The sequence below is a fragment of the Stenotrophomonas humi genome (assembly GCF_001431415.1).
GTDB lineage: Bacteria > Pseudomonadota > Gammaproteobacteria > Xanthomonadales > Xanthomonadaceae > Stenotrophomonas > Stenotrophomonas humi.
Map to the genome: position 1 here is coordinate 1 of NZ_LDJI01000016.1, position 49,399 is coordinate 49,399.

Below are 49,399 nucleotides of genomic sequence, written 5' to 3' on the forward strand. Positions count from 1 at the left end.
CCCCTCTCCCGCCAGCGGGAGAGGGGCTTATGGCGCGACAGCAGTGCTTACTTCTGCGCCTTTGCCGCGTACACGCGGTACTCCTCCTGGGTCAGCTTGCCGTCCTTGTCGGCATCGGCGTCATCGAACACCTGGGCCAGACCGGCATTGGCCTGCGATTCGGCCTTGCTGATGCTGCCGTCGCCATCGGTGTCGACGCTGGCCCAGCTCTGCCCGCCACCGTCGGCGGCCGAGGCACCCTGGGCCTGCTCGGCGGTCTGCGCCTGGGTTGCAGCCTGGTCCTGTGCGTCCTGCGCCATGGCCGGCAGTGCCAGCGCGGAACCCACAAGGGCAACCAGGGCGAACAACGGGGTGCGATTACGAAGGGTCATCAGGTGTTCCTCGTCTTTTTGGGGAAACGCACGGAAACTCCGCACGCCCCTACCGTGACAAGCTGCAACTGAATCGTCCTGACCCCGCAAATCGCTGCAGAACAACGTGTTAACCAACACGCCGGCGAATGCGGCTACCGCCGTGGTTAGACCGCCGTGAAGCAGATGTAACGCGATGATTCGAGTGTTCCATCCATCGCGTTTAAGCCCGCCCGCAACCGCGTTTAAGGCGCATCGGTGGTATCGCGCAAAGATTGCCGCGAACTGAACAACCACCAGCCAAGAGCCACACCCAGGGCAACACCAATCAGCTCCAACACCACGCGCGTACCCAGTTGATCCGGATCGTGGATGCTGGCCAACGCCAACTTGGCGTACAGCGGCGACTCCAGGCCCATCATCCCCAGATAGAACAGGTTCCAGCTGTCCACGCCCGCTGCGATGACCACCGCCAGCAGGCAGGCCCAGGCGATGGCGTGCCCCGTCGACAGGCCGGTGCGCCTGCATACCTGCCACCACAGCGCAAACACGACGAAGCCGATCGCCAGGGCAATCAAGGCCGCTTCCAGGGAGCCCAGCAGGCCAAAGTGCAGAACCAGATTCATGGGCGCGGTGGGCTCAGGGCGGCAGGAACGCCCAGTCTACCCGCCTCGCCCATGCTCACCGCACCGGGAAGTCGTAGGCGGTGTCAGGGGTCGGTTCGGGCTTGAAGGTGAAATGCCACCACTCCATCGGGTAGTTGGCAAAGCCCTCGGCACCCATCGCATCCAGCAGCAACCTGCGATTGTGCTGCTGCGCGGCCGTGATGTCCGGGCTGGCGGTATGTGCCAGCGGATCGAAGCGGTCAAACCCGGTGCCCATGTCCAATGGCTGGCAATCGCCCTGACGGCACTGCAGCAGCCCCAGGTCGAGGGTGGCGCCGCGGCTGTGGCCCGAAGTCTCGGCGATGTAACCGTCAAGCAGGCGGGACTTGTCCACGTTGGGGTAATAGCGTGCCTTGGCCTGCTGGTCGCTCAGGTCATGCGCCCAGGCCACGAATGACTTCACCGAATGCGCCGGGCGATAACAGTCGAACAGCTGCAGCGTGTAGCCCTGCGCGCGCAATGCGTTCTGCACCCGCGCCAAGGCCTGCGCCACCGGCTGCAGCAGATAACAGCGTGGCGCCTCGTAGCCAGGCACCACGCGCCCGGTGAAGTTGTCGGTGGTGGCATAGCGCATGTCCAACACAAAGCCCGGCGCCAGCGTGGCGACATCCACCATGTTGGCGTCGGCGGGCGTGGTGGCCGGCGATATCTCCACCGCCATCGCGTTGCCGGCAGCGACCGCCAGCGCCGCTGCGATCAGCGTGCTACGGGCAATCGCCGATGCGTTGGAACTGCAGATCCTGGTAGTCATAGCTGAAATCGATCTCCGGGTCGATGGCGCGCATGCGCATGACAGAGTGCTTCGCATCGCCGGAGAATTCCAGCCATGCCTCGGCGTCTTCGCCTTGTGTATCCCAGGCGACAAACCAGCGCTGGCCGCTGTGCATCACCTTGCCGCTCATCTGCGGCGATTTGATCGAGGAAAACCGCAGCGCACCGTCATGCGGACACAGCTGCACCTCGCCAAACCAGGCATCACGCCAGATGCCGGTGTTGTTGCCCGAAACGCTCGGCGTTACCGGCTGGCGGTCCGGCATCGCCGGGCGCACATGGCCCGCGGAACGGCGCTGCGCAGCGTCCTGGTCCATGCGTTGCGCGTAATGCAGCACGTCGTGGCTCGCAGCCGGGGCGGTGTAGCGCTTGAGCATGGCCTGCATCAGGGCAGTGCGGGCGTCCTCGGCTTCGCCATTGATCAGGATCACCACGCCGTTCCGGGCATCCGGCAACAATGCCAGCGACGAGTACATGCCCGACAGCGTGCCGGTGTGCGCCACCTTCCATTGGCCGTCCATGTCCGACAGGCGCCAGCCATAACCGTAGGCGAGGAAGTGGGTATTGTCCCAGTCGCGCAGGCGCTGGCTGATCGGCATCGGCATATGCGCCGTCCACAGCGCACGACGCTGGGTGGTATCAAGCCAGCCCGGTGCCTGCGTGGGATCCAGCAGCACCTGCATCCAGCGCAGCATGTCGTTGAGACTGCAGCGGATACCGCCAGCCGCCATCGAAGGAAAGTCGTCCACGCGCGCCGGATCCGCCGCAGCGGCGATGTTCCTGTTGCCGTCGCGATAGTGCGGGCGGGCGATATTGCCGAGCTCAGCGGGCGACCACTCGCCCACCTGGCAGCGCTGCATGCCCAGCGGTTGGAAGATCTCCTGCCGCACCAGCACCGAATACGGCTTGCCCGCGGCGGCCGCGGCGACTTCGCCGGCCACCACGTACAGCAGGTTGTCGTAGGCATAGTCGGCGCGGAAACTGCCCGTCGGTTTCAGATGTGCCAGCCCGGCAATGATGTCGTTGCGGTCAAAGCGGTTCGGCTCGGGCCACAACATCAGGTCGCCGGCCCCCAGGCCGAGGCCGCTGTTGTGGATCAGCAGGTCGCGCACCTGCATGTTGCGCGTCACCCACGGGTCGTACATGCGGAACTGCGGCAGGTACTTCGTCACGGGGTCGTCCCAGCGCAGCGTGCCGGCCTGCACCAGCCGCGCAAGCACTGCGGCGGTCATCGCCTTGGTGTTGGAGGCGATCTTGAACAAGGTGTCGTCATTGATCTCCGCACCCTCGCCCACCGCCAACTCGCCGCGGGTGATGCGCCGGACCACCTTGCCATCCTCGATCACGCCCACCGCGATGCCCGGCAGCTGATAGCGCTGCACCGCCTGGTCGACCAGCGCGTTCATCCGTGCTTCGTCCGTGTCGGCGGCGAGCACGGGGCCGGCCAGAAGCGCAGCGGTGGTCAGCAGCAATTTCAGTCGCATCGTCATGACTCTCCACAAAAGCGAACGGCCCGCCGAAGCGGGCCGTCCTTAAACGCTACATCAGAAGTTCCAGGTCACGACAAGGTTCGTGTAACGCGGTGCCTGCCAATTGGTGCCCTCAGCGAAGTAAGACATCTTCGTACCGGGAGTGCTCTCATAGCGGGAGTGCACGTTGACCACGGTCTGCCGGTTGAGCAGGTTGTAGACCGACAGGCGCGCCTTCAGGTCGATGCCCTCCACCGGCAAGGTCCACATCACACTGGCACCGAGATCAATTACCCACGGCATGCGACCGAAGGCACCGCGCTCGGAGTACTCCAGCTCACGGGTCGCCCAGGTCGAGCAGTTGGCTTTGCACAGCCAGCCCGAACCACCGCCACTGTATTCACCCGGGCCACCCGCATTACGGTTGTCGTTCGGCCACACCACGCCGAATGCGGTGATCGGGCCACCCGAGCGGGCCGACAGCGTGCTACCGAAGGACCACTGCTCGTTCAACTTGAACGCACCACGCAGTTTGAACTGATGACGGGCGTCATTGAAGGTCACACCAAAGCGCTCGTTGACCGCCGGGTGATCGTAGTACTGCACCAGATTGGTGTCGTTGTAGCCGGTGTCCGAATTGACCGGCCCTTCGATATTGCCTTCGCTCTTGGACAGCAGGTAGCTGGCATTGAACGACCACTTGTCATTCCAGGCGCGGTCGATCTGGAACTCCAGCGCCTTGTAGGTACGCTTGGGCCGCTTGTAGCCCATGATGTTGCCGCTGCCCAGGGCCTTGTAGCCGTCCTTGGACGAATCCAGGCTCACCCAGCTGTTGGTATCCGGACACCACAGCTGGTTGGTTTCACCCGGATTGATGATCGGCCAGTCGCCCGAGTACCAGTCGCAGCCTTCAACATGATTGATGCGCGCATCTTCCACCGCACGCGTCATGCGGCGGTAGGTGGCATTGACGCCATACGACCATTCCTCGTTGAGCGCCTGCTGGAAGCCAAGGATGTACTCGTCCTGGAACACCTGCTTCAGGTCGCGCGCCACTGCCGTGCGCACATCCGTCGGTGCCGGGGCATTGTTTTCGGTATTGACCGGACCGATCTGCTGACCGAGCACCGGAACCTTGTAGGTGTTACCGCTTGAGCTCTGCTTCTCTTCCCAACCATTGAACACGTAGTAGGTATGTTCGTCGGTTGTACCTCCACCGAAGTAGTCGGTGAGCTTGTTGGTCAGCGGGGTGTAGTAACGGCCCGCGTTGCCGAACACCTTCATCGAGCCATCACCCTTCACGTCCCAGCTGAAGCCCAGGCGCGGCGAGATCATGTCGTTGAACTTGGACTTGGCAAAGGTGGCACCCGAGGCCAGCTTGTTGTGGAACTGGTCGAAACGCACGCCGAGATTCAACAGCAGGTTCGGGGTGACGTTCCAGTTGTCTTCCAGATAGAACGCCTGCGCCTTGGTGCTGACCGGCGCACCAGTGACCTTGTAGCGTGCGTCAACGAAGTCGGTGACACCTGGAGGCAGCGCCACGCCATTGACGGAACTGCCCGCGTCTACGGAGAGCACCTGATAGGTGGATCCATCGCCCGGGTAAATCGTCGAGCTGGCTGAATCCATCACCTCCTGATCCAGACCGAAGCGAACCAGGTGGTCACCCAAGGTCCATTCAAAGTCCAGGCGCGCCGCTTCACGCTTGTCTTGACGGTTGCTGATGGCTTCGTTGGTCGGATGGCACCCTACGCCTTTTTGTTCGCCATATATCTCCGTGTAGCTCGACGCCACGGTGATGATGCTGCATTCGCCATCCGCCGGGCTGTCGCTTACCGCACTGCGCTTGTTGACGCCGTACATTGCCTTGGCGACAAAGTTGTCGGTGAGGTGACCGGTATACGTCAACGACCAGTTGTCACCACCGGAAGATCCGCTGCTCTGGCCACTGGAGTCACCGAAGGTGTTGCTGTCCCAGTTGTAGTTGTCGTAACTGCTGGTCACCGAGTCGGTCTTATCGGAGAACGCAAGCAACTCCAGCAGGTGGTTGTCATTGATGCGCCAGTCGAGCTTGGTGCCCCAGAAATCGTTGTTGCTCTTGGTCTTCCACGCTTCGGAGTTATCGACGTCCTGCGACTTGCTGTCGCGGTTCTCGTACATCGCGAAGAAGAACAGCTTGTCCTGCATGATCGGGCCGGAGGCCCACACATTGGTCTTGGTCAGCGGGGCACGATCGCGGCTGGTGCGATTGCGCTCGTCAATGGTGCCATCGCTGTGGAAATGATCCTTCCGTTCCGACGCCCATGCCGACGGCTCCATGGTGACCTGCACGCCGCCCTTGAACTCATTGCCGCCCGAACGGGTGATGGCATTGATGACGCCACCGGTGCTGCGACCGAACTCGGCAGAGTAGCCACCGGTCTTGATCTGGAACTCTTCATAGAAATTGAAGGGAACCTCGGAGAAACCCTGCCGACGGTAAGGATCCGTGACGTTCAATCCGTTGATGTAGGCCACGTTCTCGGCCACGGAGGAACCACCGAAGCTCAATCCACCAAAGCTCGAACCGGAGTCGACCACGCCCGGCGCCAGCAACGCCACGGCAGCCACGCTCTGATCCACCGGCATGCGCGCCAGTTCTTCGCGCTTGATGTTGAACGAGGACTCGGTGGAGTACACGTCCACGCGGTTGACGATCTTGGAGCCAACCACCTGCACCGAGTCCAGGGTGACTGCACCGCTGTCGCCGCCGCCGAGATTGACCGTGGTGGTGCCGCCCAGCGACACGTTCACCGCCAACGGCTCCTTGTCGGTCTGCCCGTCACGTTTCACCTGCAGGCTGTAATCACCCACCGGCAGCTGACTCAAACGGTAAGAACCGTCGCTGCCGACGGTGACGCTGCGGGTCAAACCCGTCGACTTGTTTACGATGGTGATCTGGTCACCGGAGCTGGCGCGGCCTGCGATGGCACCGTTCGCGCTCTGTGCCATGGCGCTCGGTGCCATGACGCCAAGACAGGCACCCAACGCGACGGTCAATGCCGCCCTTTTCAACATTTTCGTGTTCATCCCCTGCTCTCTCCTGCAGATGTTGATCGGTATGTAAGACAACGGTTACGACGTTCTGTTACCTGGACTCCGGCGCAAGGACCTGCGTCTGGAAGTCGTATTGCCATTGGTTGAAGTAGAGGTTCCCCCCGGACCACTCCACTTCACCGCGCTGCAGATCGACGGTCTCCGAGCGGAAGTGCTGCTTTGCAGGCACGAATGCGCGCGAGTAGTCGTCGTTGAATGCGATCCGGTAGGCATCGAGCCCGCCGAAATAGAAATCACGCTCGGCCGGCTCCGTGCTGGCCAGCGCACCTGTGCTCACGTCCATGGGCACCCAGCCATAGGGCGCCAGGTACATCGCGCCCCAGTCATGCAGGTTGTTGTAGCCAACCTCGTTGTCGGAAAAGACCATGCCCGACTGCCAACGCGCCGGGATGCCATTCATGCGCAGCAGCGAGATCAGCAGCAACGTCTGCTGGCCACAATCGGCGTGGCCTGCATGCAACGCGTAATCGGAGATGTTGCTGATGGTGGAATACTCGCGTGCGCCGCCCCACGGAATGGCGTCGACCGCAGCAAACAGCTTCCTCGCAACGCGGTAAGGATTGGTCTCGTTGCCGACGACCCTGCGCGAGAACTCCCGCAATGCCGGGGTGAACACCACGTGCGGCGCGCGCGCGGCCAGATACGGCGCCAGTGCCGGGTCTGCCGGCGTAGGCAATACCTTGTCCGGGTCGATGATGAAACGGCGTGCGGAGATGGTGAGCTCATAGCTGACCGAGAACTCGGTCGGCGTGCCGGCGACCGCCTTGCGCTCCAGGTAGGCCGTGCGCTGCATCGTGTCTTCCGGCGCGATCTGGGCACCTTCCGGCACGCTGCCCAGCCATTGGATGTTCTCCTGCTGGCCCGGGATCGAACGCGGGTACGGAATCCACGCGCGCACGGTTTCACCGGCGGGCACCGCGTCGGCGTCCACCTGTATCGACTGGGTGATGCGGATGCGGTTGGGAGTGATGCTGGTCAGCCCGCTCTGCTCGGACGCCTTGATCACTGCAGCATGGTGCGGGCCCAAGCGCTCATACGGGCCGGGGCGGGACGATTGCTTGTCCGGTGCGCGACGCGCAGAGGCCTGCGGGCTGAACAGAAACAGATTGCTCGGCGCCCGCTTGAACCAGCGACGCTGCCCGTCGATGTCCAGGTGCTCGATCAGGCCGGCGTCATCCCACGCCTTGAATTCTTCATCACGCAGATCGGGAATCGACTTGCGCACGGCAGCTTTGGCCTGCGCTTCGTCCAGCGTGAAGTCCAGGCGCATGCGCCGCATCCGTTCCTGCTGGAAGGCATAGGCATCGCGTGTCAGTGCATCCGTACCCGGCGCCGCCAGGGCCTTGTCGATTTCCGCCTGGGCCCCGGCGAAGTCTCCCTGGTCAATGCGGGCTTCCAGCGCCGGTAACGACGTGGAGGGCGCCTCACCGGCCTGCACCGCCCAGATCATCGCCATGCAAAGTGCGGAAACCAGCGCCTTGCGGGCGAACGGGACTCGGGCAAAGCATGCAGAATCGGCGATTGAAGCCACAGCGACACATCCGGAAGGTGCGGGGGTGGTAAACGCTGTGTAACACGCACCCGGTAGCGGGTCAATAATTTATTCTTGCTTTCGTGGGAGAAAGGAATAAATATTCCCAGAGCATCTCAGAGGGGAGCTTCGATGAACGCCATCCCGACGCTATTCCAGCGCCGACGCCTTGCCCCGCTTTCGCGGGCGCTGATTGTTGCAGTGGCTTTGTGCGCCGGGCCTGCGTTCGCGCTGTCGCCGCCCCCGCCTGCCAGCGCGCCGATCTATGCCGGCATCATCGGGTTGGAGGAGAGTTTCCTCGCGCCGCAGCACTGGATCGCGCAGCTGCCCAACCCCGATGCGGTGATCCTGGACCGCGCCGGCATCGACGCGCAGAACGCGCGCATGCGCCAGCTCGACAACTCCATCCACGATCTGCGCGCCCTGCCCACCACATTGCCCCGCGCATTCGTGGCCGAACAGATCAACGGCATTTCACGCGCCCCCACCCGGACCCTGTACGACGTGCAGGGCAAGGAAGTGGGCAGCGCGCAGCTGAAGGCCGTCACCGACAACGTGGCGCTGGACCGCATCGGCGACAACCGCCCGATCCAGTACGGGCTGGTGGTGCACCGCGCTGCGCTGCGTGCGTTCCCGACCGCGCTGCGGGTGTTCAGCAGCCAGGGCGACACCGACATCGACCGTTTCCAGGAATCGGCGTTGTTCCCCGGTGACGCGGTGGCGGTGCTGCACGAGAGTGCCGACGGCAAATGGGTGTTCGTCAGCAGCGAACGTTATGCAGCGTGGATGGAGAAACGTTTCGTCGGCGTCGGCAGTGCCGAGCAGGTGTTCGGCTACGGCAAGGCCGCCGCGCACCGGGTGATCACCGGCGCCACCGCGCGCACCGTGCACACGCCGGAAGAACCGCGCGTATCCGACCTGCAGCTGGAAATGGGCGTACGCGTGCCGGTGCTCAGCGACTGGCCGGCGATGACCCCGGTCAACGGCCAGCAGGCCCACGCCAGCCATGTCATCCAGTTGCCGGTGCGCAATGACGACGGCAGCCTGGCGCTGGTGCCTGCGCTGCTGCCACGTTCCCAGGACACCGCCGCCGACTACCTGCCGCTGACCCAGGCCAACCTGATCACCCAGGCCTTCAAATTCCTGGGCGAGCGCTATGGCTGGGGCCATTCCTACGACACCCGCGACTGCAGCGGCTTCGTTTCCGAGATCTACCGCAGCTTCGGCGTGCTGCTGCCGCGCAATACCAGCGCGCAGGCGGTGAGCCCGGCGCTGGACCGCATCGCCTTCAACGACAAGGACGGCAAGAGCAAGCGTGACGCCGCCATCGCCGGCCTGAGCGTGGGTGACCTGATCTACATCCCGGGCCACGTGATGATGGCCATCGGCCAGTCCAACGGCATGTCCTGGGTGATCCACGACACCTCCGGTGGCAGCTGGTTCGACGCCAGCGGCAAGCGCGTCCACGCCAGCCTCAATGGCGTCTCGGTAACTCCGCTGCAGCCGATGATGGCCAGTGACACCGCCAGCTATATCGACCGCATGACCAACATCCAGCGCATCCGCCCACAAGCGACCAAATGAAGATCACCGACATCGAACTGGGCATGCTGCGCGTGCCCCTGAAAACCCCGTTCAAAACCGCACTGCGTACCGTGGAGACCATGGAGGACGTGGTGGTGCTGATCCGCACCGATACCGGGCACACCGGCTATGGCGAGGCACCGCCGACGGCGGTGATCACCGGTGACACCCATGGCTCGATCATCGAAGCCATCAACACCTTCATCAAGCCGCGCCTGATCGGCGAAGACATCAGCAACCTCAACCGCATCTGCGGGCTCATCCAGTCCTCGCTGGAGCGCAACACCAGCGCCAAGGCGGCGGTCGAGATCGCCGTCTATGACCTCTGGGCGCAGCTGCACGGCGCACCGCTGTACCAGATGCTCGGCGGCGGTGACCCGGTGATCACCACCGACATCACCATCAGCGTGGACTACATCGACAAGATGGTGGCCGACTCGCTGTCGGCGGTGGAGCGCGGCTTTGAGTCGCTGAAGATCAAGGTGGGCAAGGACATCGGCCTGGACATCGAACGGGTCAAGGCGATCCACGCCGCCGTCGAAGGCCGTGCGCTGCTGCGCCTGGACGCCAACCAGGGCTGGACCGCCAAGCAGGCGGTGTATGCCATGCGCGAACTGGAGAACGCAGGCGTGATCCTGGAGCTGCTGGAGCAGCCGGTGAAGGCTGCCGACATGGCCGGCATGAAGTACGTGACCGAACGCGTCAACACGCCGGTGATGGCTGACGAGAGCGTGTTCAACCCGAACCAGGTCTTCGACCTGATCCAACAGGGTGCGGCGGACATCATCAACATCAAACTGATGAAGACCGGCGGCATTTCCAACGCGATCAAGATCGCCGACATCGCCTCGTTGTACGGCGTACCGTGCATGATCGGCTGCATGCTCGAGTCGAGCATCAGCGTGGCGGCGGCGGTGCACCTGGCGGTGGCCAAGTCCGGTGCCATCACCAAGGTGGATCTGGACGGGCCTTCGTTGAGCCAGTTCAACCCGGTGGAAGGCGGCGTGATCTTCAACGAGTCGGAGATCACCATCACCGACGCCCCCGGACTGGGCATCGTGGAGGTACGCGGGCTGGAGATGATCAAGCCGTGATCGCACGGACGACAGCACGCTGCACAGATGCAGTGGCTGTCGCTGCCCCGACGCACGCGCGGGAATCACACGCAGCACCTGCCAACGCAGGTGCTGTTTTGTTTTGGGGCACAGCCGCAGCGGCCACCCCCTCCCTTGCGCAAAGCGCAGGGGAGGGAGCGGGAGCAACAGCCAATGCAACAACGCCACCCGCGCCACAACCGCCCACAATCCCTTAGAGTCGCCACCGGACAACCGACAGCCTGCCCATGCCACCCCTGCTGAAAATCCGCTCAGAGCGCGAACAGATGTCGGCCATCGAACGACGTATCGCCGACTTCATCCTCGACAACGCCCACCTGTTGCGCGACTACTCCTCGCAGCAACTGGCCAATGCACTGGGCATCAGCCAGTCCAGCGTGGTCAAGTTCAGCCAGAAGCTCGGCTTCAAGGGCTATCCGGATCTCAAGTATTCGATCGGCGCTGCGGTCGCACTCGCCGGCAATGGCGACACCACCGATTGGCCGCCGGAAGACCAGCCCGCCGGCTACCTGCAGGCGGCCGAAACCCTGCGTCGGGCCAAGGCTGCTGCCGAAGAAGAAACCATGGTCGCCAACCCGCAGGCCGATGTGGAAGCAGTGATCGCACTGCTCGACAACGCACCCAAGGTCTTCATCTACGGCCTGGGCGATGACGGCCTGTATGCGCGCGAGTTCGCCATGCGCCTGTCGCTGCTGGGCATTCTCACCGTGCAGCACGCCGACCCCATCCTGATGACAGCCAATCTGTCAGCCGCGCGTCCCGGCGATGTGCTGCTGGTGTTCTCCGAATTCGGCAAGTTGCCGCAGCTGTGGCAGCTGTCGCGCCAATTCCAGGAAGTCGGTGGGAAAGTGGTATCGATCACCCGCCACACCGCCAATCCATTGCGCGCGCATGCAGATGCATCACTTGCCATCTGCGCGCACGACCTGCAGCCGCCCATCGCGCAACTGTTGTACCGTTGCTCGCTGCAATACCTGCTCGACTTCGTGTTCGTGCTGTTGTGCCAGTCCAATCCGGACAGGCAACGACAGCTGGCATTGAACCAGGAACGCATCCAGCACCTGATCGACAACTGACAGCCGGAGTCACCGCCATGCCAACCCTGTTCCGCTCCACTGCACGGCGCCTGCTGTCATCGCTGGCCTGCCTGTTGGTCCTGGTTGCACCCATGGGCTTCGCCGCGACGCCGCTGCACGACGCGCGTCAGCTGATCGTGGTCACATCCCCGTCCTGGGATGCACCATCAGGTCGGCTGCAGGCGTTCGAGCGCAGCGGCAGTGGTTGGACGGCACATGGCGAAGGTTTCAATGTGTCGCTGGGCCGCACTGGCAGCGCCTGGGGTATCGGCCTGCATCCGCTGCAGAACGATGGCCCGCAGAAACAGGAAGGCGATGGCCGCAGCCCGGCCGGTATCTTCAACATCGGCCCGGCATTCGGCTATGCCGATCACATCGGCAGTGCACTGCCATACCAGCCGATGCTGGCCAGCAGTTACTGCATGGATGTGCCGGCATCACCGCTGTACAACCGCATCGTCGATGCGACACAGGTGGGTACCGATGCGGTGAAGGGCTCGACCGAAGCAATGCGTCTGGATCTGCACAACAACGGCGACCTGCGCTACCGCGAAGGCTTCGTCATTGAACACAATCCCGCCAACGTCGCCGGCCAGGGCAGCTGCATCTTCGCCCACCTGTGGCGCAAGCCCGGCGAGGCCACCGCCGGCTGCACGGCGATGGAGCCGCAGCAGATGACCGCTCTGCTGGCCTGGCTCACGCCCACCGCCAAGCCGCTGTTCGTGTTGTTGCCCGATGCCGAGTACACGCGCCTTCAGCGCGACTGGCAGTTGCCGGCACTGGCTCACAGCGCGCGTTGATCGCCGCACCCCAGCAACGCAGCCCCCTCTTCACTTTCCGGTAAACGCATCCGTCCATGAGCGCCCGCACCCCAGCTTCCCGTTTCACGCTCTCCGCTCCCGTCAAGGTGCTGATCGCTCTGGTGATCGCCGCCATCGTCGGCCTGTCGCTCACCGCCTACGACCAGGCGCTTGCCCTGAAAGTCGCTGACGTCGTACGGCCCATCGGTCGGCTTTGGCTCAATGCACTGCAGATGACCGTGGTGCCGTTGGTCACCGCGTTGGTGATTGTCGGTGTCAATACCGCCAGCAACGCTGCCGCCTCGGGGCGCACCGCGCGCAATGCGATCATCGTGTTCCTGGTTCTGCTGGTCGGTTCGGCCGCCTTCTCCGCGTTGATCACCCCTGCCCTGCTGGACCTGCTGCCGCGTGATGCGGAAACCATCCAGACTTTCCGCGAGGCCCTGCGTTCGCCGACTGCCGCAGCCACACCGCTCAGCGCCGCGCAGTGGATCAGTTCGTTGATTCCCAGCAACGCCATCTCCGCCGCCGCGTCCTCGGCGATGCTGCCACTGGTGGTGTTTGCCATGTTCTTCGGCTTTGCGTTGAGCCGTCAGGAACCGGAACGTCGCGACCGCATCCTGGACATCATCCGCATCATTGCCGACACCATGATCACCATCGTGCGCTGGGTGCTGTGGGCCGCGCCGGTGGGGGTGTTCGCGCTGGTGCTGGTGGTCTGCGCCGAGGTGGGCATGAGCGTGCTTGGCGTGCTCGGCTACTACATCGTGCTGATGTGCGTGATCTACATCCTGATCACGCTGCTGCTGTACGGCGTGGCCCGCGTTGCTGCCGGAGAACCACTGCGCCGCTTCGCCGCCGCGCTGGTGCCGGTGCAGGTGATCGCAGGCAGCACGCAGTCCTCACTGGCGTCACTGCCGGCGATGATCGACAGCGCGCGCAACCGCCTGGGATACCCGCCGGCGCTGACTGCGCTGGTGCTGCCGATGGCGGTGTCGTTGTTCCGCATCACCAGCCCGGCGCAGTACATCGCCGTGGCCAGTTTCATTGCCTGGCTGTACGGCATTGATGTGCACGCCTCGCAGTACGCGGTGGCGGTGTTGCTGGCGGCGGTCATCAGCATGGGTTCCACCGGCCTGCCCGGCCAGGCCAACTTCATGACCAACAACCTGCCGATCACCCAGAGCCTGGGGCTGCCGGTCGAGCCGTTGGGTGTATTGCTGGCGGTGGACACGATTCCCGATGTGTTCTGCACCATCGGCAACGCCACGGGCGGCGTGACCGCCACCGGCATCGTCGCCAAGCACACGCGCACCACCACGGAACCGGAACATCCCGCCGAAAGTTGAAATGTGCAGGGACGATGGAAAGTGGAAGGGCGGGAGCTGTGCTCCCGCCCTTCTTGTTTTGTCCGAACCGCGCGCCGGTTATTCCTCCGACGGCAACGGCGCTTCACCATGAATGACACCCGCTGCCATCAGGTCACGCGTGTTCTTCTGCACGGCCACCGCGCCAAACAGCGCCAACGCATAGGCCATGCCATGGAAGCCCTTTTCGTTGCGCTGCATCTCGGCATTGAACAGGCCGATGAGATAGGACGCAGAACCCAGCAACAAGGCGCAGCACGATGCAGCGATGAAAGCGGCGGACGGTCGATCGGCGTGCTTTTTCATCATGATTCCTTTTCCTTGCAGGTGAAGGCGCCGCCTGCTGCCGCCCGGCCGACCTCGCGAGGCGCTCACAGGAATTGCTCCTGCTCCAAAGCGCCAGCAAAGCTGCTCTTCATGCTGTAAAAACTCACTTGGACATCGCTTCCCTGCATCCGGAGATCCTCATGCCCCGTCCCCTCCTGCTCAGCATGGCGCTGGCACTGACCCCCGCCCTGTTCACCTCTGCCTGTTCCGCCGATCCGGCAGATCCGGCCGCCGAAGCGGCGGTGAAGGCCGCGCAATGGCCGTTCACCGCCACTGAGACGGCCCGCTTCAACGAGCCCTGGGCGATGACCTTCCTGCCCGACGGCAGCGCGCTCATCACCGAGAAGGCCGGCAAGCTGATCCACTTCGACCCGGCCAGCGGCAAGCGCGGCGAGATCAGCGGCATCCCGGCCGTGGCCTATGGCGGCCAGGGCGGCCTGGGCGATGTGGTCGTGCATCCGCAGTTCGCCAGCAACGGCTGGATTTACTACAGCTATGCCGAGGAAGGCGAAGGCGACACCCGCGGTGCGGCCGTGGCGCGCGCCAAACTGGAGCTCGATGCCAGCGGTGGCGGCCAGCTCAGCGACGCCCAGGTGATCTGGCGGCAGACACCCAAGGTCAGTGGACGCGGCCACTACGGCCACCGCCTGGCGTTCGGCCCGGACGGCAAGCTGTGGATCAGCTCCAGCGAGCGGCAGAAGTTCGACCCGGCCCAGGACATGAAGAGCAACCTGGGCAAGATCATCCGCATCAACGATGACGGCAGCATCCCGGCCGACAACCCGTTCGTCGCCCAAGGTTCGCCCGCCGACCAGGTGTGGTCTCTGGGCCACCGCAGCGTGCTGGGCCTGGCCTTCGATGCCCATGGAAAGCTGTGGGAACACGAAATGGGCCCGAAGGGTGGCGATGAGCTGAACCTGATCCAGCGTGGTGGCAACTACGGCTACCCCATCGTTTCCAACGGCGATCACTACGATGGCCGCCCGATCCCCGACCATGACACACGCCCGGAGTTCATCGCGCCGGTGGTGACCTGGCGTCAGGTGATCTCGCCGGCAGGTTTCATCATCTACAGCGGTACACAGTTCCCGCAATGGCAGGGCAGCGGCTTCATCGGTGGCCTGTCGTCCAAGTCGCTGGTGCGCGTGGCATTCGACGGTGACAAGGCACGCGAAGCCGAGCGTTTCGACATGGGCAACCGCATCCGCGAAGTGGAACAAGGCCCGGACGGCGCCCTGTGGCTGCTGGAAGACGGCAGCGATGGCCGCCTGCTGAAACTGACGCCCAAAGCCGGCTGACCATCAAACCACCTTGTAGGAGCGGCCCCGGCCGCTCCTACACAACGGCGCGGCGCAGCCGCAGGCCCAGCCCCACCGCCTGCACCAGGCCGTAGCTGAGCAATGCAGCCACCAGGCCCATCGTCAACGGGCTGACATTGCCACCACCCGACATCATTCCCTGGCTGAAAGCCCCGCTGTACCAGCGCCATGCCAACCGGCCAACCAGCACCACCGACAGCATCCCGCCGATCCACGGGTTCGGGGTGTAACCGGGCCGGCCGTCACGCGCACTGAAGCCGGTGTGCTTCAAGCCAAACAGCCCCAAGGCAATACCCGCTACCGCGCCGAGCATCATTCCCGGGGCCGCATGTCGCATGTACATCGCTCCCCATGCCAACAGCAGGCCCAGCACCGACAGCAGCACGATGCGGACAACGTTCCGCACCGGGCGCCATGGCTGCCAACCGAAATGCCGGCGGATACGCCGGTAGTAAAGCCAACCGAATCCGGCAGTCATCAACCACGGCAGGTACACAGGCATCGGTGCGGGCATCACGGCTCTCCATAAGATGGCCAGAGCATCACACGGCCGTGCGCCGCTGCAATGTGTCAACTGTCACCCGTTTGCATCGACACCCGTGAGATCAGCGCCGGGCTGCGGGGAGCCCGCTTACCCGGCGCGTGTCACGGCGCCAGCAGTTCGAAGGTCACCGGCTCGCCGCTTGCCGACGAGGCGCATACCCACACGTCGAACAAGCCCGGCTCGGCACGGAACACGCCATCCACGCCGGTGAACGCAAGCTGCTCACGCCGCACGCGGAACTGCACCGACGTCGATTCGCCGGGGGCCAGTGCGATCTTGCGGAAATCCTTCAACTCACGCATCGGGCGCACGCGACTGGCGACACGGTCATGCACATACAACTGCACCACTTCTTCGCCGGCCACGCGGCCACTGTTGGTGAGGGTGGTACTGATGACCAGTTCACCGTCCCAATCCAGCTGCGGGGTGCTCAGACGCGGCGCATCGTAGGCGAACGTGGTGTAAGCCAGCCCATGCCCGAACGCATACAACGGCGCATCCGGAATCTCGCGCCAGCGCGATTTGAACTCGGTGATTCCCGGCAGTTCCGGGCGGCCACTGCGCGGGCGGTTGTAGAAGAACGGCTGTTGCCCCGACGCCAACGGAAAACTCACCGGCAACCGCGCCGACGGGCTGTAATCGCCGAACAACACATCGGCCACCGCCGGACCGGTCTGCGTACCCAGGTACCACGTCACCGCGATGGCCTGCGCATCACGCACCGCGCCCTGCAATGCCAGCGCGCGGCCATTGCGCAGCAGCACCACGACCGGCGTACCGGTGGCTGCCACGGCTTCGGCCAGCACCTGTTGCGCCGGAGGCAGCGTGAGTTCAACCCGCGACTGCGCCTCACCGGTGTAGCGTTGCGGCTCACCCAGTGCCAGCACCGCTACATCGGCACGTCGTGCGGCGGCCACGGCCGCTTCGATGCCGCCGTCCAGCGGACCTTCCAACCCGCAGCCGGGCACGATTTCCAGAAGGGAGTCATCGCCCAGCCCCGCGCGCACACCACTTTCCAGGGTGACGTAGCGCGTCTTGTCACCGAACAGGGTCCAGCACCCTTCGATATTGTCGCGGTCCTGTACGAACGGCCCGATCAGCGCGATCTTCTGCCCCTGCTTCTTCAATGGCAGCACGGCTGCATCGTTTTTCAGCAGCACGATCGAACGCCGCGCGGCGTCACGCGACAAGGCATCGTGCGCGGCGATATGCGATTGATCGGCCTCGCGTGCCGGGTCCAGCGAACGGTAGGGGTCATCGAACAAGCCGATGGCCTCCTTCAGCCGCAGGATGCGCCGCACCGAGGCATCCAGCACCGCCATCGGCACTTCGCCGGCTTCCACCAGGCCAGCCAGGTGTTGGTCGTAGAACCCGCTCTGCATGCTCAGGTCCAGACCCGCCATGAAGGCCTTGCGGGTGGCATCCACTTCGTCGGCAGCGTATCCGTGGGCGATCAGTTCCATGTCGGCGGTGTAGTCGGAGACGACCACGCCTTCAAACTTCCATTCATCGCGCAGCAGCTCGGTGAGCAGCGCACGATTGGCGCTGGCCGGAACGCCATTGATGTCGTTGAAGGCACTCATCACACTCAGTGCGCCCGCCTCCAGCGCCGCCTTGAACGGCGGCAGGTGCGTGTCGCGCAGCGTCTGCGGCGAGATATCCACCTGCGCGTATTCCATGCCGGCGGCCACCGCACCATAGGCGGCGAAGTGCTTGGGGGTGGACAGCAGCGCGTCCTCGGCCTTCAGGTCATCGCCCTGGAAACCACGCACGCGGGCCACGGCGAAGGCGGTGCCCAGCACCACGTCCTCGCCCGCGCCTTCGGCGCCCCGGCCCCAACGCTGGTCACGGGCGATATCCACCGCCGGTGCATAGGTCCAATGGATACCGGCAGCGGTCGCTTCGATGGCGGTGGCACGTGCGGTACGGCGGGCCAGTTCCGGTTCAAAGCTGGCCGCTTCACCCAACGGGATCGGAAACACCGTACGCATGCCGTGAATCACATCGGCCGCCAGAATCACCGGAATGCCCAGGCGGCTCTCTTCCACCGCCACCTGCTGGATGCGGCGCCCGGCCTGTGCACCGACGCCGTTGAACAGCGAGCCCACCCGTCCGGCACGGACCTGCTCCAACACCTGCTCGGCGTTGCGCACATTGGCTTCCGGGTTCACGTCGGGCGCGAACGGGCGAACCATGTCGGCGAACACCCCCAACTGGCCGACCTTCTCCTCGACGGACATCCGGGCGATCAGCGATTCGATACGGTCTGAAGCCACCGGCAATCCTTCATTGAAAACGTTTGCAAGGCGCGGATTCTAGCGCCACCACCGTGAAGCAGGCGCCCCGGCCGTGCCCAGCCACGCGTTACTTCTCACGCAGCTCGCGGGCGCGCATCAACATGGCATCGCTGGATTCCTGGAACACGTTCAAGCCGAACTCCGGCAGGATCGCCAGCAGGTGGTCGAACACATCCGACTGGGTCGCCTCGTACTTCGCCCATGCCGTGGAGGCGGTGAAGCAGTAGATCTCCAGCGGCAGGCCCTGCGGGGTGGGCGCCATCTGCCGCACCAGCAGGGTCATGTCCTGGTGGATCTCAGCGTTGCGCCGCAGGTAAAGCTCCACGTACGCGCGGAAGGTTCCCAGGTTGGTCAGCCGGCGCGCATTGACCGGCTCCGGATGTGCCTGCGCCACCTGCGCGTTCCAGCGCTGCAGCTCCTGCTGCTTGCCGGCGAGGTAGTCGTCGAGCAGCGCGAACTGGCTCAATCGCTGCAGCCCCTGCGCATCCACGAAGCGGACGCTGTGCTGGTCCAGGTAGATCGATCGTTTGATCCGTCGCCCACCCGCTTCCTGCATGCCACGCCAGTTCTTGAACGATTCGGTCACCAGCTTCTTGGTCGGAATGGTGGTAACCGTCTTGTCCCAGTTCTGCACCGTGACGGTATGCAGCGCGATGTCGATCACGTCGCCGTCGGCGTTCTGGCTGGGCATCTCGATCCAGTCACCAATGCGCACGCGGCCATCGCCACTGATCTGCACACTGGCCACCAGCGACAGAATGGTGTCCTGGAAAATCAGCATGAACACCGCCGTGGCCGCGCCAAGGCCGGTGATCAGGTGCAGCAGTTCCACCCCGACCAGCACTGCCACGATGGACAGGCCGGCCACCACGAACACCACGATCTTGGCCACCTGCAGGTAGCCCTTGATCGGCTTGTTGCGCGCGTCGGCGCGGCGCTCGTAAAAGTCGTTGAAAGCGTCCAGCGCATGCGACATCGCCAGCGCGATGGTCAGCACGGTCCATGCGTGACACAACGCCTTCAGCCCTGCGACCAGTCCCGGCGGTAGTTCCGGCACGATGCTCAGGCCGGCAGCGAGCACCACCGACGGCACGATGTTGGCCAGCCGTGCGATCACCCGCAGCGACTGCCGGGTATCGCGCTCCGGGCCGGAGAAGCGTTCGATCACCCGATGCAGGCCCGCGAGCAGGATGCGCTTGGTGATGAAGTTGGCCAGCCACGCCACCAGCACCAGCGCGGCCAGCACCAGCGCCGGGTACGCCATCGGATACGGCGCCAACGTGTCTTCCAGCTGAGCCAGCCAGCGGATTCCCATTACTGCCATCGGTTTTCGTTCCTCATGTTTCGGTTTTCATCCGCGGCCCGTACAACCAGCGGCCACGGAATACCACGCACGCGCCTGGCGACAGACAGCGCTCGCCGCCGCTCAGGGTCACCACCAAAGAATTACTCGGCAGCGCGCGAGCGCTCGATGATCACACCCACCGCACGCGCACCGCGCACCGCGCCGGGCTTGCTCAGCTTCAAACGCAGCCATTGCACGTTGAATTCGTCCAGCACGATCTGCGCACAGCGCTCGGCCAGCGTCTCCACCAGGCCGAAGTCGGAGCCGCGCACGAATTCCATCAGGCGCTTGCTCACGGCCTTGTAATTGAGGGTATGGGCGATGTCATCGGTCGCCGCCGGCTTGCGGTTGTCGAAGCCCATTTCCAGGTCGAACACCAGCGTCTGGCGGATGCGCCGCTCCCAGTCGTAGATGCCGATCAGGGCGTCGATTTCGAGCCCTTCGATGAATACTTTGTCCATGTAAAACGGGGAACCGGTATTGGGAAACAGGCAATGGTAAGTGCAGGGGCGTTAAAAGCGGGGGATCGGAAGCACGAAGCAGCAGGCCAGACAGCGCCACACCCGCCACGAATCCCCATTCCCTGCTCCCTGCTCTTACTCCGCGCTCTCCGCCACCAACGGCGGCAGCAACGCCATGTCCCAGCGCGGGGTGACCTTGACCTCGGCCGGGCTGCGCTGGCCGGCCTGCAGCCGCAGCGCACCAGCGAAGGCGATCATCGCGCCGTTGTCGGTGCACAGTTCCGGGCGCGGGAAACAAACCCGGCCACCACGACGCTGCGCCGCATCCTGCAATTTGGCGCGCAGGCGCTTGTTGGCGCCGACACCGCCGGCCACCACCAGGACGTCGCAACCGGCCGCATCCAGCGCGCGGCCACACTTGATGGCCAGCGTATCGACCACCGCATCCTCGAAACCGCGGGCGATATCGGCGCGGGTCTGCTCGCTCTGGTCGCTGTCGCGCCAGGCCAACAGCACCTGGGTCTTGAGCCCGGAGAAGCTGAAATCCAAACCGGGGCGGTCGGTCATCGGCCGCGCGAACTTGAAGCGCCCCGGTGTCCCGGCCTCGGCCAGTCTGGCCAGCTGCGGGCCGCCCGGGTACGGCAGGCCCATCATCTTGGCAGTCTTGTCGAAGGCCTCACCGGCCGCGTCGTCCAGCGTTTCGCCGAGCAGGCGGTACTTGCCGATGGCATCCACCGCGATCAGCTGGGTATGCCCGCCCGATACCAACAGCGCCACGAACGGCGGCGCAGGCGGGTCGTCTTCCATCAGCGGCGCCAGCAGGTGGCCTTCCATGTGATGGACCGCGATGGCCGGCACATCCAGACCCCAGGCCAGCGAGCGCGCCACCCCGGCGCCGACCAGCAGCGCACCAACCAGACCGGGGCCGGCCGTATAGGCCACCCCATCGATTTCGGAGATGGCGATGCCGGCCTCGTCCAGGGTCTGCCGGATCAGCGGCAGGGTCTTGCGCACGTGATCGCGACTGGCCAGCTCCGGCACCACGCCGCCGTATTCAGCATGCAGTGCGATCTGGCTGTAAACCGCATGCGCACGCAGCGCCGCCGCGCCGGAGAGGGCCGTGTCATAGACCGCTACGCCGGTCTCATCACAGGATGATTCAATGCCGAGAACTTTCATGCGGCCATTGTGGACCTCTCCCGTCCCTCCGCAAACCCCGGGGGACTTGCACCCATTTTCAAAGGGACTATAATGCGCGGCTCGCCGGGCGTGACCCGGTTTCATTGTGTCCCGGAGATTCCATGCCCAGCGTTAAAGTCCGCGAGAACGAGCCCTTCGAGTTTGCTCTCCGCCGCTTCAAGCGCACTTGCGAAAAGGCCGGCGTGCTGGCCGAAACCCGCAAGCGCGAGTTCTACGAAAAGCCGACCCAGGAACGCAAGCGCAAGGCCGCTGCTGCCGTCAAGCGCCAGCTGCGTCGTTCCTCGCGCGACGTCACCAAGCGTCAGCGCCTGTACTGATCGGACGCGACTCCTGAACGGAGGGCTTCGGCCTTCCGTACTGGAGTGAGAGCCGGCACGCGCAAGCGTAGCCGGCTTTTTGCGTTCCCGACATACCTGAATCCGTCGTTCCAACCGCAATCCGATCCCGACACGAGGTGATCCATGAGCATGAAGCAACAGCTGACCGATGACATGAAGGCCGCCATGAAGGCCGGCGACAAGCACTCCCTGGGCGTGATCCGCCTGATCAACGCCGCCATCAAGCAGCGTGAAGTGGACGAGCGCATCGAGCTGAGCGACGCCGATGTGATCGCCGTGCTCGACAAGATGGTCAAGCAGCGCAAGGACTCGGTCACCCAGTTTGAAGCGGCCAACCGTGAAGACCTGGCCGTGATCGAACGCGACGAGATCGTCGTGATCGAGCGCTACCTGCCGGCCAAGATGGGCGAAGCCGAAATCCAGGCCGCCGTTACCGCCGCCATCGCCGAAACCGGCGCCGCCAGCGCCGCGGACATGGGCAAGCTGATGGGCGTGCTCAAGCCCAAGCTGGCCGGCCAGGCCGACATGGGCCTGGTGTCCAAGCTGGTCAAGCAGGCCCTGGGCGGCTGATCCAGCCGCGCCACTGCCGCACGCAACGAGGCCCGCCCCAAGCGGGCCTCGTCGTTCCAACGCCCCGCGCAGGAGCGTGCTCGGCCGCGAAACACGAGGGATGTAAAGGACACCAGGAGCCGCTCCCGCAGTGGCTGGCCACAGTTCACCTTCACCTGCGCAGAAGCCGCTTTCCACTACAACGTCCGCATCACCACACCTCAAAGGCGACCCCCTCCGCATGCAAGGCCGTACGTCCATCGACTCCCTGCGCTCCCGTTTCGACAAACTGCAGCAAAGCCTGCCTGCCGCCCTGATGCGGCGCTTCGTCGAAACCGATGTGATGACCCAGGCAGCTTCGCTGGCGTTCTACACGCTGCTCTCGCTGGCCCCGCTGCTGGTGCTGCTGTTGTGGCTGACCGCTTCGCTGTATCCGCCGGCGCAGCAGGCGCTTATCGAGCAGATCGCCTCATTGGCCGGCCCCAGCGTGGCGCAGGTCGCGCAGACCGTCATCGCCAATGCCACGGCACAGCCGGACCTGGGCTCACTGGCCGGCCTGTGGAGCCTGCTGCTGTTGTTCGTCGGCGCCACGGTGGTGTTCGCGCAGCTGCAGGCGGCACTGAACCTGATCTTCCACTCCGATTCGAGACGCTTCGAAGGCATCGTCGGCTGGCTGAAGAAGCGCGTGTTCTCTGCTGGCGTGGTGCTGGCACTGGGCTTCCTGCTGATCGTGTCGATGGTCGCCACCACCGCATTGCAGGTGATCTTCGCGCACCTGCCCTCGGTACTGCCGGCAGTGGCATACGTAACCACCGTGCTGCTGTACGCGCTCGGCTTCGCCTTCCTCTATCACTACCTGCCCGACCGTGCGGTCAGCTGGCGCCAGGCATTCGTGGGTGGCGCCATCACCGCCGTGCTGTTCGTGCTGGGCCGCTATGGCATCGGCCTGTACATCGCCAACGCCGCACCCGGCAGCGCCTACGGCTCGATGGGCACGCTGGTGATCATGCTGGTGTGGATCTACTACGCCAGCGTGGTGTTCTTTGGCGGCGCGCTGATCACCGCGGTGATTGATGAACGTGCGCAGGCGCGCAGGGAGCGGGTAGTGATGCCCGACGACTCCCCCATCCAGGACTGAAAGGCTTGCCGCTGCCCCGCCTTCCCTTGCGCCGAAGGCGATGGGGAGGACCCGGGAACCATTGCAGTTGCCGTTGACCTGGGCACCCGCCCAGCCAGCACCGACGCAGGCTAGTACACTTCCCACCCATCCTTGTTGTGCCCCGCCGTCTGGCGGCGCTGTCTATTGCCGCATGGCTCGACTCCCCGACGCGTTCATCGACGACCTGCTTGCCCGCACCGACATTGTCGAGGTGGTCGGCACGCGCGTGCCGCTCAAACGCCAGGGCAAGGAATATTCCGCTCGCTGTCCGTTCCATGACGAGCGCTCGGCCTCGTTCACCGTCTCACCGACCAAGCAGTTCTATCACTGCTTCGGTTGTGGCGCGCATGGCACCGCGATCAGCTTCCTGATGAACTACGACCGCCTCGAATTCCTCGATGCGGTGGACGAACTGGCCAAGCGCGCGGGCATGGAAATACCGCGCGAGACCAACAGCCGCACGCCGCAGCAGCAGGACGACAGCCGCGACCAGTACTCGGCGCTGGATGCCGCCAGCCGCTTCTTCCAGAAACAGCTGGAAAGCAGCGACAAGGCCCGCGCATATCTCGACGGCCGTGACGTGGATGCCGACACCCGCGCGCGCTTCGCCATCGGTTATGCACCCGACGGTTACAGCGCGCTGAAGGATGCGCTGGGCAAGGACGAACGACGCCTGAAGCTGCTCGAGCGCGTCGGCCTGTTCTCCAAGAATGACCGCGGCCATGTCTACGACAAGTTCCGCGACCGGGTGATGTTCCCGATCTTCGATCGCCGTGGCCGCGTCATCGCCTTCGGTGGCCGCGTCATGGAAAAGGACGACGGCCCCAAGTACCTCAATTCGCCGGAAACCGCGCTGTTCCACAAGGGCCGCGAGCTGTACGGCCTGTGGCAGGTGCGCCAGGCCAACCAGAAGATCGAACGCCTGATCGTGGTCGAGGGCTACATGGATGTGGTCTCGCTGTTCCAGTTCGGCGTCACCCAGGCGGTGGCGACGCTGGGCACGGCGACCACGCCGGATCATGCCGAGCTGCTGTTCCGCAACGCGCCGGATGTGTACTTCTGCTTCGACGGCGACGCCGCCGGCCGGCGCGCCGGTTGGCGGGCACTGGAATCGGTACTGCCGCGCATGAAGGACGGGCGCCAGGCGTTCTTCCTGTTTCTGCCCGACGGCGAAGACCCCGACACCATCGTGCGCAAGGAAGGTGCCGAAGCGTTTGATGCGCGCCTCAAGCAGGGCACGCCACTGTCGCAGTTCTTCTTCGACGAACTCAGCCGCGAGATCAACCTCGGTACGCTAGATGGCAAGGCACGCCTGGCCGAGCACGCCAAGCCGATGCTGGCACAGATTCCCGATGGTGCCTTCGGCGACCTGATGAAGCAGGAGCTTGCGCGCCTGACCGGCATTGGCAACCGCGCCGTGGCAGCACCCTCCGCCACGCGTGCGCCATCGCGCGCCAACGTCGCGCCGGTGGCCAAGCGCAGCCTGGTGCGCGCCGCCATCGCCATCCTGCTGCAGCAGCCGTCGCTGGCGATGAACCTGGAAAGTCACCACGCCATCGGCGGCCTGCGCCTGCCCGGCATCGAGCTGTTGCTGGAGCTGCTGGAACTGGTGCAGCAACGCCCGGACATCAGCACCGGTGCGTTGCTGGAACATTTCAACGAGCGCGAAGAACAGGCCGCGCTGCACAAGCTGGCTGCCATGGACCTGCCTGGCGATGAAGCCAGTTGGGCACAGGAACTGCAGGACGCCATCAACCAGCTCGAAAAGCAGCTGTTGCAGCAGCGGCTGGATGAACTGCAGGCCAAACAGCGCCAGCAAGGCCTGGACGACACCGACAAATACGAACTGCGCGAACTGCTCAAGGCACGCGCAGGCATGCGCTGAGCCACACTCCGAGGAGAGCACGATGACCGCCTACCGACCGTTCCTGCTGCTCCTCCTGCTTGCATCCAGCGCCACGCTTGCCGGCGAAACCACGCTGCGGCAGCCACGTCCCGATCTCTTTACCGCCGGCCAACCCAGCGCGCAGCAACTGCGTGATGCCGCCGCCAACGGCGTCACCACCGTCATCGATCTGCGACAGCCCGACGAAGATCGCGGCTATGACGAAGCCGCCCTGGCCGAACAGCTCGGGCTGCGTTATGTGCGCCTGCCCATTGCCGGCGCCAGTGGCATTACCGATGACAACGCGCGCGCCCTGCAGCGCCTGCTCAAGCAGGACGATGGCAGGACCCTGCTGCATTGCGCCTCGGGCAACCGCGCCGGGGCATTGCTGTCGCTCATCAATGCACGCCTGGAAGGCGCCCCCCTTGATGCGGCATTGCAGCTGGGCCGCGACGCCGGCATGACCTCGCTGGAACCGGCTGCACGTGCCGCGCTGGAGAACCCAACGCCCTGACCGGGCACCCCGCCCCATCCCCGCCTGAGGAGGCCCTTGCCGATGACTCGCTGGTGGTCGCGACTGCGACCGGACAACTTCACTCTCGCCCTGCTTGCCACGGTTGTACTGGCCAGCGTGCTGCCGATGACCGGCGCCGCCGCGCGCGGCTTCGACCACTTCACCGACTTCGCCATCGCCGCGCTGTTTTTCCTCCACGGTGCGCGCCTGCCACGCGAATCGATCATCGCCGGCATGCTGCACTGGCGCCTGCACATCGTGATCCTGGCCTGCACGTTCGTGCTGTTCCCACTGCTGGGGCTGGCGTTCAAACCCTTGTCCGGCACGTTGCTGACACCCGAGTTGTACATCGGCGTGCTGTTCCTGTGCGCGCTGCCGTCCACCGTGCAGTCGTCCATCGCCTTCACCTCGATTGCCGGTGGCAACGTGCCGGCGGCGGTGTGTGCGGCCTCGTTGTCGAGCATCCTCGGCGTGTTCCTGACGCCGTTGCTGATGACGGTGCTGGCCGGTTCACAGGGCGGCATGGCCAACCCGTTGCACGCGGTGGGCGCGATCATGCTGCAACTGCTGGTGCCCTTTGTCGCTGGCCACCTGCTGCGGCCGTGGATTGCCCGATGGGTGGAGAAACAGCGTGCGCTGCTGCGCTATACCGACCAGGGCACGGTGCTGCTGGTGGTGTACGCCGCCTTCGGCGAGTCCGTCAGTGAAGGCTTGTGGAGCAAGACGCCCGTCAGTTCGTTGTTCACCGCTGCGTTGGTGGCGGTAGTGCTGCTGGCCATCGCGATGCCGGGCATCACCTGGCTGGCGCGACGTCTGGGTTTCAGCCGTTTCGACGAGATCCCCATCGTGTTCTGCGGTTCCAAGAAGAGCCTTGCCACCGGCGTGCCAATCGCCAAGGTGCTGTTTGCCGGCGGCAGCCTCGGCGCCATCGTGCTGCCGATCATGATCTACCACCAGATCCAGCTGATCGTCTGCTCGGTGATCGCCCAGCGCTATGCGCGGCAGGGCGTTGAAGCACCGAAACGCTGATCGGCTCGCTTCACCCTTTACATTGCCATCCAGATGGAAAAGGCCGGCAAACGCCGGCCTTTTCATGCGGGGTCACAACCAGGGCAGCAGCCAATGGTCGACCAGCAGGAACGCGAACAACGCCATCAGGTAGACGATCGAATAGCCGAACATCTTCATGTTGAACATTTCGTCCGGCGGGTTCTGCATCTTCCACGCGTACCAGAGGAACACGATGTTCAGCACGGCGGCACCGCCCAGATAGAACATGCCGCTCATGCCGATCGCCACCGGCAGCAGCGTCACCACCGCCAGCACCACCGAGTAGGCCAGGATCTGCTTGCGCGTGTGCGGCACGCCATGGGTCACCGGCAGCATCGGCACGTCGGCCTTGGCGTAGTCGGCACGACGGAAGATCGCCAGCGCCCAGAAGTGCGGCGGCGTCCAGATGAAGATGATCAGCACCAGCAGCGAGGCATAGGCCCAGTCGGAACTACCCTGCATGCCGGTCACCGCCGCCCAGCCCAGCAGTGGCGGGGTGGCACCGGCCAGGCCACCGATGACGATGTTCTGCGAGGTCGCACGCTTCAGGTACACGGTGTAGATCACCGCATAGCCGATCAGCGAGGCGAAGGTCAGCACCGCGGTGATCACGTTCACCCACAGCACCAGGATGGTCATCGACAGCGCGGTCAACGCACCGGCAAACACCAGCACCTGCCGCGGCGACACCTTGCCCACCACCAGTGGCCGCCACGAAGTACGGGCCATCTGCGCGTCGATGCGTGCATCCAGCAGCTGGTTGATCGCCGCTGCGGCCGATGCCGCCAACCAGATGCCGAGGAAGCCCAGCACGCCCGATACCGCTTGCGCGGTGGTCGGCACCGCCGGAACGGCCAGGAACATGCCCACCAAGGCGGTGAACACAATCAAGGCCACCACCTTGGGCTTGGTCAGATCCCAATAATCACGCCACGTCGTCTTCATGCCATCACTCCGGAGCGCGCAGCCGCGCCAGCAGCGTGACCAGCACGAACAACAAGGCCACCGCGCCACCACTGTGCAGCACGGCCACCAGCAGCGGCAGCGCCAGCTTGACGTTGAGCACGCCCAGCGTGACCTGCAGCAACACCAGCACACCCAGCGTGGTCGCCCACGCGCGCATGCCCGGTATGCGGAACAGGCGCACCGACAGCACCAGCAGGTACAGCGACACCACGATGGCCATCATCCGGTGCGCCATCTGGATCGCGATGCGCGAAGCACCGTCCAGCACGCCGCCTTCATAGTCCACGCCGATGCCGCGCCACAGGGTGAAGCCTTCGCTGTAATTCTGTTGCGGCCACCATTGGCTGACGCAACGCGGGAAGTTGTCCAGCGACGCACTACCACCACCGCAGGCCAGCGCCGCGTAATTGGAACTGACCCAACCACCCAGCGCGATCTGCAGCACCAGCAACGCCACACCCGCACGCAGCCACCAGCGCAGGCGCGAGGCCTCGGCGAGGATGAGCGGCAGGTTGGTCGCCTTCCATGCCATCCACACCAGCATGCCGAACATCAACATGCCGCCGAGCAGATGCCCCATCACCACGATGGGCTTGAGCAGCCAGGTCACGGTCCACATACCCAGCAACGCCTGGAACACCACCACCGCCAAGGTCAGCACCGCCGCGCGTGCAAGATCGATGTTGGACCAGCGCAGCGCCGCCAGCAGCAGGATCGCTTCACCACCAATGGCCAATACGCTGGAGGCGACATGTTCACCGCGCATGTACAGCGGTATCGCAAGGGCCACCAGCACCGAGGCGGTGACGATCTGTGCGATGCCGTGCTTGCGGCGGCGCGCCGCCAGCAGCGCCAGGGTCAACACTTCCACGCCCAGCAAGCCGGCCAGGAAGCGGTGCACCTGCTCGCGCCAGGCCTTGTGGCTTTCCAGCGGACGGATCTCGCTGGCCGCGTGCTGGGCCGCTTCCATCTGCGTCTGCGGCCAGGTGACGCGGCCATAGCAGGTCGGCCAATCCGGGCAGCTCAGGCCAGCATCGGACAGCCGCACGAACGAGCCGAACATGATCGTGCTCGCGGTCATGATCAGTGCGAACCACGCCAGGCGGTGGAAATTGCGGTACAGCGCCGGACGCGCGGTGGCATTCATCGAACGGGACTCACTTCAGTTTCAACAGCCTGGAAAGGTCGGCCCGCAATCCACCGGGTTCAAAACCCGGCGCGTAGCGCAACACCACAAAGCCATTGGGATCAATCACATACACCGGGGTTCCAGCCGGGTCATCAACCCCCGGCAGCTTGGCCCGGAACGCGGGCTGGGCCTGCAGCACCTTCAGCGCCGGCATCGCCGCCACCTGTGCAGGGGGCGTACCCAGCCACAATATCTCGACATTATCGGCGTTATGACCGAACAGCTGCCACACCTTGTCCAACTGCTGCGACAAAGTGACGCAGGCGGGGGCGCAGTTGGCGTGCGGCGCCAATACGATTCGCCACACGCGCGCTTCCGGGTTCCACGGGTACGGCTGGCCATCCGCAAGCTGCAGGCGCTCATCGCGCAGATCAATCGCCGGTTCGTACAGTTGCCCGTGATTGCGGGTGATCTGCGGCGTCCAACCGGAGAAGCGCAGGATGCCGGCCAACGCCATCGACCCGAAGAACATGGCGAAGATCAACAACAGCACCCGACGGCCACGGTTGCGAACGGCGAGCTGATCGGGCGTAAGGGCATTCATGCGTGGCAGTTTCCCATGTGGAGGGTTGAGACGGCAGGAACGAAAAATCGGGGGACAGCGGAGCAGGGCAACGACGAAAGCTCCCTTCCCTGGCCCTGCCCTTCACCTTCGGTGAAAGGGAGGGGGAAAAGCGACAGTCGGTACATATGCGATGGCAGAAGCACCGGCTGCAACTGCGGCGATGTTGTTGATAGCGACATCAGCGGCAACCACCCCAACGAAAGCTCCATGAACCCTCGATTCCAACCCCTCCCTTGCGCGCAGCGCAGGGAAGATTTGGGGAGGGCTGCTGTTGCTCTGTTCTGCAACCAACATCACGACCGCCCTCCCCGCCTGCGCCGCCACTGCAACACCCCGGCGATCACCAGCACCGCCAGCGCCATGGCGAACCATTGCACCGCATAACCGAGATGCCGGGAAGGCGGCAAGGTATTGGGCAGCAGCTCCAGATCCCGCGTGTAGCCCAGCGGCAACGCGGGATCCAGCCGCAGCACGCGTGGTGCCAACGCGGACGGCGCCAATTCAAGATGTCGGGCGATGACCGGCAACTCCAGGCGCGTGGCCAGCCAAGTCCGTGCCTGTACTGCCGCGCTCATCGGTGGCCCCAATGCCAGCCCCGACGACGGCGCAGGCGCCCACAGGCCTTCCAATGACTGCCAGCCCTGCTGCGGTGTCACCACCGGCAACTGCCGGTTCGCGGGCAATGGCAGCCAGCCCAGATCCACCAGCACCGCCCTGCCATCCTGCGCACGCGCGGCCTGGTAAACCTTCACACCGGCGCGGCCCTCGCGCAGTTGGTTGTCCAGCAGCACCGTGCCGGGCAGGAACTGCAACCGGTCACGCAACCAATGCAGGGACTGCGGCATGCGCATGGCCGCATCCAGCGTCACCGCCATCGTGCGATCGGGCGGCACCTGCGCCAGCAATGCTTCCTTCTGATGCATGCGCTGCAGCTGCCAGACCCCGAAGCCGCAGAACACCACGGCCACCAGCAAGGCCAGCAACCAGCCAAAGATTCCCGTGTGCTGTCGCGTCATGACAAGTTGGCCCTGAACAGGTGATATAGCCTTGCCCATCCACCCATCGAGCCGCGCATGAATGATTCGTTGAAGACCCTGCTGGTAATCGCGTTTCTGATCGTCATCGTCTGGAATCTGGGAGCCGGCCTTTACTACCTGATGATCGATCGCGGCCAGACCAAACGCACGGTCAATGCGCTGACACGGCGCATCGTGCTTTCAGTGGTGTTGATCCTGCTGGTGGCGGTGGGCATCTACAGTGGCTGGATCAAACCGCACGGCGTGGGTGGCTGAGCGCAGGGAACAGCGATTGGGAAGCGGGGAATGAGGCATTGATGCGATTGTTGAGCGAAGCTCGCAAGCGCTTCATTCCCCACTCCTCGACAGCCGTCCCCCGCTCTGCTCAGAGCACGTAGACGAACAGGAACAGCATCAGCCACACCACGTCGACGAAGTGCCAGTACCACGCGGCCGCTTCAAAGCCGAAATGGTTGTCGCGGGTGAAGTGCCCCTTGGCGGCACGCAGCCACATCACGGTCAGCATGATCGTGCCCAGCGCCACGTGTGCACCGTGGAAGCCGGTGAGCATGAAGAAGGTGGAGCCGTAGATGCCCGAGCCCAGGGTCAGGTTCAGCTCCTTGTAGGCGTGGATGTATTCCTCCGCCTGGAAGAACAGGAACACGCAGCCCAGCACTACCGTCGCACCCAACCAGATCAGCAGCTGCTTGCGGTTGCCGGCCTTGAGCGCGTGGTGGGCGATGGTCAGGGTCACGCCGGAGGTCAGCAGGATCAACGTGTTGAGCAGCGGCAGGCCCCAGGCCGGGATGGTCTGGAACGCACCACCGATATCGGCCGGGCCGTTGGTCGGCCACGCGGCCGAAAAGCCATCCCACAGATACTCATTGGTCAGCACGCCGTGGCCTTCACCACCAAGCCAAGGCAGGCCCATGTTGCGCGTGTAGAACAGCGCGCCGAAGAACGCGCCGAAGAACATCACCTCGGAGAAGATGAACCAGATCATCCCCATCCGGAATGAACCGTCCACCTGATGGTTGTAGCTGCCCGCCACCGATTCGCGGATGACATCGCCGAACCACATGAACAACGTGAGTATCAGCATCGCCAGGCCGATGAAGAACGTCCATCGCCCCCAGCTGGTGTCGTTGAGCCAGCTGGCCACCCCGACCATCAACACCAGCATGGCGATCGAGCCGACGAAGGGCCACTTGCTGTGGCTCGGCACGAAATAGACGTTGGCATCAGGCGTGTTATGGGCCATGGCTTGCTTCCGGGTCCGTGATCAGGGAGCTGCATGCGCAGCGGTGGCGGCAGATGCCGGCGCCAGCTGCTCGGTCAGCGCATCATTCTTGTAGAACGTGTAGGACAGGGTGATGGTCTTCACGTCGGCCGGCAGATCCGGATCAACGATGAAGCGCACCGGCATATCGCGCTGCTCACCAGCCTGCAGGGTCTGCGCGGTGAAACAGAAACACTCGGTCTTGTTGAAGTAACCCGAGGCACGTGCCGGCGCCACCGAGGGCACGGCACTGCCGACCAGCGCGCGGTCGCTTTCATTGCGCGCGAAGTACATCGCTTCGTTCAACTCGCCCGGCACCACATCCATCGTCAATTTTTCCGGATGGAATGCCCACGGCAACTTCGAATTGACGCCACCATCGAACTCAACCCGAACGGTGCGCTTGATGCTGTCCACATGCTGCGCACCGGCCTGGCTTGCGCCGCGCTCCAGGCGCACGCCGAACACCTTCTCGCAGGCGATGCGGTACAGCGGCACCAGGGAGAAGGTCAGCACGAACACGCCCAGCGCCACGCCGATCAGCCGGACCATGCCGGCATTGCGTGCGGGCGGCTTGGGCGCGGGCGTGGTCAATGTGCGAGCACTCCGGACAGGATGAAGCCCACATACACCGCCACAGCCACCAGCCCCACCACCAGCGCCGTGCGGCGCGAGCGGCGGCGGCGCAGTGCCATATCGTCAGGCTGCCATTGCTTGTCGCTCATGGACTGCAGCTCCTCAATGGGTGACATCGTCGTGGGCCAGATCACCCGGCTTGATCACCGGCGGCACGGTGAAGGTATGTGCCGGCGCCGGTGACGGAATGGTCCACTCCAGGCCCTTGGCGCCTTCCCATGCACGCGCTTCGGCGCGCTTGCCGCTACGCAGCGAGGCCAACAGGATCGCGGCCATCATGAACGGGGTGACGAACATGCCGAACGCGCCGATCGAGCTCACCAGGTTCCAGTCGGCGAACACCGGGTTGTAGTCTGGGATGCGGCGCGGCATGCCAGCCAGACCGAGGAAGTGCTGCGGGAAGAACAGCAGGTTGACGAACACCATCGTCCACCAGAAATGCACCTTGCCCCAGAACTCGTTGTACATGCGCCCGGTCCACTTCGGCCACCAGTAGTACACCGCCGCGATCAGCGCCAACACCGCACCGGTCACCAGCACGTAGTGGAAATGCGCCACCACGAAATAGGTGTCGTGATACTGGAAGTCGGCCGGCACGATGGCCAGCATCAAGCCGGAGAAGCCGCCGATGGTGAACAGGATCACGAACGAAATCGAGAACAGCATCGGCGTCTCGAAGGTGAGCGAGCCTTCCCACATCGTGCTGACCCAGTTGAACACCTTCACGCCGGTCGGGATCGAGATCAGCATCGTGGCGAACATGAAGTAGATCTCGCCACCCAACGGCATGCCCACCGTGAACATGTGGTGCGCCCATACGATGAACGACAGGAACGCGATGGCGGCGGTGGCGTACACCATCGCCTGGTAGCCGAACAACGGCTTGCGGCTGAAGGTGGGAAGAATTTCGCTGACCACGCCGAACGCCGGCAGGATCATGATGTAGACCTCCGGGTGCCCGAAGAACCAGAAGATGTGCTGGTACATCACCGGGTCACCGCCACCGGCGGCGTTGAAGAAGCTGGTACCGAAGAACTTGTCGGTCAACAGCATGGTGACCGCACCGGCCAGTACCGGCATCACCGCGATCAACAGGAACGCGGTGATCAGCCAGGTCCAGCAGAAAATCGGCATCTTCAACAGGTCGATGCCAGGCGCGCGCATGTTGAGCACGGTGGCGATGATGTTGATCGCGCCCATGATCGAACTGATACCGGCCACGTGGATGGCGAACACGCTGAAGGCCACGTTGTAGCCGCCCTGCAGCGACAGCGGCGGATACAGCGTCCAGCCACCGGCCGGCGCACCACCGGGCAGGAACAGCGTCATCAACAACAGCGTGAAGGCCACCGGCAACAACCAGAACGACCAGTTGTTCATGCGCGGCAGCGCCATGTCTGGCGCGCCGATCTGCAGCGGGATCATCCAATTGGCCAGGCCGACGAAGGCCGGCATCACGCCACCGAAGATCATCACCAGTGCATGCACGGTGGTCATCTGGTTGAAGAATTCCGGCTTGACGAACTGCAGGCCGGGCTGCGCAAGCTCCAGGCGGATCACCACGCTCATCGCCGCGCCGACGATGAACATCAGGAAGCTGAAAAGCAGGTACAGCGTGCCGATGTCTTTGTGGTTGGTGGAGAAGAACCAGCGCTCGAAGAAGCCTTGTTGATGGCCGTGGTGATCGTGGTGATCCACTGCGGAGTTCGCCATTGCAACTACACCTCGTTAATCCAGTTTCCAGGCATCGCGCCGGCCTGCGCCGGCACGCAGTGGGATCAGGCGCCGGTGCTCGCCTGCTCGGCAGGCGCGGCTTCCGGTTGCGGCGTTGCGGCGGCCGGAGCAGCCGGTGCCGCAGCAGGATCAGCAGCCGGTGCAGGCGCGGGTTTGCGCGAGGCCAGCCACGTCTTGAATTCTTCCTTGGACACGGCCTTGACCACGATCGGCATGAAGCCGTGATCCTTGCCGCACAACTCCGCGCACTGGCCGCGATAGATGCCTTCCTGCTCGATGTTGGTCCAGCGCTCGTTGATGAAGCCCGGCACGGCATCCTGCTTCCAGCCCAGCGCCGGCACCCACCAGGCGTGGATCACGTCATCGGAGGTGATGACGAAACGCACCTTGGTGTTGACCGGCAGCACCAGCGGGTTGTCCACATCCAGCAGGTAATGCGGATCGCTGGCCACGGTCGGCACCACGCCACTCTGGCGGACCTCGTCGGACTTGCGGTCCAGGCGGCTGGTGAAGGCGACGTTCTCACCCAGGTATTCGTACTTCCACATCCATTGGTAGCCGGTGACCTTCACCGTCATTTCCGAGTCGCGTGTGTCGTACATCGCGATCAGCTTGGCCGTCGCCGGCCACGCCATCACCACCAGGATGACGATCGGAATGACCGTCCAGATGACTTCGGCCTTGGTGTTGTGGCTGAACTTGGCCGCCACCGCCCCCTTGGACCGGCGGAACTTGAAGATGGCGTAGAACATGGCGCCGAACACCAGCACACCGATCACCACGCATACCCACAGCGCCACCATGTGCGCTTCCCACGCCATGCGCGCGGTATGGGTAACCCCCTTGCCCATGTTGAGCTGCCACGCCTTCGGGTCGGCTGACTGCGCCCACGCCGTCGGCGCCAACAGCGCCATGGCTGCCAGCATGAACCCGTACTGCAACTTCCCGCCCCACCCGCTGCTTTGCTTCATGCCTAGACCCTTGACGTCGTCGGTTTGCAGCCATTGCTGGCTGCGAGCAAGCTTTCAAGTGCCGCCGCAAGTTCCCGACGTTCGGCAGGTGCGAGGAAACTCCCCACTTCCACCTGCTTGCCGCTGGAAACCAGCAGGACCCGTTCCTCTCCGGCGACCAGCCGCACCCAATAAGGATGTGCCCGGAACACCGGTGAACTCCCGGCTGCGGGAATCACTTCCACGCAGTCCGGCCCTACCCGGATCTCTTCCCTGCGGTCGCCGCTGCGCCATGCCGCACGCAACGCACCACCCACCAGGAAGCAATGCACCAACGCGAAGACAGGGGCGAGAACGTTTCCGGACAACCAGGCCAAGCCTGCCGTGAACACCATCAACCCTGCCAACACTGCAAACAACAGGACGAACTGCCGGGCGGTGAGTGCCCGTGGGGGATGCAGTACCAGCTGCGCATGCGAGCCATCGGAAACTGACCGAAGCATCTGGATCATGTCGCAACCGCGTCCGTATCGCGGAAAACGACTCGATGGTAGCCGCGCCCAACCACACCGGCAAGCTTCCATTCATCGATGTGCAGGATGCTGCAGTGCACACAGAATCCGCACCTGCTTCGCACAACATCGGCAGCAAAATTGCCGGAATCGGCACAAAACATTCTGGCTCGATTTTTTTAGCCGAATCGCCCTGTACGAAAGGCTTTCCGCAATCAAAAAGGGCCGCTCAAGGGGCTGGGAAAAATATCGCCGAGGATTAAAATGGCCGAATTCCACAACCGTGGCCCAAGGCATGCACGCACCCTCATCCAACGCTGTCACCTCTCCTGCGGAAGCCCTGCTTTCGCCCGAACTGCCGCCGGCGCCGTCCGCGTTGCGCCAGGCCATCACCGATGCCTGGCTGAAGGACGAAACCGGTCATGTCCGCGAGCTGCTGGAACAGGCACGCCTGCCCGCCGCCGAGCAGGCGCAGGTGCAGACCACCGCCGCTGACCTGGTACGTCGCGTGCGCGCACGCGCCAAGAACCAGGGCGCGATCGAAGCCTTCATGCGCCAGTACGACCTCGGCAGCGAGGAAGGGGTGCTGCTGATGTGCGTGGCCGAAGCGCTGCTGCGCATTCCGGACCAGGAAACCGCTGACAAGCTGATCCGCGACAAGCTCGGTGAAGCCGATTGGAAGAAGCACATGGGTCAGTCCGACTCGGTGCTGGTCAACGCATCGACCTGGGGCCTGATGCTGACCGGCCATCTGGTCGATCTGGCCGATGGCACCAAGCGCGACGTGCACGGTGCATTCAAGCGCCTGATCGGTCGCGTCGGCGAGCCGGTGATTCGTCTGGCCGTGCGCCAGGCGATGAAGATCATGGGCCACCAGTTCGTCATGGGTCGCACCATCGATGAAGCGCTGTCGCGTTCGCACAAGGGCGACAACAGCAACTACCGCTATTCCTTCGACATGCTTGGCGAAGGCGCGCTGACGATGAAGGATGCGCTGCGTTACCTGGAAGATTACCGCCGCGCGATCCACGCCATCGGCGGTGACAACATCGCCCGCGGCGGCAAGGCCGATGGCGATGTCACCACCTCGCACGGCATCTCGATCAAGCTGTCGGCACTGTACCCGCGCTATGAACACGCCAAGCGCGAACGCGTGCTGCGCGACCTGGTTCCCGGGGTGCTGGAGCTGGCACAGCTGGCCAAGTCCTACGGCATCGGCTGCACGGTGGATGCCGAGGAAACTGACCGCCTGGAGTTGTCGCTGGACATCATCGAACGCGTGGTCAGCGATCCCTCGCTCAAGGGCTGGGAAGGCTTCGGCATCGTGGTGCAGTCGTACCAGAAGCGCACCCCGTACACGATTGATTACCTCGCCGACCTGGCCCGCCGCATCGGCCACAAGCTGCAGGTGCGCCTGGTCAAGGGCGCGTACTGGGATGCGGAGATCAAGCGCGCGCAGGTCGAAGGCCTGGCCGGCTACCCGGTGTTCACCCGCAAGCAGAACACCGACGTGTCCTATATCGCCTGCGCAAAACGCCTGTTCGGCCATGCCGACGCCATCTACCCGATGTTCGCCACGCACAACGCGGCCACCATCGCCACGATCAAGCAGATCGCCAAGGGCGGCGTGTACGAGCACCAGAAGCTGCACGGCATGGGTGATGACCTGTACGCCGAAGTGATTCCGGCCGACCGCCTCAACGTGCCGTGCCGCGTCTATGCACCGGTCGGCTCGCACGAAGACCTGCTGCCGTACCTGGTGCGTCGCCTGCTGGAGAACGGCGCCAATTCCAGCTTCGTCAACCGCATCACCGACGAAGACGTGTCCATCGATGACCTGATCCGCGACCCGGTTGAAGCGGTGTCCTCGTTCGCGTCCATCCCGCACCCCAAGATCCCGCTGCCGGTTGACCTGCTGCGCAGCCAGAACCACGACAGGAACAATTCCATGGGCATCAACCTCGCCAACGACAACGACCTGCGCGCCCTCGCCGAGCAGCTCAACGCCGCGATCAAGCCGTGGCAGGCCGCACCGCTGGTACCGGGTGCCAACATCAGCGGCGCCTCGCTGCCGGTCACCAATCCGGCCGACAGCCGCGACGTGGTTGGCCACTGGCAGGCTGCCGACAGCGCCACCGTGCAGAAAGCGCTGGCCAATGCCGTCGCCGCACAGCCGGCATGGAGCCGCACCCCGGCCGCCAGCCGCGCCGCCATCCTCGAGCACGCCGCCGACCAGTTGGAAGCCCGCATCGCGGAGTTCATGGCGCTGTGCGTCAAAGAGGCCGGCAAGAGCTTGCCCGATGGCGTCGCCGAAGTGCGCGAAGCGGTGGACTTCCTGCGTTACTACGCCAAGCAGGCCCGCGAACAGTTCGGCACCGCCGAGAAGCTGCCCAGCCCGACCGGCGAGAGCAACGAACTGCAGCTGCACGGCCGTGGCGTGTTCGTCTGCATCAGCCCGTGGAACTTCCCGCTGGCGATCTTCCTGGGCCAGATCAGCGCCGCACTGGCCGCTGGCAACAGCGTCATCGCCAAGCCCGCCGAGCAGACCAACCTGATCGGCTACTACGCCGTGAAACTGCTGCTTGATGCCGGCGTACCAGAAGGTGTGCTGCAGTTCCTGCCGGGTGATGGCGCCACCGTCGGTGCCGCCCTGACCGCCGACCCGCGCGTGGCCGGCGTGGCCTTCACCGGCTCCACCGACACCGCCCGTGCGATCAACCGCGCGATGGCCGCACGCGATGCTGCCATCGGTGTGTTGATCGCCGAGACCGGCGGCCAGAACGCCTTCATCGCCGACTCCTCGGCGCTGCCGGAACAGCTGGTCAAAGACGCGATTGGTTCGGCCTTCACCTCGGCGGGCCAGCGCTGCTCGGCTGCACGCGTGCTGTTCGTGCAGGACGACATCGCCGACAAGGTGATGGGCATGCTGGCCGGCGCCATGGCCGAACTGAAGATCGGCAACCCGGGTGAACTGTCCACCGACGTCGGCCCGGTCATTGACGCTGACGCATTGCAGATCCTCAATGACCATGCCGCGCGCATGGATGTCGAAGCCCGCCTGATCGCCGTCGCTCCGCTGTCGGCCGACGCCGCGCACGGCACCTTCTTCGCCCCGCGCGCCTATGAGCTGAAGGATCTGGGCCAGCTGCACAAGGAGATCTTCGGGCCGGTGCTGCACGTGATCCGCTGGAAGGCCGATCAGCTGGATGCGGTGATCGACCAGATCAACGCCACCGGCTACGGCCTGACCCTGGGCCTGCATTCGCGCATCGACGAAACCGTCGAGCGCATTGCCAACGGCGTCAACGTCGGCAACGTCTACGTCAACCGCAACCAGATTGGTGCAGTGGTCGGCGTGCAGCCGTTCGGCGGCCAGGGCCTGTCCGGTACCGGCCCCAAGGCTGGCGGCCCGCACTACCTGCTGCGCTTTGCCACCGAGAAGACGGTGACGGTGAACACCACCGCCGCCGGTGGCAACGCCTCGCTGCTGACGCTGGGCGATTGATCGCCCCTCGTTGACGCAGCAACAGAAAACCCCGCGAAAGCGGGGTTTTTTATGAAAAAGGAAACACCGGTATCGCGGCCTTTTTCAAGGCAACAGCAGAACCACAGAAGCACCGCAGCAAGGCTGTGTCATACAACGCGCGCGCAATCCGGCATCATTTGCTACTTGATTCTCGCCGCATCCGCAGCGCGGTGCTTCCCCGCTCACTCACAGAGATCTCCCCGCAATGCGCAACAAGGTACGTCTTTCGGCAATCGCCATGGCAGGCATGGTGGCGATCATGGCAACCGCCTGTGACAAGCTCTCCGCTCCTTCCCCGTCCACGGAGCAGCCGTCGGAAGCCAACGACGACTGGCGCCAGGGCACCCGTCCGTCCAACATCGACGGGACCGTATTCTTCGCGTCCAGGCGCATACATACCCAGAACGTCGTCTTCGATCTCATCACCGAATGCCGGGGAGACAATTGGAGCTTCCGGGTCGAAGCCTATGACAACGTCGGCAATGGCACGCCGTTTGCAACCAAAATCCAGAGCAACACCCTCTTCGGACTCAACCAGGTAGAAAACCTCCCCGTCGGACGCATCAAGATGCAGGGCATACCCGTTGCCGCCCTGGGCCGCCACTTCGCTGCCACCTCGCATCTCAACGTGATCACGCTGGACACCAACAGCCTCGCTTTGGCCTACGCACAAGCCAACGATGGCATGCGCTCCTTCTACGGCCGGCGCTGGAATCCGGCAGCGGTCATGAAGGAATCGCTGCCACTCACGGTAGAGGTGAACACCGCCGCCGGCACCGATGAGCTCACCTTCGACCGCACCCCGGCGATCCTCGGCGTCCTGGATCACTGCGGCGGCAACCGCCCGTTGTTCACCGAGAATGGCAGTGCTGCTCCATCGGCGGAAACAGCAACTGCACCGCCGCCGGCCAGCGCCTCGTCGTTGCCACCTGCGACAGTGGACGGCAATTACGCCGTGAGCTTTGGTGCCTACGCCTCGCGTGCCGACGCCGATGCCGTGATCGCGGCGGTGGAAGGCTTCAAGCTGCCAGGCTTCGTCCAGCAGGGCACCATCAATGGTCGGCAGGCCTGGCGCGTGCGGATCGGTCCCTATGCAACACGCGCTCACGCCGCACAGGCACTCGATGCGGCAAAACGCATCCGCGATGACGTGAAGCTGGAAATCGTGACGCTGAAAGCGAGTACAGATGCTGCCCCAACGTCGACGGAAACGCCATCCGCTGTCCCGGAAGCATCCACTGCCACGCAGGTCCCGCCGCCGGCGGATTCACCGGCCAGGATTCTGAGCGCGCCACCGCCACGCTACCCGCCCAACGCATTCCGCAATGGCATTACCGGCACGGTCAAGGTCGCCATCGATATCGACAACACCGGACGGGTAACCAACGTCGACATCCAGCAATCCAGCGGCAACAAGGATCTGGATACCGCCGCCCTGGAGGCCGCGCGCAGATGGCGCTTCAGCCCCACCATTGAGAACGGCGCCGCGGTGGCATCCAGAGTGGCAATGCCTATCAACTTCGCGCTGGACTGAAGCGTCCAACAAAAAGCCCCGCAATAGCGGGGCTTTTTGCTGTAACGGATGTGGTGTTCGATCAGAACTTGTAGTTGATCGAAGCGGCGAGGATGTCGCCACCCACGTCGTACTTGCCCTTCAGGGTGCTGTTGGTGGCCGAGGTGATGTTGATCGACGGCTCGTCGGTGAACAGGTGGGTGTAGCCGAAGTTGAATTCGGTCTTCTCCGACGGGGTCCAGCCCAGGCCCAGCGACAGCCACTTGCGGGTCACGTCCGGCACGCGCACGTCACGGTGCTCGTTGGTGGTCGGGCTCTGGTCATACGCCACGCCACCGCGCAGGGTGATGGTTTCCGACAGCTTGTACTCGGCACCCAGCGACGCAAAGGTGGTGTCCTTGTAGCCGAACTCCAGCGCGTTGTCGGGCTGGTTCGATGCGAAGTCCACGGTCACCTTGTCGAACGCCGGAGCCCATGCGGTACGGGTCACGTCGCCCATTACGGTCCAGCGATCGTTGACGCGGTGGGTGACGCTCAGGGTGGCCGAAGCCGGCAGGGTCACGGTCGCCTTGCCGCTGGTGTTGATGAAGATGCCGGCCGCCTGGGTGTTCAGTGCCGCGGCAACGTTGCCCGGAACAGTGAACTTGGCCTTGCCGCCGGTGATCTTGTGCTCGACCTTGGAGCGGTAGCTCAACGCGATGTTGGTATCTTCGCTCGGGCTGAAGGTACCGCCCAGCACGTAGCCCACGGCGTTGTTGTCGCCCTCGACCGAGGCGAAGCCATCGGCGCTGCCCGGGAAGAAACCGGCCTGCGCTGCGGCAGCACCGGCCTGCTTGGCGGCGGCAGCGGCCTGCGCCGGGGTACCACCACCAGCCAGCACCGCACCGGCAGCCTTCTGCTGCGCACCGGCATTGGTGACGGCGCCGAAGTCAACGGCGTTGGTCAGTTCGATGGTCAGGTGCTCGACGAACACGCTGGCACCGAAAGACACGTACGGGTTCACGTCGTAAGAGAACGCAGCGCCCAGGTCGACGGCCTTCAGATCCGTGGTCACGCCATGGTAGCGGCCCACCCAGTCGCGGTCGTAATCGGTCTTGAAGCCGAACGGAGCGGTCAACGACAGACCGAAGTGCATGTTGTCGTTTTCGCCGAACGGCACGTGGAAGTAAGCAGCCGGAACCGGGGCAATCATGCCGGCGTCACCGCCGTTGCCGCCGGTCACGGGAGCGCCGGTGGCGAGCTTGGCGTCGTCCTTCTTGAAGTCCGCCGAGAAGCTGATCGCGCTCAGGTCGGCCTGGAACTGGCGACCACTGAGCAGGCGCATCGAGGCCGGATTGGTGGCGACCACCGAAGCGTCGTCCCATGCACTGGTCGAACCGGCGAACGCGCGGCCCAGGCCCTTGGCACTGTTTTCTTTCAGCTGGAAAGCCGCGCCCTGGGCATGGCCAAAGGTCAACGCGCCGGCAATGCCGACAGCCAGGGCGGTAACGCGTGCAAATGAGGAAGCGGTCATGTTGGAAACTCTCTCCGTAAGACGTAAGACGATAATGTTCGTTTTTGCGCCTGCACCGCCAAGCTGCCGAAGCCGCTGGAAGTGCGCCGGAGTCCCCTCCCGACATACGACGCCGTATGCAGTATTACCCAGCAACCTTAACTAAACAATAACGGCCCCAAAAAAAGCCGAACCCCACCATTGACGGGCGTCGGGTTAGGCTTTGCGTACATGTTCGTCTCCACTCCCTCCCGTAAGAAGCCAGGCCTGCGCTGGGCCGTGCCACTCCTGTTCGTGGCCATCTGGCTCGCTTTCCTGTGGTCAATCTCACGACCGGATGAGGCACGGCGATCGCTTTGGCTGGACTGGGGCGCGTTGTCCACCGGCCTGGGAAACCCGCAGGACTGGTGGGCCGCCCTGCGTGACGGCAGCGTGCTGCGGCTGTTCACCGCCCTGTTCCTGCATGCCGACTGGCTGCACCTGCTCGGCAACCTGGTGTTCCTGCTGATCTTCGGGCCACCGGCCGAACGCATGCTGGGGCCGTGGCGGTTGCTGCTGCTGTTCCTGCTGGGTGGCGCCGCCGCCAATCTCGCCGCCCTGTATGTGATGGGGACACCGGAACGGACCATCATTGGTGCCAGTGGCGCGGTCTCCGCGCTGATGGGCACCTACCTGGCGCTGTTCCCCGGCGCGCGCCTGGGCCTGGTGCTGCCGCTGGGGCTGTTCCTCGAATTCGTCCGCGCCCCGGCCTTCCTGCTGATCGGCGCATGGGCGGCATTGCAGGTGGTGTTCGCCTACATCGGCCCCAGCTTCGGCATGGTGGCCTGGTCGGCGCATGTGGCCGGCTTCCTGTTCGGCATCGTTTACGGGCTGTACGTGCGTGCGGCCATCGCGAGGCGGTTGCGCAAGAGCCACGGGTTCTAGCGGCGCGGATGCCGTCCCAGCGAAAGGTAGCCACGCATCTTCGCCATGCTCGCCCAACCGCGTTGATTGAGTTGATTGAAATGAAACGGCCCTGCAATGCAGGGCCGTTGAGTGTCACTTTCCGTCGTCAACCGGCGGCTTGGGCGAATCGGCTTTCGCCGGGGCCGGGCTCGGCTCAGGCGTGATGGGCCCGGGCTTGGCGGCGGCTGGTGCCGCAGCTTCCGGTTTGGCCGGCTCCGTCCTGGCGGCGGCAGAGTGCGCCGTTGCAGCGGCGGCGGGCGCAGCAGCAGTGGCCGGCTTGGCCTTGGCCACGCTCGCGACCGAACCGGGCTGCTTGAGCTCACGCAATGCCGACTGCACCGGACCTTCGCCCGACAGCACCACACCGGCCTTGCTCGCCGTTGCCTCGTCGTCACCACGCAGGTGACCTGGCAGACTGGCTTCGCTGTAATCGACCAGGCTGGCCGGCACGTCCTTGTTCACGTCACTGGGCTCCGGAGCCAGTTCCACATCGGGCAGGATGCCAGTGGCCTGGATCGAACGTCCGCTCGGCGTGTAGTAACGCGCGGTAGTGAGCTTGACCGAATCACCATTGTCCAGCGGCAGCACCGTCTGCACCGAGCCCTTGCCGAAGGTGCGGCTGCCGATCACGCGGGCACGCTGGTTGTCACGCAATGCGCCGGCCAGGACCTCCGATGCACTGGCCGAACCGGCATCCACCAACACCATCACCGGTGCGCCCTTCATCAGATCACCCGGGGTGGCATCGAACTTCGCATCGCTGATGGAAATGCGCCCGCGCGTGCTGACGATGCCGCCCTTGTCGAGCAGGTCGTCGGCCACCTGTACCGCTGCGGTCAACAGACCACCGGGGTTGCTGCGCAGGTCGAGCACCAGCCCCTTCAACCTGCCGCCGGACTGCGCCTGCAGCTGGTTGAGGTGCTTCTGGAAATCGGCGGCGGTATCGGCCTGGAAGGTACTGATGCGCACGTAGGCATATCCGGGTTCAAGCATCTTGCTGCGCACGCTGGTGACGCGGATGGTCTCGCGTACCACCGTGACGTCGAACGGCTTGCCATCCCCACGTTCGATGGTCAGCACAACCTTGCTGCCAGCCACGCCTCGCAGCGGTTCCATCGCCTCGATCGCGCTGATCGGTTTGCCATCGATGGCCACGATCAGGTCACCGGCGCGAATGCCGGCACGCGCGGCCGGGGTATCGTCGATGGGCGACACCACCTTGAGCACGTTGTCCTGCTGCAGCAGTTCCACACCAATGCCTTCGTAGGCACCGGTGGCCTGCTCGTCAAAGGCCTGGGCGTCTTCCTTGTCGAAGTACGTGCTGTGCGGGTCCAGCTCCAGCAGCAACCCTCGCACCGCCGACTGCATCAACTGCTTGTCATCGACCGGGTCCACGTAGGCCGCGCGTACCGCGTTGTAGACCGCGACGAAGCGGCGGATTTCATCCAACGGCACACGGGAGGTCACCGATTCCTTGGCATCGGGATCATCTGCCGTGGGCACCTTGTCCGACGCGCTCTGCGCCAGCGTCATCGCGGGGGACAGGGCCAATAGCAGGGCAGCAGCAAGACGGGCTACACGCATGAACCACTCCATGAGAAAACGAATGCACGCCAAGCGCGCTGGCCCCGATTATGCGCGAAGCCCGGCTAAATTCCCGTTGAACCAGGGGCCGGCCAACGCCTCCAGGCAGCCCCGGTAAACCGACGTCGTTGTTTCGTTCACTCTACGTTGCGTACCCGCGCCCGGACCGAGGAGGCGGAGCTGCGGCAGTTACTGCCGCTGCAACCAGGTTGTCGGGTCCACCGGTTGGCCGCCACGACGCAGCTCGAAGTACAGCGCCGTCACGCCCTGTCCACCGGAATTGCCCACCTTGGCCACCGCCTCACCACGGCGCACGCGGGCACCGGCGTCACGCAGCAACGCATCGTTGTGCGCGTACAGGCTCATGTAGCCGTTGCCGTGATCGACGATCAGGATCATGCCGTAGCCGGTCATCCAGTCGGAGAACACCACCGTTCCATCGGCCACGGCTGTCACCGTGCTCCCGGCCGGCGCACCGATCAACACACCGGCACTGCTGCGCCCATCCGGCAGACGGCCGCCGTAACGCGCCAGCAAATTGCCCGACAGCGGCCACCCCAATCCGCCCACCCGTGGTGCGGGTGCGTTGGCCACGACCTGTGGCGGCGTTTTCCCCGCAGTGCCGCGCGCCGGGCTGCGCCCTGCCGTGGCATTGCCGTTGGCGGCTTTCTGCCGGGCCTGTTCCGCTGCCGCACGGCGTGCCGCGGCACGGCGCTCTGCCTCCGCACGGGCCGCAGCCGCGCGCAGGTTGGCCAGCAAACGCTCAAGCGAATGTGCGTCCTTGCCCAGCGCTTTCTCGCGCTCACTGCGGTCCTGGTAACGCTGGTCCAGTTCACTCAACAACGAAGCACGCTGGCGGCGATCCTGGGTAAGTGCAGCGGCCTGCTGACGCTGCTGCTCGCGCGTCTGTTCCAGCTCCCTGCTGCGGGCAACGATCTGCTGCTCGGTGCTGTTGAGCGCCTGCAGGTCGGCCGTCAACGCGGTGATGGCCTGGGCGCGCTCGCGCTGCATGTAGCGGTGATAGGCCAACTGGCGATTGGCATCAGCAACCCGGTCCTGCGACAGCAGCAGTTTCAGCGGTGCATGATTGCCCAGCTGATAGGCGCCCCGCAGCAACCCGGCCAACTGCTGGCGCTGGCGGGACAGCCCGCTTTCCAGTTCAACCTTGCGCTGCTGCAGTTCCACCAGCGCCTGCTGCTCGCGACGCACCGCCGCTTCGGATTCGGCCACCGCGCGACCGCTGCGTGCGACCTTCTGGTCGGCGTCACGCAACTGCTGCTGGGCATTTCCCCGCTGCGCTTCCAGTTGCCGTCGCTCCTGGGAGACGCCCTTCAACTCGCCGCGCAGCTGCTGCAGCTTTTTCTCGGCATCACGTGGATTGTTCTGCGCCAGCAAAGGGCCCGCCACCAGCGCCAACACCAGCAGGCAGCCCGCGCTCCAACGCGGCAGGGCCTGGAGCCGGTCTTGGCGGTGGTGGTGGCAAGTCTGGCGCAATGGCTTTCCAGTGACTTAAGGCAGGTGCGGATTGTAACCAAGCGTGGTGCCATCGGTGCCTGTCCCCCGGAATGCCCACCCAAGGAGATTCCCATGAAACGATTCCTCCTGTTGCTGACCCTGGCCGTCGCTGCACCGCAGGCGATGGCCGACGATGACATCAGCAAGGTCAATGGCAGCATCCAGACCACGGCCGGCGCCAGCTACCGCGATCTGGAAACCGTCAACGGCAGCATCCAACTGGCAAGCGGCGTGAATGCGCGCAGCGTCAGTACGGTCAACGGCAGCATCCGCACCGACGAAAACGTCACCGCGCGCAACATCGAAACCGTGAATGGCGGCATCCGCGCCGGCCGCAACCTGGTGCTGTCCAGCGGCCTGGAAACGGTGAACGGCAGCATCTTCGTCGACCGTGGCAGCCGCATCAGCGGTGACGTGACCACCGTGAACGGTGGTATCGGCCTGGTCGCCACGCAGCTCGATGGCGATATCGAAACCGTGAATGGCGACATCACCGTCGGCGTCGATTCGGTGGTCAGGGGCGGCATCAAAGTGGAGCGCCCGTCGTTCGGCATTTCATTCAAGGCGCCGCGCAAGCCGCGCATCATCATCGGCCCCAATGCGGTGGTGGAAGGCGCGCTGCAGTTCGAGCGTGACGTTGTGCTGTACGTGCATGACAGCGCCCGCATCGGTCCGGTCACCGGCGCCACGGTGCAGCACTTCAGCAGCGAAACCGCGCCCGCCAACTGAGTCTCGCCCCCCGCTTCGGCCTAGAATCGGGGTTCGACTGCATTTCCGGAGTTTCCATGCCACGCAAACTGTTGTTGTGCCTTGCCGCCAGTGCGGCCCTGGTCGCCTGCAAACGCGACGCCGAGGCGCCCACCGCCGCTCCCGTGCCCGCCCCGGCACCGGCCCATGCCTTCGCCAGCGCGATCAATGCCGCCGACTTCGGCGAACTGGTCAAGAACCTGGCCTCGGATGAATTTGAAGGCCGCGCGCCGGGCAGCAAGGGCGAGGAACTCACGGTCAACTACATCCGCGACCAGATGCAGCGCATCGGTCTGCAGCCCGGCAACGGCGACAGCTGGTTCCAGGACGTGCCGATGACCGAAACCACGGCCGATCCGAACACCGTGCTGAAGATCCAGCGCGGCGACGCCAGCCAGGAACTGAAGTTCGGTACCGACATGGTCATCGGTACGCGCAGTGGCCAACCGGAAATCAAGATCGACGCCAGCGATCTGGTATTCGTCGGCTACGGCGTTGATGCCCCCGAGCAGAACTGGAACGACTACGCCGGCCAGGACTGGAAAGGCAAGACCGTTGTCATGTTCGTCAACGACCCGGGCTTCCATGTCGACGATGCCAAGCTGTTCGACGGCAAGCGCATGACCTACTACGGCCGCTGGACCTATAAGTTCGAGGAAGCCGCACGCAAGGGCGCAGCCGCCGCACTCATCGTCCACGACACCGCCGGCGCTTCCTACGGCTGGGACGTGGTGAAGAATTCCTGGGGTGGCGCGCAGTACGACCTGCCGGCAGCCGAAGACAAAGAGCCGCGCCTGCAGGCCCAGGGCTGGCTCAGCGCCGAAGCCGCCGGCAAGCTGTTCGCAGATGCCGGGCTCAACCTGGACAAGGCTTACCGTGACGCCAACAAGCGTGGCTTCAAGCCGGTACCGTTGCAGGCCAAGCTTTCGCTCGACCTGAAGAGCACCATTGCCGAGAAGAAGTCACGCAACGTGGTCGGCGTACTGCCGGGCACCAAGCGCGCCGACGAAGCCGTTGTCTACATGGCCCACTGGGATCATCTGGGCAAGCATGAAGGTGAAGAAGGCGACAACATCTACAACGGTGCGGTGGACAACGCTACCGGCGTGGCCGGCATTCTTGAAGTTGCCGATGCGATGGCGCACCAGCCGACTCCGCCGGAGCGCTCGGTGGTGTTCCTGGCCGTCACGCTGGAAGAGTCGGGCCTGCTCGGTTCGCAGTACTACGTGAACCACCCGACCTTCCCGCTCAACAAGATTGCCGGCGTCATCAACATCGATGCGATGTCGGTCAATGGCCGCGCCCGTGATATGACCGTCACCGGTTTCGGCAGCTCGGAGCTGGAAGACATCCTCAAACCGCTGGCTGCCAAGCAGAATCGCACTCTGCACGCCGAAAGCTCGGTGCAGAGCGGCTTCTACTTCCGCTCCGATCACTTCAACTTCGCCAAGGCTGGCGTCCCGGCGCTGTATGCCGACGGCGGCGAAGACCTGCTCGACGGCGGCATCGAAGCCGGTAAACGTGCGGCCGAAGCCTACGGCAAGGACCGTTACCACGGCCCGAAGGACGAGTACGACCCGGCCACCTGGAAGCTGGACGGCACGGTCGAAGATCTCGAACTGCTGTACGGCGTCGGCAGCCAGCTGGCCGCAGGCTCCACCTGGCCTAACTGGTACGAAGGCAACCCATTCAAGGCCAATCGCGACACGATGATGAAAGATCAGGCCACCACACCGGCCAAGTAAGTCACATCAAACAGCACGAGAACGGCGCCCATTGGGCGCCGTTTTTTTATGCCGCCATACTCGGGATTCATTGACACCCCTGCGCAGGTTCACACGCATGCTCCACCATGTTTCCCTTCCGGTTCGGGATCTGGCCCACAGTGGCGCCTTCTACGATGCCGCACTCGGTGCGTTGGGATACCGCCGTGTATTCGAGGACGATGACGCCATTGGCTATGGGGTGGAAGATGACAAAGACCTGCTTTGCCTGAAGTTGAATTCGGATGCCCACGCAGCAAGTCCCGGCTTCCATCTCGCGTTCAGCGCCCCCGATCGAGCAGCGGTGGATCGCTTCCACAGCAACGCACTCCGGGTAGGTGGTCACGACAATGGCGCCGCCGGTTTGCGCCCGGACTATGGCCAGCGCTACTACGCAGCCTTCCTCATCGATCCCGACGGTCATCGCATCGAAGCGGTCATCAACCGCTGAAAGTCCTCTGTGTCATAGGGACCATCAAGCAGGTCGGAGAATCGCCGCCAACGGCAAGACCCAAACCCTGTTCATCGCTTCCGTATTGCCTCTCTCGCCCCAGCAGCACACGCCGATCGAGAGCCTCCCCCTCCCGGTAGGAGAAAGCCAGTTTCCAAAGAGCGTTTCGCCGCCCCTCCAACGCCGCTGCGCCGGCGTAACGGC

The 49,399-nt window shown here is 64.3% G+C and carries 45 protein-coding genes; 20 read left to right on the forward strand and 25 right to left on the reverse strand.

What is annotated here, in order from left to right; genetic code table 11:
- Positions 1–47: 47 nt before the first annotated feature.
- The 6 genes from ABB26_RS08900 to ABB26_RS08925 all read right to left on the reverse strand — a co-directional run bounded on the left by ABB26_RS08900 (position 48) and on the right by ABB26_RS08925 (position 7,801).
- Positions 48–371, reverse strand: coding sequence for a hypothetical protein (locus ABB26_RS08900; RefSeq protein WP_057633330.1), 324 nt, complete (start codon positions 369–371; stop codon positions 48–50).
- A 224-nt stretch (positions 372–595) separates the two neighbouring features.
- Complete coding sequence (locus tag ABB26_RS08905) at positions 596–976, reverse strand: hypothetical protein (RefSeq protein ID WP_057633331.1); 381 nt, start codon at positions 974–976, stop codon at positions 596–598.
- Between the two features lie 55 nt (positions 977–1,031).
- Positions 1,032–1,676, reverse strand: coding sequence for a M15 family metallopeptidase (locus tag ABB26_RS08910; RefSeq protein WP_245626178.1), 645 nt, complete (start codon positions 1,674–1,676; stop codon positions 1,032–1,034).
- A gap of 43 nt (positions 1,677–1,719) precedes the next feature.
- A complete protein-coding gene (locus tag ABB26_RS08915; protein ID WP_057633366.1) occupies positions 1,720–3,270 on the reverse strand; it encodes a serine hydrolase domain-containing protein in 1,551 nt (516 codons plus the stop codon).
- A gap of 60 nt (positions 3,271–3,330) precedes the next feature.
- Positions 3,331–6,324: a TonB-dependent receptor gene (locus tag ABB26_RS08920; RefSeq protein ID WP_057633332.1), complete on the reverse strand. Its 2,994-nt coding sequence runs from the start codon at positions 6,322–6,324 to the stop codon at positions 3,331–3,333.
- Positions 6,325–6,382: 58 nt separating this feature from the next.
- A complete protein-coding gene (locus ABB26_RS08925; protein ID WP_057633367.1) occupies positions 6,383–7,801 on the reverse strand; it encodes a transglutaminase-like domain-containing protein in 1,419 nt (472 codons plus the stop codon).
- Positions 7,802–8,014: 213 nt separating this feature from the next.
- Between ABB26_RS08925 and ABB26_RS08930 the strand changes: the two genes are divergently transcribed.
- The 5 genes from ABB26_RS08930 to ABB26_RS08950 all read left to right on the forward strand — a co-directional run bounded on the left by ABB26_RS08930 (position 8,015) and on the right by ABB26_RS08950 (position 13,806).
- Entirely contained in the window at positions 8,015–9,466 is a 1,452-nt protein-coding gene (locus tag ABB26_RS08930) for a C40 family peptidase (RefSeq protein ID WP_057633333.1), read from the forward strand.
- A complete protein-coding gene (locus ABB26_RS08935) occupies positions 9,463–10,560 on the forward strand; it encodes a dipeptide epimerase (RefSeq protein ID WP_057633334.1) in 1,098 nt (365 codons plus the stop codon). The genes ABB26_RS08930 and ABB26_RS08935 overlap by 4 nt, the downstream gene beginning before the upstream one ends.
- Before the next feature lie 248 nt (positions 10,561–10,808).
- Positions 10,809–11,657 (forward strand): MurR/RpiR family transcriptional regulator, encoded by an 849-nt coding sequence (locus ABB26_RS08940; protein WP_057633335.1) that lies wholly within the window; start codon positions 10,809–10,811, stop codon positions 11,655–11,657.
- Positions 11,658–11,749: 92 nt separating this feature from the next.
- Positions 11,750–12,457, forward strand: a complete 708-nt coding sequence (locus tag ABB26_RS08945; protein ID WP_245626179.1) for a L,D-transpeptidase family protein — start codon at positions 11,750–11,752, stop codon at positions 12,455–12,457.
- A 56-nt stretch (positions 12,458–12,513) separates the two neighbouring features.
- On the forward strand, positions 12,514–13,806 hold the full coding sequence (locus ABB26_RS08950) for a dicarboxylate/amino acid:cation symporter (protein ID WP_057633337.1): 1,293 nt from the start codon (positions 12,514–12,516) through the stop codon (positions 13,804–13,806).
- Positions 13,807–13,884: 78 nt separating this feature from the next.
- Here the strand turns inward: ABB26_RS08950 and ABB26_RS08955 are convergent, their stop codons facing one another.
- A complete protein-coding gene (locus ABB26_RS08955) occupies positions 13,885–14,133 on the reverse strand; it encodes a YiaA/YiaB family inner membrane protein (RefSeq protein WP_425477253.1) in 249 nt (82 codons plus the stop codon).
- Between the two features lie 158 nt (positions 14,134–14,291).
- Between ABB26_RS08955 and ABB26_RS08960 the strand changes: the two genes are divergently transcribed.
- Positions 14,292–15,449: a PQQ-dependent sugar dehydrogenase gene (locus tag ABB26_RS08960; protein ID WP_057633368.1), complete on the forward strand. Its 1,158-nt coding sequence runs from the start codon at positions 14,292–14,294 to the stop codon at positions 15,447–15,449.
- Between the two features lie 37 nt (positions 15,450–15,486).
- Here ABB26_RS08960 and ABB26_RS08965 read toward each other — a convergent pair whose 3' ends face one another.
- From ABB26_RS08965 to tsaD, 5 genes are all read right to left on the reverse strand, one after another.
- Positions 15,487–15,984, reverse strand: a complete 498-nt coding sequence (locus ABB26_RS08965; protein WP_057633339.1) for a CcdC protein domain-containing protein — start codon at positions 15,982–15,984, stop codon at positions 15,487–15,489.
- Between the two features lie 131 nt (positions 15,985–16,115).
- Positions 16,116–18,290, reverse strand: coding sequence for a glycoside hydrolase family 3 N-terminal domain-containing protein (locus ABB26_RS08970; protein ID WP_057633369.1), 2,175 nt, complete (start codon positions 18,288–18,290; stop codon positions 16,116–16,118).
- An 88-nt stretch (positions 18,291–18,378) separates the two neighbouring features.
- Positions 18,379–19,635, reverse strand: a complete 1,257-nt coding sequence (locus tag ABB26_RS08975; RefSeq protein WP_057633340.1) for a mechanosensitive ion channel family protein — start codon at positions 19,633–19,635, stop codon at positions 18,379–18,381.
- A gap of 122 nt (positions 19,636–19,757) precedes the next feature.
- On the reverse strand, positions 19,758–20,117 hold the full coding sequence (gene folB / locus ABB26_RS08980; protein WP_057633341.1) for a dihydroneopterin aldolase: 360 nt from the start codon (positions 20,115–20,117) through the stop codon (positions 19,758–19,760).
- 135 nt (positions 20,118–20,252) lie between these two features.
- Positions 20,253–21,296, reverse strand: a complete 1,044-nt coding sequence (tsaD, locus tag ABB26_RS08985; protein ID WP_057633342.1) for a tRNA (adenosine(37)-N6)-threonylcarbamoyltransferase complex transferase subunit TsaD — start codon at positions 21,294–21,296, stop codon at positions 20,253–20,255.
- Positions 21,297–21,418: 122 nt separating this feature from the next.
- Between tsaD and rpsU the strand changes: the two genes are divergently transcribed.
- From rpsU to ABB26_RS09015, 6 genes are all read left to right on the forward strand, one after another.
- On the forward strand, positions 21,419–21,634 hold the full coding sequence (gene rpsU / locus ABB26_RS08990; protein WP_002808376.1) for a 30S ribosomal protein S21: 216 nt from the start codon (positions 21,419–21,421) through the stop codon (positions 21,632–21,634).
- Positions 21,635–21,778: 144 nt separating this feature from the next.
- The gene (locus tag ABB26_RS08995) at positions 21,779–22,225 is read left to right on the forward strand and encodes a GatB/YqeY domain-containing protein (RefSeq protein WP_057633343.1); all 447 of its coding nucleotides are present in this window, start codon (positions 21,779–21,781) and stop codon (positions 22,223–22,225) included.
- Between the two features lie 220 nt (positions 22,226–22,445).
- Positions 22,446–23,342 carry a YihY/virulence factor BrkB family protein gene (locus ABB26_RS09000; RefSeq protein WP_057633344.1) on the forward strand — a complete coding sequence of 299 codons (897 nt, stop codon included), beginning with the start codon at positions 22,446–22,448 and terminating at the stop codon, positions 23,340–23,342.
- Between the two features lie 172 nt (positions 23,343–23,514).
- Complete coding sequence (gene dnaG, locus ABB26_RS09005; RefSeq protein WP_057633345.1) at positions 23,515–25,248, forward strand: DNA primase; 1,734 nt, start codon at positions 23,515–23,517, stop codon at positions 25,246–25,248.
- A gap of 22 nt (positions 25,249–25,270) precedes the next feature.
- Positions 25,271–25,762, forward strand: coding sequence for a protein tyrosine phosphatase family protein (locus ABB26_RS09010; RefSeq protein WP_057633346.1), 492 nt, complete (start codon positions 25,271–25,273; stop codon positions 25,760–25,762).
- A 42-nt stretch (positions 25,763–25,804) separates the two neighbouring features.
- Positions 25,805–26,791, forward strand: coding sequence for a bile acid:sodium symporter family protein (locus ABB26_RS09015; protein WP_057633347.1), 987 nt, complete (start codon positions 25,805–25,807; stop codon positions 26,789–26,791).
- A 72-nt stretch (positions 26,792–26,863) separates the two neighbouring features.
- Here the strand turns inward: ABB26_RS09015 and cyoE are convergent, their stop codons facing one another.
- The 4 genes from cyoE to ABB26_RS09035 form a co-directional block, all read right to left on the reverse strand.
- Complete coding sequence (gene cyoE / locus ABB26_RS09020; protein ID WP_057633348.1) at positions 26,864–27,757, reverse strand: heme o synthase; 894 nt, start codon at positions 27,755–27,757, stop codon at positions 26,864–26,866.
- Between the two features lie 4 nt (positions 27,758–27,761).
- Positions 27,762–28,925: a COX15/CtaA family protein gene (locus ABB26_RS09025; RefSeq protein ID WP_057633349.1), complete on the reverse strand. Its 1,164-nt coding sequence runs from the start codon at positions 28,923–28,925 to the stop codon at positions 27,762–27,764.
- A gap of 10 nt (positions 28,926–28,935) precedes the next feature.
- Positions 28,936–29,511, reverse strand: coding sequence for a hypothetical protein (locus tag ABB26_RS09030; RefSeq protein WP_057633350.1), 576 nt, complete (start codon positions 29,509–29,511; stop codon positions 28,936–28,938).
- 314 nt (positions 29,512–29,825) lie between these two features.
- On the reverse strand, positions 29,826–30,548 hold the full coding sequence (locus ABB26_RS09035) for an SURF1 family protein (protein WP_057633351.1): 723 nt from the start codon (positions 30,546–30,548) through the stop codon (positions 29,826–29,828).
- 57 nt (positions 30,549–30,605) lie between these two features.
- Here ABB26_RS09035 and ABB26_RS09040 point away from each other — a divergent pair, with 57 nt between their 5' ends.
- On the forward strand, positions 30,606–30,824 hold the full coding sequence (locus ABB26_RS09040) for a twin transmembrane helix small protein (RefSeq protein WP_057633352.1): 219 nt from the start codon (positions 30,606–30,608) through the stop codon (positions 30,822–30,824).
- Between the two features lie 109 nt (positions 30,825–30,933).
- Here ABB26_RS09040 and ABB26_RS09045 read toward each other — a convergent pair whose 3' ends face one another.
- The 6 genes from ABB26_RS09045 to ABB26_RS09065 form a co-directional block, all read right to left on the reverse strand.
- A complete protein-coding gene (locus ABB26_RS09045) occupies positions 30,934–31,809 on the reverse strand; it encodes a cytochrome c oxidase subunit 3 (protein WP_057633353.1) in 876 nt (291 codons plus the stop codon).
- Positions 31,810–31,830: 21 nt separating this feature from the next.
- On the reverse strand, positions 31,831–32,379 hold the full coding sequence (locus ABB26_RS09050; protein WP_057633370.1) for a cytochrome c oxidase assembly protein: 549 nt from the start codon (positions 32,377–32,379) through the stop codon (positions 31,831–31,833).
- 38 nt (positions 32,380–32,417) lie between these two features.
- On the reverse strand, positions 32,418–32,552 hold the full coding sequence (locus tag ABB26_RS19545; RefSeq protein WP_275452816.1) for a hypothetical protein: 135 nt from the start codon (positions 32,550–32,552) through the stop codon (positions 32,418–32,420).
- A gap of 13 nt (positions 32,553–32,565) precedes the next feature.
- A complete protein-coding gene (ctaD, locus tag ABB26_RS09055) occupies positions 32,566–34,176 on the reverse strand; it encodes a cytochrome c oxidase subunit I (RefSeq protein ID WP_057633354.1) in 1,611 nt (536 codons plus the stop codon).
- Positions 34,177–34,241: 65 nt separating this feature from the next.
- Positions 34,242–35,168, reverse strand: coding sequence for a cytochrome c oxidase subunit II (coxB, locus tag ABB26_RS09060; RefSeq protein WP_057633355.1), 927 nt, complete (start codon positions 35,166–35,168; stop codon positions 34,242–34,244).
- 2 nt (positions 35,169–35,170) lie between these two features.
- Positions 35,171–35,659 (reverse strand): DUF2244 domain-containing protein, encoded by a 489-nt coding sequence (locus tag ABB26_RS09065; protein WP_057633356.1) that lies wholly within the window; start codon positions 35,657–35,659, stop codon positions 35,171–35,173.
- Positions 35,660–35,694: 35 nt separating this feature from the next.
- Between ABB26_RS09065 and ABB26_RS18955 the strand changes: the two genes are divergently transcribed.
- The 3 genes from ABB26_RS18955 to ABB26_RS19165 all read left to right on the forward strand — a co-directional run bounded on the left by ABB26_RS18955 (position 35,695) and on the right by ABB26_RS19165 (position 40,719).
- Positions 35,695–35,922: a hypothetical protein gene (locus ABB26_RS18955; protein WP_152982611.1), complete on the forward strand. Its 228-nt coding sequence runs from the start codon at positions 35,695–35,697 to the stop codon at positions 35,920–35,922.
- Between the two features lie 32 nt (positions 35,923–35,954).
- Entirely contained in the window at positions 35,955–39,164 is a 3,210-nt protein-coding gene (gene putA, locus ABB26_RS09070; protein WP_057633357.1) for a bifunctional proline dehydrogenase/L-glutamate gamma-semialdehyde dehydrogenase PutA, read from the forward strand.
- A 226-nt stretch (positions 39,165–39,390) separates the two neighbouring features.
- Entirely contained in the window at positions 39,391–40,719 is a 1,329-nt protein-coding gene (locus ABB26_RS19165; RefSeq protein ID WP_057633358.1) for an energy transducer TonB, read from the forward strand.
- 61 nt (positions 40,720–40,780) lie between these two features.
- On the opposite strand, the gene ABB26_RS09080 is transcribed toward ABB26_RS19165, so the two are convergent.
- Positions 40,781–42,211 carry an outer membrane protein transport protein gene (locus ABB26_RS09080; protein WP_057633359.1) on the reverse strand — a complete coding sequence of 477 codons (1,431 nt, stop codon included), beginning with the start codon at positions 42,209–42,211 and terminating at the stop codon, positions 40,781–40,783.
- Between the two features lie 210 nt (positions 42,212–42,421).
- Here ABB26_RS09080 and ABB26_RS09085 point away from each other — a divergent pair, with 210 nt between their 5' ends.
- Positions 42,422–43,114 (forward strand): rhomboid family intramembrane serine protease, encoded by a 693-nt coding sequence (locus ABB26_RS09085; protein ID WP_057633360.1) that lies wholly within the window; start codon positions 42,422–42,424, stop codon positions 43,112–43,114.
- Between the two features lie 114 nt (positions 43,115–43,228).
- Here the strand turns inward: ABB26_RS09085 and ABB26_RS09090 are convergent, their stop codons facing one another.
- Positions 43,229–44,719, reverse strand: coding sequence for a S41 family peptidase (locus ABB26_RS09090; RefSeq protein WP_057633371.1), 1,491 nt, complete (start codon positions 44,717–44,719; stop codon positions 43,229–43,231).
- 189 nt (positions 44,720–44,908) lie between these two features.
- Positions 44,909–46,213 (reverse strand): murein hydrolase activator EnvC family protein, encoded by a 1,305-nt coding sequence (locus ABB26_RS09095; protein ID WP_057633361.1) that lies wholly within the window; start codon positions 46,211–46,213, stop codon positions 44,909–44,911.
- 93 nt (positions 46,214–46,306) lie between these two features.
- Here ABB26_RS09095 and ABB26_RS09100 point away from each other — a divergent pair, with 93 nt between their 5' ends.
- From ABB26_RS09100 to ABB26_RS09110, 3 genes are all read left to right on the forward strand, one after another.
- Positions 46,307–46,963: a DUF4097 family beta strand repeat-containing protein gene (locus tag ABB26_RS09100; protein ID WP_057633362.1), complete on the forward strand. Its 657-nt coding sequence runs from the start codon at positions 46,307–46,309 to the stop codon at positions 46,961–46,963.
- Between the two features lie 56 nt (positions 46,964–47,019).
- Positions 47,020–48,726 (forward strand): M28 family metallopeptidase, encoded by a 1,707-nt coding sequence (locus ABB26_RS09105; RefSeq protein WP_057633363.1) that lies wholly within the window; start codon positions 47,020–47,022, stop codon positions 48,724–48,726.
- 97 nt (positions 48,727–48,823) lie between these two features.
- Complete coding sequence (locus ABB26_RS09110; protein WP_057633364.1) at positions 48,824–49,195, forward strand: VOC family protein; 372 nt, start codon at positions 48,824–48,826, stop codon at positions 49,193–49,195.
- Positions 49,196–49,399 lie beyond the last annotated feature (204 nt).

Bases quoted from the DNA above. Each gene is read 5' to 3' on its own strand.
- ABB26_RS08955 (WP_425477253.1), bottom strand. From the start codon at position 14,133: ATGATGAAAAAGCACGCCGATCGACCGTCCGCCGCTTTCATCGCTGCA.
- ABB26_RS08925 (WP_057633367.1), bottom strand. From the start codon at position 7,801: ATGATCTGGGCGGTGCAGGCCGGTGAGGCGCCCTCCACGTCGTTACCG.
- rpsU (WP_002808376.1), top strand. From the start codon at position 21,419: ATGCCCAGCGTTAAAGTCCGCGAGAACGAGCCCTTCGAGTTTGCTCTC.
- ABB26_RS08915 (WP_057633366.1), bottom strand. From the start codon at position 3,270: ATGCGACTGAAATTGCTGCTGACCACCGCTGCGCTTCTGGCCGGCCCC.
- ABB26_RS08960 (WP_057633368.1), top strand. From the start codon at position 14,292: ATGCCCCGTCCCCTCCTGCTCAGCATGGCGCTGGCACTGACCCCCGCC.
- ctaD (WP_057633354.1), bottom strand. From the start codon at position 34,176: ATGGCGAACTCCGCAGTGGATCACCACGATCACCACGGCCATCAACAA.
- ABB26_RS08930 (WP_057633333.1), top strand. From the start codon at position 8,015: ATGAACGCCATCCCGACGCTATTCCAGCGCCGACGCCTTGCCCCGCTT.
- ABB26_RS09035 (WP_057633351.1), bottom strand. From the start codon at position 30,548: ATGACGCGACAGCACACGGGAATCTTTGGCTGGTTGCTGGCCTTGCTG.
- ABB26_RS09000 (WP_057633344.1), top strand. From the start codon at position 22,446: ATGCAAGGCCGTACGTCCATCGACTCCCTGCGCTCCCGTTTCGACAAA.
- ABB26_RS09040 (WP_057633352.1), top strand. From the start codon at position 30,606: ATGAATGATTCGTTGAAGACCCTGCTGGTAATCGCGTTTCTGATCGTC.
- cyoE (WP_057633348.1), bottom strand. From the start codon at position 27,757: ATGAAGACGACGTGGCGTGATTATTGGGATCTGACCAAGCCCAAGGTG.
- ABB26_RS08995 (WP_057633343.1), top strand. From the start codon at position 21,779: ATGAGCATGAAGCAACAGCTGACCGATGACATGAAGGCCGCCATGAAG.
- ABB26_RS09050 (WP_057633370.1), bottom strand. From the start codon at position 32,379: ATGGTCCGGCTGATCGGCGTGGCGCTGGGCGTGTTCGTGCTGACCTTC.
- ABB26_RS09025 (WP_057633349.1), bottom strand. From the start codon at position 28,925: ATGAATGCCACCGCGCGTCCGGCGCTGTACCGCAATTTCCACCGCCTG.
- ABB26_RS08975 (WP_057633340.1), bottom strand. From the start codon at position 19,635: ATGGCAGTAATGGGAATCCGCTGGCTGGCTCAGCTGGAAGACACGTTG.
- ABB26_RS08950 (WP_057633337.1), top strand. From the start codon at position 12,514: ATGAGCGCCCGCACCCCAGCTTCCCGTTTCACGCTCTCCGCTCCCGTC.
- ABB26_RS08905 (WP_057633331.1), bottom strand. From the start codon at position 976: ATGAATCTGGTTCTGCACTTTGGCCTGCTGGGCTCCCTGGAAGCGGCC.
- ABB26_RS09090 (WP_057633371.1), bottom strand. From the start codon at position 44,719: ATGCGTGTAGCCCGTCTTGCTGCTGCCCTGCTATTGGCCCTGTCCCCC.
- ABB26_RS08940 (WP_057633335.1), top strand. From the start codon at position 10,809: ATGCCACCCCTGCTGAAAATCCGCTCAGAGCGCGAACAGATGTCGGCC.
- ABB26_RS08945 (WP_245626179.1), top strand. From the start codon at position 11,750: ATGGGCTTCGCCGCGACGCCGCTGCACGACGCGCGTCAGCTGATCGTG.
- folB (WP_057633341.1), bottom strand. From the start codon at position 20,117: ATGGACAAAGTATTCATCGAAGGGCTCGAAATCGACGCCCTGATCGGC.
- tsaD (WP_057633342.1), bottom strand. From the start codon at position 21,296: ATGAAAGTTCTCGGCATTGAATCATCCTGTGATGAGACCGGCGTAGCG.
- ABB26_RS08965 (WP_057633339.1), bottom strand. From the start codon at position 15,984: ATGCCCGCACCGATGCCTGTGTACCTGCCGTGGTTGATGACTGCCGGA.
- ABB26_RS08935 (WP_057633334.1), top strand. From the start codon at position 9,463: ATGAAGATCACCGACATCGAACTGGGCATGCTGCGCGTGCCCCTGAAA.
- ABB26_RS09065 (WP_057633356.1), bottom strand. From the start codon at position 35,659: ATGATCCAGATGCTTCGGTCAGTTTCCGATGGCTCGCATGCGCAGCTG.
- ABB26_RS19165 (WP_057633358.1), top strand. From the start codon at position 39,391: ATGCGCAACAAGGTACGTCTTTCGGCAATCGCCATGGCAGGCATGGTG.
- coxB (WP_057633355.1), bottom strand. From the start codon at position 35,168: ATGAAGCAAAGCAGCGGGTGGGGCGGGAAGTTGCAGTACGGGTTCATG.
- ABB26_RS09085 (WP_057633360.1), top strand. From the start codon at position 42,422: ATGTTCGTCTCCACTCCCTCCCGTAAGAAGCCAGGCCTGCGCTGGGCC.
- ABB26_RS09010 (WP_057633346.1), top strand. From the start codon at position 25,271: ATGACCGCCTACCGACCGTTCCTGCTGCTCCTCCTGCTTGCATCCAGC.
- ABB26_RS08910 (WP_245626178.1), bottom strand. From the start codon at position 1,676: ATGGCGGTGGAGATATCGCCGGCCACCACGCCCGCCGACGCCAACATG.
- ABB26_RS09080 (WP_057633359.1), bottom strand. From the start codon at position 42,211: ATGACCGCTTCCTCATTTGCACGCGTTACCGCCCTGGCTGTCGGCATT.
- ABB26_RS18955 (WP_152982611.1), top strand. From the start codon at position 35,695: ATGGTAGCCGCGCCCAACCACACCGGCAAGCTTCCATTCATCGATGTG.
- ABB26_RS08920 (WP_057633332.1), bottom strand. From the start codon at position 6,324: ATGAACACGAAAATGTTGAAAAGGGCGGCATTGACCGTCGCGTTGGGT.
- ABB26_RS09105 (WP_057633363.1), top strand. From the start codon at position 47,020: ATGCCACGCAAACTGTTGTTGTGCCTTGCCGCCAGTGCGGCCCTGGTC.
- ABB26_RS19545 (WP_275452816.1), bottom strand. From the start codon at position 32,552: ATGAGCGACAAGCAATGGCAGCCTGACGATATGGCACTGCGCCGCCGC.
- ABB26_RS09030 (WP_057633350.1), bottom strand. From the start codon at position 29,511: ATGAATGCCCTTACGCCCGATCAGCTCGCCGTTCGCAACCGTGGCCGT.
- putA (WP_057633357.1), top strand. From the start codon at position 35,955: ATGCACGCACCCTCATCCAACGCTGTCACCTCTCCTGCGGAAGCCCTG.
- ABB26_RS08900 (WP_057633330.1), bottom strand. From the start codon at position 371: ATGACCCTTCGTAATCGCACCCCGTTGTTCGCCCTGGTTGCCCTTGTG.
- ABB26_RS09045 (WP_057633353.1), bottom strand. From the start codon at position 31,809: ATGGCCCATAACACGCCTGATGCCAACGTCTATTTCGTGCCGAGCCAC.
- dnaG (WP_057633345.1), top strand. From the start codon at position 23,515: ATGGCTCGACTCCCCGACGCGTTCATCGACGACCTGCTTGCCCGCACC.
- ABB26_RS09015 (WP_057633347.1), top strand. From the start codon at position 25,805: ATGACTCGCTGGTGGTCGCGACTGCGACCGGACAACTTCACTCTCGCC.
- ABB26_RS09100 (WP_057633362.1), top strand. From the start codon at position 46,307: ATGAAACGATTCCTCCTGTTGCTGACCCTGGCCGTCGCTGCACCGCAG.
- ABB26_RS09110 (WP_057633364.1), top strand. From the start codon at position 48,824: ATGCTCCACCATGTTTCCCTTCCGGTTCGGGATCTGGCCCACAGTGGC.